We start from the raw sequence: 56,582 nt of genomic DNA, 5'->3' as shown, positions 1-56,582 counted from the left end.
TCTCGAGCATCACGATGACTTCCAGGGCCAGCAAGGAGTCACCGCCCAGGTCCGCGGTGAACTGGGCGTCGTCCGTCACATCGGACGGATCGATGTCGAGTACGTCGGCCACGATGCGCCGCACTTCTTCGCGGTCCGGGACCTTCGTCTGCTTCTCGCGCATTGTGGAAAGCCTTTCGCCTGGTGGGGATGGGGAACCGGGCAGCCCGGCGGATCAATGTGCGCCCTGGCCGTCTCCTGGCAGGCGAAGCAGCGCCGCACCGACGACCCCGTCCGACTCGACGGAGGTGACCAGAACGGATCCCTCCACCGTCCTCGCCCCGGCCAGCGCCAGCACTGAGGTGATCTGAAAGGCCGCGGAGGCGGCGCAGGTGTCACCGATGGCCTCGGCGCAGCCGATGTCCCGGGGACGGTGGTCCCCGAAGACCTCCACGAGAGCGGCGCGTTCCGCGTCCCCCTCGCAACCGCGAGGCTGTGACCCGGCCACCGCTGTGACCGCGTCCGCTTCCACCCCGGTGCCCTCGAGAAGCCGTCGGACACATGCGACGAGGGCCGGCCGGATCTCCCGCTCGTCGCGGGCGAAGCCGAACTCCAGGCCGAGAGGGGTGGCAATGGTTCGCCGGCCGTGGGCTGCGGCATCCTCGGGATGCTCGAGCAGCCACATCGCCGCGCCCTCGCCGAGCACCCGGTCTGCGGGTACGCCGACCGCAGCCGCAGTGTCAGCGGTGTCCCGGCGGGCGGTGTCCCGGCGGGCGTGCCATTCCAGCCAGGCACGGGCGCGGGAGAACTCCTCGACCGCGCCACACAGCATGGCCGGGGCCCGGCCGGCCTTGCACAGCCGCAGCGCGTAACGCAGGGAGAGCAGGCCGGTGGCCCTGCCTCCGGCGACGGTCGCGTTGGGGCCCCTGAGCCGGTGCCAGATGGCCGACTGGCCGGCTGCACAGTTCATCACAGTGTTGGGGAACCGTGCCGGGTCCACCAGATAGGGGCGGGAACTGGTGAGCGAGTCCCTGGTGAAGTCCATCATGCTCTGCGCACTTCCCATGCTGGTGCCCAGAGCGAGGCCGGTGCTGTCCCCCACTCCGTCCAGGCGCTCTTCCGAGTCGTCCGTCAGGAGCTGTCCGACCGCGGAGACGGCCATGCCGGTGATCCGGTCCATCGAGCGTGTCCCCTTGCGGCCGAGCACGGCCCGTACGTCGAAGTCCGGGACGAGGCCGGCCGCGTGGAAGGGCACGTCCCACTCTTCGGGGTCCAGGGGGGCCACAGCGCGACGGCCGGAGGTCAGTCCGGCCGTGAACGCGTCGCGGTGCAGGCCCCAAGGGGATACGGCCGACCAGGCGGAGATCACGGGGCTGCCGGTGGTTGCGGGGGTCATACCGGTGCGCTCCTCCTTCGATGTACCGGGCATTCAGAAGAACCAGATCCGTCGATACGTGGGCCAACGGGCCGTGACGGCGTGCCGGGCGACGGTGCGCACGCCGGGCAGGAGCCGCTCGCGGGCGCCGGGGCCGAGCGCGGCGAGGTCCGGTTCCTCGACCCACACTGCGGCGCCGTCCTCGATCAGCCTGTGCAGCGAGCGCTGTGGGTGGGGCAGGGTGTCGAGCTTCCGGGCCGCGATCCTCAGGGCGGGCCGGAATCCGGTGCGTACGGCGAAGCTCGCGGCGAGACCGCGGAGCAGGACGTCGACGCCGCCGCTCTGCCGGTGCAGTTCCCGGGCGAAGTAGAGCGTGTTCGCGAACTGTGACTCCACCGCGCCCCGGTGGGCCCGCTCGATGACGAGGAGGGTGTTGCCCGTGCTGTCCACCGTTCAGCACACCCCCATGGCCAGGACCTTCTCCGAAGCCTCCACATGCGCCCAGAACCGGGCCGGGGGCCGCTCACGCACCTCGGATATCTGTTCCCCGGCTCCGCGGTCCGCGCAGCAGAAGCGGCAGGCATACCAGTACAGGGCGTCCGGATGGGCGGCCAGCAACTCGCGGACGAGCAGGGCGGTCGAGGGGTGGTCGGCATCCGGGTCCGTGAGGTCGAGCGGCTTGCTGTCGCCGAGCGCAGTGCTGGTCAGCGTGGTGGCATCGCCGCAAGTCCAGATCTGGACCTTGGCGCCGCGGTCGAGGAGCGCCTGGGTGAGCCGCAGTGCGCTGGTGACCAGCTCGGTCTGGTGCGGTGCGCCGAGCAGTTTTATCAGCACGTCTGTCCGTGGAACCCGCCATGCCATCTCAGTGCCACACCGCCTGCACGCCCGCTCGCATCAGTCGTTCCGCCACGTCCTCCATCCCGACGACCCGCGCGCCGCTGACCACGTCCTCGGGGGCCACGCCGCGCTGGTGCAGGCTGAAGGCGTCCGCCCACAGCTCGCCTCCGAGCCGGAGATAGTCCTCGACTCCAGGCGTCAGCGCGGGAACCGAGCCGACCACTCCGTCCTCGATGAGCAGCAGGGCGACATCGGCGCCTTCGCGCAGCAGGCGGCACGCATCGCCCACGAACCGTTCGGCACTGCACCCGAACTGCGGTCCGCTGCTCTCGATCAGCAGAAACTCGTTCATGAGCGAAGCCCGTCTGCCCGTACGGGGCCGCTGAGGGCACGTACGACACGGTCGTCGAACTCGACGAGGCTCCAGTCCCGACGGCTGTCGATGACGGCGTAGCCGTGCGTGATCCGGCCCGCCGCGGTTCGCACCAGGTGTCCTTCGCGGAGGGCGTAGCACTCCATGCGGGCGGTGTACGTCAGATTCTTGAAGACCTCCTCAACGGTGTAGACCGTGTAGAGGTCCTCTTCCATCAGCACTTCGTCGAGGATCTGGATCCGCGAGTGCGGCACGACGGGAATCCAGCGCCGGTCTTCGAGGAGCTGCCTGATGGAGATATCCCGGTCCGCGAGGAAGAGATCGACGACCTCCTCCATCAGGCGCAGATACCCGGACATCTGGAGCCGCTCGCTGAAGTGGCAGTACGGATAGGGGATGCGCCACTTCCAGCCGAAGGCGTTCTCCCCCGCGGTGAGCTGCTCCAGCAGACCGTCGCCCGCATGCGGACCCTGCCCGGTGACGGGCGCGGTCCCGACGGACTGGGCGGCGTGACCGCCGGGGCCGGGTGCGGACTCGTGCCGGCCCAGGACCGGGACGGTGTAGGGCATGAGGGGGGAAGGCGGCTGCGCGTACGCGCCGGGTCCTTCGGCTGTCCGAAGGGAGACCCGCACCGTGGAGGTGGCCGCCTTGACGCGCCGGCCGTCGCGCTCCAGGGTCAGCGTGACGCGGAATCGGAGGGTCGTGTCGCCCTCCCGCGTCGCGGGCACGACCTCGGCGTCCACGGAGTCGTCCATGTGGAGGGCGTGCAGGATACGGGTGTCCAGGTCGACGAGGTCGACACCGAGGCCGTGCTCCTCGTAGAGGCCGCGAGCGGGGAGTCCGGCACAGCGGAAGTGCTCCAGGACCGCTTCCTCGACCAGGTAGTTGACGTGCTTGAACCCGATCCAGGTGCAGATGTTGGAGCCCTCGTAACGTGGGCGCAGCTGCACCCTGGTGCTCTCGGTCAGCAGATGCTTGGCCGCTACCGGCAGGGCTTCCGTGGTCATGGGCTTCACTCCGGGTCCAGGTGGGAGGAGGGCTGTGGCGGTCGTGTCGTCAGGCGGGCAGCGAGCGCAGGAATGTGTTGGTGAGGCCGGCGAACGACTCCGCCGAAGCCACCATGGGGAAGTGCTCGTTGCGGGGCAGGATGTGCACGGAGGCGTCCGGCAGGGATTCGCCGAGCGCTCTCGCGTCCGTGGGGAAGGCCACGAAGTCCTGCTCTCCGCCGACGATCAGGAACGGCATCGGCATCTGCCGGGTACGGATCTGCGGCATGCGCAGATAGGTGTCGAAGAACCGGATCCAGCTGTACGGTCCGATGAAGTCGCGGACCTTGATGGCCACGGCCAGTTGGTGCTCGCTGATGCCCGGCGTCCTGCGGTGGGCCCGCATCCCTGTGGCCAGGATGCGGTCGAAGTTGTTCAGGTAGTAGGCAATCGACTCCCAGTCGAAGTCGTCGGGCGCAGCGCGGTAGAGCGGGGAGACGAGCACGATGCCGCGCAGCTTCCGGCCGTTGGCGACGAGGGCGTCCTGCGGCCCGGTGATCTGCTGGTCGAGCCAGCTGAGCACGGTGCTCGTGCCGAACGAGTGGGCCATGAGGACGTCGACTCCGCCGGGGACCCGGGAGACCGCGAGATCGACCCACTCCTCGACCGACCGGAGCGTCCAGTTCCGCACGCCCGTACCGCGCCAGGGCATATCGGCCTCCCAGAGTTCGCAGCGCGGGTCGGCACGCGCCACGAACGGGCTCCATACGGCGGAACTGCTGCAGAGGCCGTGGACCAGCAGCACGCGCACCGGGTCGGGCGCTGTGGCCGGGCGGGCGAACCGTACGAGAACGGGCTCCGCGGCAGCCTCTGTGGTGTCGGTGGTGCGGGGTGCCGACTCGGTGGTGTCGGAGGTCATCACCCGTCTCCTCTCACCGGGCTGATCAGCATGGCCGCGACCGCGTCCGCGTGGTCGTCGCCGTTGGTGAGCAACGCGCCGCGCGCGTCGTACGACTGGAACCAGCCGACAGCTGCGGCGCACTGCAGGACGCCGAGCGCCCCGGACGCCTCACCATGGGCCGCGGCGAGATCGTGGCAGGGCAGTGCGGGAGCCCCGTCCGTCCCGTTGCCACTGCGGGTTCCGTGCGCGGGGCCGGTGAGCCAGAGCCCGGCAGCCCGGAACGCCTCCCGGTCCTGCGCTGACAAGTCGCTCACGCACGCCGCCAGGCTGCCCTCCCGGGTGTAGGGCCCGAGCCGGGCCACCGGCTCGGCGCCACGGGACCGCGCGGTCTCCTCGTCCTCCAGGAGCAGCGCCACGGCGCCGTCGAAGAGGCGGCTGCCGGGGCTGCCGAGGAGGCGTTCGACCACCGTGTTGGAGGGCTCCACACCGACAACGAGGCTGTGGGAGCAGCGGCCGGCGGACAGCAGGGACATGCCCCAGTGCACGGCGTCCAGACCGGAGGTCGGGCCGTTGCAGAGCATCAGGCCGGGGCCGCGCAGCGAGAACCTCGTCGCCACCGAGGAGGCGACGACATTGCTGGAGGCGATGGGCAGCAGCATCGGGCTGATGCGGTCCGTGCTCTCCTCGGCGATGTCCGCGGTCACCGTGCAGACGGTGTCCAGGTTGCCGAGGTTGGAGCTGGCCACGACCGCGACCGAAGCACCGACGTCGTCGGAGGAGGAGGGCAGCGCCGCGTCGCGCAGCGCGTCATGAGCCGCACAGAGCGCGAGTTGCGAAGCCCGGTCCAGGTAGCGCAGTCCCCGGCGCCCGATCCGGGCGGTGGGGTCCACGGGGCCGGCCGGGAGGGGCGGCGGGTGCATCAGTTCCGGAGGCGTCGTGACTCCCGGCACGGCGAGCCCCACCCCGGTCACGGTGATGTTTCCCGGACGCGGCATCAGGTGGTTCCTTCCAGGAGGGCGACGGCGTTGACCCCGCCGAAACCGAAGGCGTTGACCTGAGCAAGGTGGAGGCCGGGTTGCACTCGGGCGGCACGTGGAACGAAGCGGAAGTGTTCGGAGCCGGGGGCCGGGTCGTCCAGGCCGAGCGCGGGCGGCACCCGGCCGGTGGCCAGCGCCCGGGCGGCGATGATCAGGCTGAGCAGTCCCGAACCTCCGGACGTGTGCCCGGTGGCTCCCTTCAGAGCGGTCATGAGCGGATGCCCCACGGCAGCCCCGAACACCTCGGCCATGGCCGCGATCTCGACCTCGTCGTTGAGGGGGGTGCCCGTGCCGTGCAGCAGCGCCAGGTCGATCTCCTCCGGTTTCACCCGCGCTGTCGTATGGGCCCGGCGGATAGCGGCGACGATGCTTCGGGCGTCGGGCGCCGTCGCGTGCCCGGCGTCGCAGTTGAGGCTCACGGCGCGCAGCCGGCCGCAGGGCCGCGCGGCGGTCGCCGACCCTTCCCTGCACAGGACGACGGCCGTGGCCCCGTCGCCCATGAGCGTGCCCCGGCGCGTCCGGTCGAACGGCCGAACCCGCTCGGGCGGAGTCAGCTGCACACGGTCGAGGAGGCCGAACATGCTCTCGGTGATCGTGTCCACACCCGCGACGACCACGGTGTCGGCGACTCCGGCACCCAACATGTCGCCGCCCATCGCCAAGGCGTACAGCGAAGCCGAGCAGGCATTGGAGACCGTGTATGTCCGGGTGGCACCGAAGCGCTCCCGCAACGCCGTTCCGAAGTACAGCCGCGTTACATCGAACGGCGTGCCGTCGCGCCAGGAGAGTTCGGCCGAGCGCAGCTCCCGCAGGCCCGTGCCCACAATGACCGGGACACCGGTGAGGTCGTCGCCGAGCCCGGCGTCCGCCAAGGACTCCTCGATGGCCTGTACGAGCCAGCGGGTGGCACGCAGGGGGACGTCCTGGCCGGGCGCGGGCCGGTCGTCGATCTCGTAGGCGCTGTCCGCGCGGTAGCGGTCCGGTCGGAATCCGCGCAGAGGAGCCAGTCCGTCGCGGCCGGCGCACAGCGCTTCGAAGACCTCGGTCACGCCGCGGCCGACGCTGGTCACCGCGCCGCTGCCGGTCAGCAGCCACCCGGCGGGTGGCGTGTCCGGTGCGCTCGGCCGAGTCACGCGAGCTCCTGGTCGTAACGGCCGTAGATGAGGACCGCGTTGTTGCCGCCGAAGGCCAGACCGTTGTTCTGGACCACTCGTGGCCGGGCCTCGACGGCGTGGTTGGGGACGCAGTCGAGACCGCACTCCGGGTCGGTCTCGACGTGGTTGACGGTGGGCGGGATGAAGCCCTCGGTGATGGCGAGTACGCACCCGATGGAGGCCAAGGCGCTGGCGGCGCCCATGCTGTGGCCGAGCATCGACTTGACGGAGATCGTGGGTGGTGCGGTTTCGGTGCCGAAGACGCGGCGTATGGCCGCCGCCTCCGTCACGTCGTTGGCTCTGGTCCCGGTGCCGTGCGCCGAGATGAAGTCGACATCCGCCGGCTTCACGCCCGCGTTGTCGAGTGCGAGCTGCATGCAGTGGGCCACGCTGTCCTCATTGGGAGCGACGGGATGGTCGGCGTCGCAGTTGAGTCCGAAACCCAGGACCTCCGCGTAGATATGGGCTCCGCGGGCGACGGCGGATTCGAGGCTCTCCAGGACGAGGACCCCCGCTCCCTCGCCGGTGAGGATCCCGCTGCGGTTCTTGTCGAAGGGCTGGCAGCGTTCCGGGGCGATGGTCCCGATCCGGTAGAAACCGGTGAAGGTCTTGCGGCACAGCGCATCCGCACCACCGCACAGAGCGAGGTCGACATCGCCGGCTCTGATGGCGTCGAAGCCGTAGCCGACGGCGTAGTTGCCCGCCGCGCAGGCCGTGGGGAGCGTGACCGCCTCGACTCTGTTCAGGCCCAGTTCGTGGACGACCGCGGCGGACAGCCGGCCTGCCGGCACCCGGGCGGCCACGGCCGGTTCCAGGGCCCCCGGACCGTGCTCCAGCTCGGTCTCGACCAGCTGGTCGAGGTCGCGGGCCTCACCGTCGGTGGTGCCGACGGCAACGAGGCAGGGGCGCTCGCGCAGTGCGGCCGGGTCCAGTGCGGCATGTGCGACCGCCATGCGGGCGGCAGCCGCGGAGAACTGGCCGGCCCGGCCCAGGCTCTCCGGCGGCGTCCGTATCCAGTGCTCGGGAGAGAATCCGACGACTTCGCATCCCATCGCGTGGTCGAAACCAGAGGTGTCGAAAGCGCTGATGTGGCCCACGGAGCTGCGTCCGGAACGAAGCCCGTCCAAGAATTCAGCAGCTTCGATACCGATGCTCGAAACGACCCCCATTCCGGTGACCACCACGCGGACAGCTGATTTATCGAGCATGGTGCGCCGCCTCCGAGAATGAGCAGGTGCTACTTTTCGGACGCTTTCGAAACGACGTTGTACACGCCTTCGAGGTTGACCATACCGGCGAGCTCCGACTGTTCGATCGTGACGTCGAACTCCTTCTCCAGCCCGGCAAGTATCTCGATCGCCCGCAGTGAGTCGGCGTCGTGATCCTCCTTGAAGCGGCTGGTTCCGGAGAGCTCGTCCGGGTCTATCTCAAGAATGTCGCACACTATCTCCTTGATTTTCTGGCGGTCTTCCTGGGTGAGCGAACTCATGCTGCCTCCCGGGTCTTCTGCGCCTCCGGATCCACCGCATCAAATACTATGGGCGGCGGTCGCGTGAGTGAAGGAATATGGCCGTAAGCTGCCATCCGGTTTTGATGTCGGGAGTGGCCACGGTCTTTGTCGGCCGATGAGAGTGGCGCCCTTCAATAAAAGGCGGGGAAGTGTTCGGCCGCGCGTGCGCGGCAGCGGCCTTTGAGCCGCCCCGATACGCGCTGGGCGAGGCCGTGGAAACGATTGGTGTCAGAGGTCCGGCGCGTCGAAGCGCATCGTGGAGGGCAGGCTCCTCGGCTCCGGAATGAGGTGCAGGCGTTGAATGTCCGCCACCGCGGGCATGGACGCGGTGCACTCGCAGGCGTCGTCGGTGAAGCCGGCGAAACGGTAGGCGATGTCCATCATTCGGTTGCGGCTGGTGGGACGGAAGTCGGCGACCAGGTGCACACCGGCCCGGAACGCCTCGGTCGTGAGCCAGTTGAGGATCGCCGTGCCGACGCCGAAGGAGACCACCCGGCACGAAGTTGCCAAAAGCTTGACGTGCCAGCGGCGGGGGTCCGTGTCCAGCAGCAGTACGCCGATGGCACCGTGCGGGCCGAACCGGTCGGTGAGCGTGGCCACGAGGACCTCATGAGCGGGGTCGGCGCATAGGTCGCGCAGGACCGCATCGGAGTAATGTACGCCCGTCGCATTCATCTGGCTGGTGCGCAGGGTCAGTTCCTCGACACGGGACAGCTCGGCGTCATCCGCCCTGCGCAGGCGAAGCCGGAGGTCGAGCGTTCGCAGGAACTGCTCATCCGGCCCGGAGAACGCCTCCCGCTCGGCCTCCCGCTCGATGTTGGCCTGGTACATCTTCCGGCGCCGCCTGGAATCGACCGTGATCGTCTGCGGGCTGAACTCCGGGAGCTCCATCAGCATGAGCGCTCGCTCGGCCGGGTAGCAGCGGACGTCCGGAAGATGGAAGGAGACCTCCGCGCGCTCGGCCGGCTGATCGTCGATGAAGGCGATCGTCTCCTGGGAGAAGTTCAGCGCTTCCGCGATGCGGCGAACGGCCGCCGACTTGGTTCCCCAGCCGATCTGGGGGACGACGAAGTACTCGGCGATGCCCAGCGACATCAGGTGTGCCCAGACCGGCTCGTGCTCGTTCTTGCTGGCCACCGACTGGAGGATGCCCCGGGAGTCGAGCTCCTTGACGACGGCGGCGATGTCCTCGTCCAGGTGCGCGTCCCCGTCCTCCAGCAAGGTGCCCCGCCAGAGCGTGTTGTCCAAGTCCCAGACGAGGCACTTCACGACAGGCTGTCGGCTGTTCATCGGAACCCCCAGACGGTCATCGCACCGTGCTGGTCAGCACGTGCTCGGCCAGGATGAGCTGGCAGATCTCGCTGCTGCCCTCGATGACTTCCATCAATTTCGCGTCCCGGTAGGCGCGCGCGACCACGTTTCCGTCGCGGGCACCGGCCGAGGCCAGCACCTGCATCGCCGAGGCCGCCCCCGCGACGGCCTGCCCCGCACTGACGTGCTTGGCGAGAACCGTGGCGACCGCGGAGTCCGATGCTCCGTCGTCCCAGCAGCGGCTGGCATGCTCACAGGCCCTGGTCGCCACCTGCTCGGCCGCCAGCAGTTCGGCGAGATGGCGGGCGACGAGCTGGTGCTCCGCCAGCGGCTTGCCGAACTGACGCCGGTTCGCGGCGTGTTGGCATGCCGCGGTTCGGCAGGCACGCAGGATTCCGACGCAGCCCCAGCCCACCGACATCCGTCCGTACGCGAGGGCGGTCGTGACCAGCAGGGCCGGCGGCATCCCGACCCCACCGAGTACATGGTCCGCCGGCAGCCGTACGGAGTCGAAGCGGACGTCCGCGTGCCCGGCAGCGCGACAGCCGAACGGGGCAGTGATCCGCTCCACATGCACCCCGGGGGCTGTGGCGGGCACCACGACGGCAGCGGCGCCGCCCTCGAAACGGCCGAAGACCACCAGCAGATCAGCGTACTGAGCGGCGGTCATCCAGACCTTCTGCCCGTCCACGACGACACTGCCGCCTTCCTTGCGGATCTCGGTGCCCATGGCGGACAGATCGCTTCCGGCCTCCGGTTCGCTGAAACCGACAGCTGCCCGGCTCGTCCGGGCCAGCTGCGGAAGATAGGTGCCGCGCTGACCCGCGTCGCCGAAGCGCTGGACCGTCCACGCCGCCATGCCCTGCGAGGTCATCACGCTGCGCAGCGATCCGCACAGGCTGCCCACGTGGGCGGTGAACTCCCCATTGCTGAGACTGCCGGCGCCGAGGCCCCCGTGTTCTTCGGGCACCTGGGGGCACAGCAGGCCCCTGTCGCCGAGTTCGCGCAGCACCTGGTCGGGCAGCAGGCCGGCCGCGTCCCAGGAGTCGGCTTGCTCGCCGACGAGTTCCGCGACCAGAGCGCCCGCGCCGGCGAGCGGGTCAGGACCCATCGCCGGATGTCCCGTGCCGGATGCGGTGGACGAGCTCGGCCATGGAGGCGACAGAGCGGAAGTGCTCCATCTTCAGATCCGGACCGACGATGGACACATCGAATGCCTGCTCCAGCCGCACGACCAGCTGCATGGCGAACATCGACGTGATCAGTCCCGCCTCGACCAGGTCCAGGTCGCGCTCGACCGGGGTCCGCAGCTGCTCTTCGAGGAGTGACATCAGGTCGCGCTCGATCTCTGCGCGGGGCCCCGGCCCGGTAGTGGCCGACCGCTCTGTCGTCATGACGTGAATACCTCCTGGGTTGGGAAAGTCCTGGGCGGTTCGACGGGAAATCCGTCTGGTCAGCCAACCGCCCCCCGCTCTGTGCCCAGCTGGTCCGCACGTCGGCGGAGCCGTACGGGGAGCCGTTCGAGCCCGCGCATCACCACGCTGAACCGCCACTCCAGTTGCTGCTCCGGCACAGCGAGGTCGATTCGGTCGTACCTGTCCAGCAGCTTGGTGAACGCGAGCTGCGCCTCCAGCCGGGCCAGCGGCGCACCGAGGCAGTAGTGGATGCCGTGACCGAAGGCGAGATGGCTGCCGCCCTCGCGGCCGATGTCCAGCACATCCGGGTCGTCGTACACGCGTGTGTCGTGGTTGGCCGAGTCGATGCTGAGGATCACGAACTCGCCCTCCGGGATCTCCACACCGCCGATCCGTACGGGCTCCGTGGTGAACCGCAGTGTCGCCTGGTTGACCGGGCTGTCGTAGCGGAGGAACTCCTCGATCGCCCCGGGCAGCCGTGTCCGGTCCGCGCGCAGTGCCGCGAACTGGTCCGGGTGGGTCAGCAGGGCGAGAAGCCCGTTGCCGATCAGGTTCACCGTCGTCTCGTGGCCGGCCGCCAGCAGCAGGCAGGCCATCGACACCAGTTCGTCCGCACTGAGCCGTTGGCCGGAGTCCTGGGCGTGGACCAGCGCGGACAGCATGTCCTCGCGCGGCTCCTTCGCCTTGGCAGCAACCAGACCGTGGAGGTACTCCTCCATCGCCGCCGAGGCATCGTTGACCACCTCCGGAGGCAGCGCCGAAACAAGCGTGTTCGACCACGAACGGAACATCTCCCGGTCGGCCTGGGGGATGCCCAGAAGCTCGCAGATCACCTTGACCGGCAGCGGAACGGCGTAGGCCGCCAGCAGGTCGGCGTGGGTCTTCCCCTCCAGCGCGTCCAGCAGCTCGTCGCAGATCTCACCGATCCGGGGTCGCAACCGCTCCACCGCCCGCGGGGTGAACGCCTTGTTGACGAGGGTGCGCAGTCTGCCGTGTTCCGGCGGATCCGTGTTGAGCATGTGGTGCAGCAACGACTGCCCGAACACGCTGTCGCTGCCGGACAGCGAATGCCGGTCCAGCAGCTCGGCGACCCTGTGCGAGTCCTTGGCGAACCGCGGGTCGGCCATGACCGAACGGACCTCCGCGTGGCCGGTGATCAGCCACGGCCGGAAGCCGGACGACATGACCGTACGGCGGATCGGGACGCCTGTCATGACGCTGCTCCTCGGGTCAGCCAGGATGCGAGCGCAGCGGCGGTCGTCGCCGCGTGGTCGCGCATCATCGTCGCGTGATCGCCGGGAACGGTGATGGTCTCGGCCACCCCGTCCGGTCCTTCCGGGCTTTCCCCTCCGGTGACGTCGAGAGGGACCTGGACCTCGCCGCGCAGCAGCACGGCCGGCACCGTGACCGGTCCTGGTTCCCACTGCTCGAACAGCCTCAGATACCGCCCCATGGCGGTGAGTTCGGCGCTGTCGATGTCCAGCGTCTGCAACAAGGGTGCGTTGCGCGCCATCAGTTCATCGAAGATGCGGTGGGCGTTGCGAAGGTCTGGCCGGTAGGTGTCCACCAGCACCAGGCCGGACGGAGTGCGGCCGATGCCCGCCAGGTGAGCCGCCACCTCCTGGGCCACCCATCCGCCGGAGGAGTAGCCGAGCAGGACGAACGGCATGTCACCCGCACACTCCAGCGCCGTGACCACATGTGACCGGACCAGAGCCTCTCTGGTCCCGGGCAGGTCTTCACCGCTCCCGAAGCCCGGATGCGGCAGCACCCACATCTCCCGCCTGCCCCGGAACGGCGCGGCGAGCTGCGCGAACTGGTGTGCCCCGGCTGGTGTGACGAACGGGGGGAAGCAGATCAGCGCGGGCCGCTCGGGACCCCGCGCCAGGTGCAGGGGGGCGGTCCGGACCCGCTGTTCGTCAACGCTCCGGAACCGCGGGCGCAGTTCCGCGGCCTCCTCGAGCATCGGTATCGCCTTCATGGCTGTGCCGTTCTCACAGGCTCGGCGGTAGAGCTCCACCAGGGTGTCGGTCGGGCGCTCCCTGGCGCCATCCTCGCCGGGATCGAGCAGCGCGGACCGGAGGTGGTCCGCGAGCAGGGCGGGCGACGGGTACGTGAACGCCAGGCTGGTGGGCAGCTTGAGGCCGGTGACGGCGGACAGACGTTTGCGCAGTTGGACCGAGGTCAGTGAGTCGAGGCCCAGTTCGGTGAACCGCTGCGTGGGCTCCACGTCCTCCGCCGCGTCGTAGCCGAGGACGATCGCGATATGGCCCCGGACCAGGTCGAGGAGCTTCTGCTTCTGGTCCTGGACCGAGAGCCCGGACAGCTCACCGGCCAGGTCGGGGGCAACAGCGGGCGGATCTTCCCGCTCCCGGCGCCGCGCCGCCGGCCCGGGCTTCCGGTGCTTGGCGTGCCAGGCCGACAGGAACGGAAGAGCCGGTTCGAGTACGGCGACGTCGTCCGTTCCGATGCCCATCGCGGCGGCGAGCGCAGGCAGGTCGGCGTGCTCGACGAAGTCCCAGAACCCGCCGTCCACGGCGCGTGAGCCGGCTGCCCCCAGCGGCACGTACGCCGGCCAGTACCGCTTGCGCTGGAAGGGATATGTCGGCAGATCGACGCGTCGGGGACTGCTGTCGGCGAAGGCGGCCTCCCAGTGCACCTCCACGCCGTGGACGTACATCTCGGCGACGGCGAGCAGGAACCGGTCGAGGCCGCCCTCCCCGCGGTGCAGCGTGTCGCCCACCACGATGTCGGCGTCGGCGGTTTCCGCGGTCGCCTCGATCATCTCCACGAGCAGGGGGTGGGGGCTCATTTCGACGAACGCCTCGTGGCCGCGGGAGATCAGGTTGCGCACGGCCGCCTCGAAACGGACCGTCTGCCGGGCGTTGCGGTACCAGTAGTCGGCATTCAGCTCGGTGGTCTCAAGGAGATCGCCGGTCACCACGGAGAAGAACGGGATGTGCCCCGGCTTCGGCGAGATCCCGTCGAACGCAGCCAGCAGGTCGTCCCGCAATGCCTCCACCTGGACCGAATGGCCGGCGCCGGTGGCGGCGCGGATGCGGCGCGTCGGCACGCCCTCGCCGCCGAGCTGGTGCAGCAGCTCCTCGACGGGCTCCGGGTCACCGGAGACGGTGAGTGAGGCCGGACCGTTCTCCGCGGCGACGGACAGCCGGTCGCCGAACGCGTCCAGCCGCCGGTGGAGTTGCTCGGGTGGCATCGCGACGGCCGCCATGGCGCCCTTGCCGTGCAGTGGCATCAACGCCTCGATGCGGCGGGCGATGAGCCTGGCGGCGTCCCCCAGCGTGAGGGCTCCGGCGATGTGCGCCGCGGCGATCTCCCCCTGTGAGTGCCCGACCACGGCGGCCGGCCGCACCCCGTAGGACTGCCACAGACGCGTGAGCGCCACCATCACCGAGAACAGCACCGGCTGGACCACTTCGCCGCGGTCGAGCGACGGTGCTCCCGGTGCCTGCCGCAGTACGTCGACGACCGACCAGCCCGTCAGTGGTTCGAACGCGTCCGAGCACTCCTCCAACACCGCCGCGAACAGGGGCGAGGAATCGAGCAGTTCCATCCCCATGCCCGCCCACTGCCCACCCTGACCCGGGTAGACGAAGACCGGCCCGCCCAGGTGATGCCGCGCCACACCACTGACGACGTCCGCCGAGGGCTCGGCCCGGTCGACAGCGGCCAGCCCCTGGCACAACCGCTTGCGATCCCGCCCCACAACCACCGCGCGGTGCGACAGCGCGGACCGGGACCGGACCAGTGACCAGCCCAGTTCCCCGATGCCGAGGTCCGGGTCCGACTCCACCCGGCTGCGCAGGTTACCGGCCTGTGCCCGCAGTGCGGCGTGGCCCTTGCCGGACAGCACCCATGGCACGACGGCGGGTGTCGCGCGGTCTTCGTCGGAGTGCTCCGGAACGGTCCCGGCCGGGGCCTCCTCCAGGATGACGTGCGCATTCGTGCCCGCCCCGCCGATGGACGACACGGCGGCGCGGCGGGGGCGTTCCCCGGCGGGCCACGGGCGGGACTCGGTCAGCAGCCGCACCCCGCCCGAGGACCAGTCCACATGGGAGGACGGCTCCTGCGCATGCAAAGTCCTGGGCAGCACACCATGCCGCAAAGCCTCCACCATCTTGATCACACCAGCGACACCCGACGCAGCCTGCGTATGAGCAATGTTCGACTTCACCGACCCCAACCACACCGGCCGCTCCCCCGACCTCCCCTGCCCATACGTCGCGAGCAAAGCCCCCGCCTCCATCGGATCCCCCAGCCGCGTACCCGTCCCATGCGCCTCGACCGCATCCACATCCGATACCGACAACCCCGCACACGCCAACGCCGCCCGGATCACCCGCTCCTGCGCCGGACCACTCGGCGCCGTCAGACCATTCGAAGCACCGTCCTGGCTCACGGCGCTGCCACGCACCACCGCCAGCACCGAACGCCCCTCCCGCACCGCATCCGAAAGCCGCTCCACCAGCACCACACCCACACCCTCACCCCACCCCGTACCATCCGCCGACTCCGCAAACGCCTTGCAACGGCCATCCACGGACAGGCTGCGCTGCCGTGCGCCCTCGACGAAGACCCGCGGGGAGACGATCACCGCCGCGCCGCCGGCGAGGGCTAGGTCGCACTCACGGGCCCGCAGCGCCTGACACGCCTGATGCAGGGCCACCAACGACGACGAACACGCCGTGTCCAGCGTGACCGCGGGCCCGTGCAGCCCGAGGATGTACGCCAGCCGCCCGGACATCACGCTCTGGCCGTTGACGGCCAGCAAGTAGCCCTCATCGGCCTCCGGGCTGCGGTCCAGCAGGCTCAGGTAGTCGTCGCCGGACGCGCCGACGAACACGCCCGTCGACGTGCCATGGGCCGATGTCGGCGCGATGCCGGCCTTCTCGAAGGCCTCCCACGCCGTCTCCAGGAGCAGCCGCTGCCTTGGGTCCGTCATCAGCGCCTCGCGAGGGGAGATACCGAAGAACGCGGGGTCGAACCCGGCGGGATCGTCCAGGAAGGCCCCCTCACGCACATAGGAGGTGCCCGCCTGATCAGGGTCCGGGTCGTACAGGTTCTCCAGGTCCCACCCGCGGTCCGCCGGAAAGTCCGTCACCGCGTCACCGCCGGCCGCCACCAGCTCCCACAGGTCCTCCGGAGAAGCCACCCCTCCGCCGTACCGGCACGCCATCCCCACGATCGCGATCGGCTCACGCGCGCGCTCCTCCAACTCGTGCACTCGCTGCTTGGCATCGCGCAGGGCAGCGGTGGCCCGCCTGAGCGAGTCAAGGGTCCTCGCATCTTCCGCCACGTCAGTTCACCCGTCTGATCGCATGGATGTCCGGCACCGGTCCCGGTTCAGGGCGTGCCCAGTTCGCCGTCGAGGAGGTCGAGCAACTCATTGACGCCGGCCGCTTCGAGGTCGCTCGCTGTCCGGTCACCCGCCTCGGACTGCCGCACGCCTTCCACCCTCCGCGCCAGGCTGGTGAGCCGCGCCGCGATGGCGCGGCGTTCCTCCGGACCGTGGGAGACAGCCGCCAGCGACTGCTCGAGTTCGTCGATCTTCTGCGAGGTCCGGTCGGCCACGGCCTCCTCAGGGACCAGTCGAGTACGCAGGAAGGCGACGAGCTCGATAGCGGTGGGATGGTCGAACACGACCGTGGCCGGCAGCCGCAGCCCGAGCGCGGACCCGAGCCGGTTGCGCAACTGCACCGCCGTCACCGAGTCCAGTCCGGCGTCCAGGAACGTCCGTCCCGGGTCCACGGCCTCGGGCGTAGCGTGCCCGAGCACTGCGGCCACCTGGGTGCGGACCACGTCGAGGAGCAGCCGGTCCTGTTCCTGCCGTGAGGCTGCCGCCAGTTGGTCCGCCGGCGATGCCGCCTGCTGCTTGCCGGGGGCGTCCTGTCCCCCGGCGGCGCCGTGCAGTGCCTCGACCGCCTCCCACGCCTCGGGAAGTTCCCGCAGCAGCGGACGTCGGCGCGTCAGGGCGAAGCCGGTGACGAACTGTTCCCAGTCCATGTCCGCGACCGTCACCAGTGTTTCGTCGGCGTCCAGGCTGTACTGCAACGCTGTGAGCAACTGCTCAGGTGGCATCACACGGACACCCCAGCGGTGCAGCGTCTCGTCCGCCGCCTCCTGCGGGGTGAGCCCCGCCTCGGCCCACGCATCCGCCGGCAGTCGGCGGCGGCGCAGGGTCTCCGCCGCCGCGTCACGGACCGCCATGCCGTCGCCCGCCCAACCGCCCCAGGCGATCGCCGTCGCGGGCAGGCCGTGCGTCCGACGGTGCTGCGCCAGCGCCTCCAGATATGTGTTGGCCGCGCCGTAACTGCCGTGGCGCCCGACGCCCCACGTCGCGGTGACGGCGGAGAACAACACAAAGGCTTCCAGGTCGAGATCTTGGGTCAGCTCATGCAGATGCCGGGCACCGACGGCCTTGGCCCCCACGATGTCCGCGAGGTCCGCAGGGCTCGTCTCCCCCAGCTCCTGAAGCCGGCCCACCCCCGCGGTGTGGAAGACCCCCGACAGCGGCAGGTCCGCCGGTACAGCGGCCAGCACCCGGCGCAGAGCCTCCCGGTCGCGTACGTCGCAGGCCGCCACGGTCACCCGGGCACCGAGCGCTTCCAGCTCACTGACCCGTTCCGCCATGCCGGGGGCCGCGTCACCTCGTCGCCCGAGCAGCACCAGGTGCGGGGCGCCGTTGCGGGCGAGCCAGCGGGCCACGTGTCCGGCCTGCACTCCGGTGCCTCCGGTGATGAGCACCGTGCCGTCCGGCCGCGGACGCCAGGGGTGCGAGCGCTGCGAGGCGTCGCGGGTCGCCCGGACCAGACGGCGGACGAACACCCTGGTATCGCGGATCGCGAGGTGGTCTTCGTCGGTGGCCGCACCGAGCACCCCGGACAGGCGTCGGAACACCCCGGCGTCCGACGTCGGCGGCAGGTCGACAAGACCGCCCCACCGCTCCGGGTGCTCCAGGCCGACGACCCGCCCCAGCCCCCAGGTCAACGCCTGCAGCGGATGGGCCAGCGGGTCCGCGCCGCCGACGGATACCGCCCCCCGGGTGAGCAGCCACAGTGGCGCCTGCATCCCGGCGTCGCCGAGGGCCTGCGCCCACGCCAGCGTCCCCGTGACACCCGCCGGTATCCCCGGGTGCTCCGGATCGGCCTCCTCGTCCAGCGCCAGCAGCGACACGACGCCGGAGATGTCCGAGGCCCGCAGACCGGCATCGCCGAGCGCGGAGCCAAGCCTGCCGAGCAGCTTGTCCCGCCGCTCCGCGGAGTCCGTGACAAGCGGCAGCACCACTGCACCGCTGTCGGACAGCCCGTCGAGCAGCTCGCGCACCCAGGTGTCCGCGGCCTGGCTCTCCGGGATGACGACAAGCCAGCTCCCCGAGATACGGCGGTCGGCGAACTCCTCCGGTGACCAGGTGACGCGGTAGCGCAGCCGGTCCAGAGCGGCATCCGCGCGGTCCCGAAGCCTCCAGGCGGTCAGAGCCGGTAGCGCCTCCCGCAGGGAAGCGGCTCCCCGCTGCCCCGCGACGTCCAGCAGCGCCGCCAGCTCGGCCGGATCACCGCCCTCGACCGCCTCCCAGAACCGCTGTTCGGCCGCCGAGCCGTGGGCTGCGCGGGCCGGGGCATGCCGTACCTTCTCCGGCCAGAACCGCTCCCGCTGGAAAGGGTAGGTCGGCAGCGCCACCCGGCTGCTGGGGACACCCGCGAAGGCCGGTGCCCAGTCGACCGATGTGCCGGCGACGAAGGCCGTGGCCAATGCTCGGTACAGCTGGTACGGACCGCCGTTGTCGCGCTCCAGAGTGGCCGCGGCGAGCACCTCGTTGTCCAGCGCTTCGGCGTTCTGCTCCAGCGCGTTCGTCAGCACGGGGTGCGGACCGACCTCGATGAAGACGTTGTGCCCCCGCTCGGCCAGCGCGGTGACCGCCGGTCCGAAGCGCACCGTCTCCCGCAGGTTGCGGTACCAGTAATGGCCGTTCAGTTCCGGGCCGTGCTGCCATGTTGTGTCCACCGTGGAGAAGAAAGGGATCCGCGCGACCGTCGGCCGCACCGGTGCCAGCGCCTCTTCCAGTTCGTCCGACAGGTCCGCGATGTGCCGGGAGTGCGCCATGAACGCCACGCCCGGCACCCGCCAGCGCACCACGCGGAGCCCGGAGAGCTGATGCTCCAGTTCGGTCAGCGCGGCATCCTCTCCGGAAACCGATACGGAGGAGGGCCCGTTGACCGCCGCGATCGCCAGGCGGTTCCCCCAGGGGGCGATCACCTCGCGCACCCGGTCGGCAGGTGCCATCACCGACACGATCCCGCCCGTACCAGCAAGCCTCAGCAGCGACCGGCTGCGCACCGCCACGACACGCGCGCCGTCCTCCAGCGACAGCGCACCGGCCACACATGCCGCGGCGACTTCGCCCTGGGAGTGCCCGAGTACCGCGCCCGGCTCGACCCCGTAGGCACGCCATGTGTGGGCCAGCGCCACCATCACCGACCACAGCACCGGCTGGACGACGTCTACGCGTTCCAGCGCCTCGGCGTCGTCCAGTACCCCGGCCAGGTCCCAGTCCACCCACGGCCGCAGGGCTGCCGCGCACTTCTCCATCCACTCGGCGAACACCGGTTCCGAGCGGAGCAGCTCCCGGCCCATCCCCACCCAATGCGAGCCCTGCCCGGGGAACACGAAAACGGGGCCGGCGGCGGAGTGGTCGGCCGTGCCACGGAGCACATGCGGCGCCGACGTTTCACTGGCGAGTGCCTCCAGCCCGGAGACCAGGTCCGCGCGGCCCTCGCCGACGACGACCGCCCGGTGCTCGAAAACGGACCTGTTCCGTACCAGCGCGGCGCCCAGCTCCGCGACGTCCAGTTCCGGGTCCTGCCCGACCCTGGCGAGCAGCCGCGCCGCCTGCTCCTGGAGGGCCGCCGCTGTCCTGCCGGACAGCACCCATGGCACGACGGCGGGTGTCGCACGGTCTTCGTCGGAGTGCTCCGGAACGGTCCCGGCCGGGGCCTCCTCCAAGATGACGTGCGCATTCGTGCCGCTGACGCCGAACGACGACACGGCGGCGCGGCGGGGACGTTCCCCCGCGGGCCATGAGCGGGACTCGGTCAGCAGCCGCACTCCGCCCGAGGACCAGTCCACATGGGAGGACGGCTCCTGCGCATGCAAAGTCCTGGGCAGCACACCATGCCGCAATGCCTCCACCATCTTGATCACACCAGCGACACCCGAAGCAGCCTGCGTATGAGCAATGTTCGACTTCACCGACCCCAACCACACCGGCCGCTCCCCCGACCTCCCCTGCCCATACGTCGCGAGCAAAGCCCCCGCCTCGATCGGATCCCCCAGCCGCGTACCCGTCCCATGCGCCTCGACCGCATCCACATCCGATACCGACAACCCCGCACACGCCAACGCCGCCCGGATCACCCGCTCCTGCGCCGGACCACTCGGCGCCGTCAGACCATTCGAAGCACCGTTCTGACTCACGGCGCTGCCACGCACCACCGCCAGCACCGAACGCCCCTCCCGCACCGCATCCGAAAGCCGCTCCACCAGCACCACACCCACACCCTCACCCCACCCCGTACCATCCGCCGACTCCGCAAACGCCTTGCAACGGCCATCCACGGAGAGCACACGCTTGCGGGAGAACTCGACGAACGCTTCCGGGGTCGAGAGCACGGACACGCCGCCGGCGAGGGCCAGGTCGCACTCACGGGCCCGCAGCGCCTGACACGCCTGATGCAGGGCCACCAGCGACGACGAACACGCCGTGTCCAGCGTGACCGCGGGCCCGTGCAGCCCGAGGATGTACGCCAGCCGCCCGGACATCACGCTGGCGGCGTTCCCAGTGATCACATAGCCCTCGCCCGCCTCCGGGATCTCGTCGAAGGCGAAACGGTAATCCTGGTAGTTGGTGCCGATGAACGTGCCGGTGACCGTCCCCTCCAGGCTCCTCGGATCGGTCCCACACCGTTCCAGCGCCTCCCACGCGGTTTCCAGCAACAGGCGCTGCTGAGGGTCCATTACCGCGGCTTCGCGTGCGGAGACGCCGAAGAACCCGGCGTCGAAGCCTGCGATGTCGGCCAGGAAAGCGCCGGCCCGGGTGTAGGTCCTGCCCCGCCGCGCGGGGTCCGGGTCGTACAGGTTCTCCAGGTCCCACCCGCGGTCCGCCGGAAAGCCCGTCACCGCGTCACCGCCGGCCGCCACCAGCTCCCACAGGTCCTCCGGAGAAGCCACCCCTCCGCCGTACCGGCACGCCATCCCCACGATCGCGATCGGCTCGTCAGCCCGTGCCGGCGTCCGGGCGGGCGCGGACGGGTCGGCCACGTGCTGACCCGAGAGGCGTTCCCTGAGGTGACGGGCGACCGCGAGCGGGGTGGGGTGGTCGAAGAACACCGTGGGCCGCAGATCGACGCCGGTCGCCTGCACGAGCTGGTGCCGCAGCGCCTCCCGGGCCGCCTGCTTGATCCCCGCATCCCGGAAGGGCTTGTTGTCGGCGATCCTCGGCCCAGGTTCACCGCCCAGCGCGGAGCTCATCCGGTCGCGTATCAGGTCCAGCAGAATCCTGGTCTGGCGTTCACCGGACTCGCCGTCGAGCCGCTCCCGCAACTCGGCGGCGGTCGACCAATGACTGTTCACCACATACCTTCCGTTCAATCGAACGGGGCCGATTCGATCCGGACACACGAGCGCTTTTCAGCCGACGTCCGCTCAGTGCTCGACGGTGTTCGTCCCTCGGTCCCGCGCGTTGACGAGCACCGCCATGTTGCCCACGGGGTGCGCGTTGTCGAACAACAACTGATGCAGTGAGCCGATGTCCTCGAACCGCTCACACGTCGACAGACAGGGATCGAGCAGCCCCGCGTCCACAAGGCTCACGACATCCCGGAACTGACGGGCGTTGGCACCGTGCGAGCCCTGCAGCCGCTTGGAGCGCATCCACAGATGCCGAAGATCGATACTGCCGTCGTAGCCGGTGGTCGCGCCGCAGGTCACCACCATTCCGCCGCTGGCGCACAGGTAGAGTGAAGTGGGCAGCGTGTCCCGCCCCGGGTGTTCGAAGACGATCCGCGGTGACTTCCTGGCGCCGACGATCTCCCAGATCTGCTTGCCCATGGCCCGCGCGCCCTGCAGGAACTTCGCCATGCCCTCGGCGTCCTCCATCGCCGGCAGCCTGCCCCAGTGGTCGAACTCAAGGCGATTGATGACGCCTTTCGCACCGAGATCGCGACAGTACTGGGCGCGGGCCTCGCCCGAAGCGACGGCGATCGGCACGCCGCCGAACATCTTGACCAGCTGAATGGCCATCGAGCCCAGGCCGCCGGCGCCGCCCCAGATCAGCACCGGATCGCCAGGCTGCACCGTGTTGCCCTGCCATCCGAAGAGCTGCCGGTAGGCAGTGGAGGCGCACAGCACGAAACCGGCTGCCTCCTCCCACGACAGCCGTTCCGGCATCGGATGGCACTGATAGTCCCTCACCAGACAGAACTGGGCGAAGGAGCCGTAGTTGGTCTCGTATCCCCAGGCGCGCCCGCTGCTGGACGTCGCGACGTCCGCGCCCAGCATGATGTCTTCGTCCTTCTCGTCGTATTGCCCGCCGGAGAGCACTACGCGGTCGCCGACACGGACATGCCGTACGCCCTCCCCGACCGCCCACACCACGCCGGAGCCATCGGTGCCGCCGATATGGAAGTCCTCCGTCAGACCCTGGCGTTGCCGCATGCCGATGACGTCGACGGGCAGGCCCAGAGAGGCCCAGACGTTGTTGTAGTTGATCCCGGCCGCCATCACGTACACCAGCACTTCGCCTGCTCCCACCGCAGGCACGTCGACGACCTCGGTCCGGAAGGCCTGTTTCGGTGGGCCGTACCGGTCCTGGCGTATCACCGAGGCGTACATCCGCTCGGGGACCTCGCCGAGCGGTGGTGTCTCTCCGAGCTCGTAAAGGGATTTCGGCATGGCTCTCCTCTTTCCGGTCGTCGACCTGGAATTCTCCGAGCGGCGAAGACGGGGGCCGGTGCTGTCGGGCGCGGCTGTCGCCAGGGGTCGCTCGACGGGCACGGGCGCTCAGGCCGTGGCCTTCCGTCGCGCCGTCCCATCACCGGGAGCCGGACGATATTGGGCGGGGAAATGGTCCCTTTCCGGGAACGAGTTCACTGTGAACGGTGTCAGCGTGGAGGCCACGGACCGGAAGCCGGGCGCGCGGAGTTGGTGACAGCGAAGGCATCTCCCGCGCTGCCGCGACACCGAGGGAATTCTGGTGGGCACAGTGTCTGTTTCACGTGTCTGACGTCGCGAGTCACTTCGGGATTCGCGATGACCAAACGGGCGGCGAGCCCTCCACACCCGACGAAAAAGGCTGACGGGATTCACGGTTCACCATCGTTGCGCCGGGGCGTCAGGTAGCGATGGCAAGACCTCTGGTTTCATCGGACGAAGTGCCGTCCAAAAGGTTTCTCTGCGACTCGTGCATCTCAGCTCCCAGGATTCTCCGCTCACCGGGTATCCAGTTGCCTTCGCGCAGTCCATGCTCTACGAAGCCCTGGCCGCTGTCCACCGGCCGAAATTGCAGCAACGGGCCTGACAAGTTGGTGACACTCCCACCGCAGCGCCGCGTGATGCTGTCAGGACCCGACTGCCCGTCAGGCTCTTCCTGCGCCCCGAACCGGTCGACGTTCTCCTGGTCCGCCGGTCCGGGGCGGAGACCGACTGCGGCCGTGCCGCCCCGGAAGACGCGGAGAACGAGCACGGCCGAGGAAGCCGGTCAGAGCCAGCCGGAGCGGGCAGCCTGCACGCCGGCCTCGAACCGGCTCCGCGCGTTGAGTCGCCGCATCAGGTCCGCGACTCTCCTCCGCACGGTGCGGAGCGATACCCCGAGCCGCCGACTGATGACTTCGTCAGTGTTCCCCATGGCCAGAAAGTGCAGCAACTCCCGGTCGCGTCGGCAGAGCCCCCTGGTGTCCACATGGGAAGCCTCTTGCCACGGAGTGGCCGCTTTCCAGAACTGCTCGAAGAGGGACCGCATGGCGGCCACCGCTCCCTGGCTGCGCAGTTCGAGTGCGCCCGCCCGGCAGTCGTCGGGGTCGAGAGGCACCAGTGCCACCTCGTTGTCGACGATCACCACGAGCATGGGCAACGTGGGGACTGTCCGGGTCAGACCTCCGTAGGACGCCAGCCAGCGCACGTAGCGGAGGACCGTCGGATCATTCCGGAAACTTTCCTGGTAGATGGTCCGGATGGAAACTCCCCGCTCCAGTGCCTTCTGTTCGAGGGCCTTCCCGGCCTCCAAAATATCCGGCTCCTGCGCGCCACTGGGGGAAAGAGAGAGACGTTCCTCCCGCGCCTGATCCATCAATTCTTCCAGGCGCTTGTGCACCACCTCGGGGCCTACCAGGCGATGCACAACTTCCGGAGCGTAGCCGGACTTGTTCGAGTATTGCGCGGTCAGAGCCGACACCGCAGCGCGCGTGGCTTCGAGTCTCCGCTGGCGGGAACTGAGTTCGAGCTCGCGCTGGGCGAGCAGACCGGTCAGGCGGACTTCAGGACTCACCGGCTGGACATGATCCGGGAACTTCGTGCTCCGGTGCAGGAGTTGGAGGTCGGCGAGTTCATCGAACGCCTCGCGGACCTCGCCCTCCGACAGACCGGACAGCCGGGCAACCTTCTCGACCTCCGCACGGGGATGCTCAAGGGTGACCCGGTACACCGTCTCTACTTCCGCGCTCAGTCCCAGAGCTTCAAGCACGGCAGAACCAGGCGGAGGCAAGAAGTTGCGAGGCCGGCGGGCCGTCCAGCAGATCAGCCGACCGGTCTCCCGCCCGTGGCTCGGCGAGTAACGAAAGCGTGAGGAACATCGACCGGAACATCCGCCGAATCCCACCCGCAGGGACGGGGCGGACTTGGCGGCACCGCCAGGAGGGCCACTGGCCTGCGGTGCGCTCCGGGTACCGGGGATCGACCGTTTCCGCGTTGCCCCGGGCAACGCGTGCACCGATAGTCGGTGATCCTCCCTTACCGCGGAGCCGGCCGATCAGCGCCTGACGGCGATCTCGAAACGGGATGCTCGAGCCGGACGGGGTACATACGCGATCGAACCGGAAAGGAATCGGATTCAATGTAATCCTCCCTCAGTGTTTTCTCGCCAACGCCTGAAGCAATGCAATGCAGCTGATGCGTCGAGCCGGAAAGAAGTCCTCACAAGTGACCCGGTACGCTCCGTCGACGACCACTTCGTGATCGAATCGCTCAACAAGGAACGCCTCAAGGGGACTTGCCGACACGGACCTCTTGCACCCACCAGACACAGGATGAAGGCTTCAGACGTAATTGGCGTCGCATCCACTCGCTTCTGCGTGACCCCTCCTTTCTGATGGGCCCGCTACGGCAGGTATGGAAGCGCTCCACCAGGCCGGACCTGGCGAGCTATCCGGTCAAGATGTGCAGGAACGATTCTGCGCTTGTCTTGCCGGCATCACGGTCTGTCTGGCCGGCATCGCGGAGACCGTTGTCAGCAGCCGGAGGATCTGCCCTTGCTCTCTACCTGGCAAGATCGCTCCGAGGTGCATCTCAGTGGAAGACCAACGCACTTCACGGCGTCACTGGTCACGCGCCGCCATTTGATCCCGTCGAGCGTGCGACCGAACGGCCGTCTCGCCGATGGCCGCACGCGGCGCACCGCATGCGCATCGAGCCGGAGCTCACTCAACAGAAACCTCATACTGAAAGGCTGCTTTCGAGAAGTTGATTACAGGTGGGGGGTTGTCGATCGCTCGCCTTGAGGCAGCAGCAGAGCGGACGGCGGGCCTCCGTCGCAACCGCTTGAGCGGGCGATGGCTTGATTTACACGCCATGGCCGAAAACCGACCCTTGTCCACTCAAGCGAATGTCCTGTATCCATGAAGTCGCAGCTGTCTCCTTTTTCGGGCCGACATACATGAACGCCTCTGAAAGCGAAGGACATGCATGATGCGCGGCCAGTCAGAACGCCACGGGGGCAACCGCCCACTGCTCCGGAAGTTTGACCAGCGCCTCAATGCACTGATTCAGGCAATATATCCTGATCCGCGTAAACGTCCCGGCTTTGCCCGACTTGCCGCTGAGATCAGGGAGGCGACGGGCGGCACAATCTCCGCCACGTACTTGTGGGAACTGTCAACGGGGAAGAAGCGCAACGTCACGCTTGACCAACTGGACATTCTGGCAGAGTTCTTCGGAGTCCCACCCGAGTACTTCCTGAATGAAGAAGTATCCGAACGCGTCAACGCTCAGCTGTCCCTGCTCTCCGCGTTGCGTGACACCAGGGTCAGGAATCTGGCACTCAGATCCGAGGGACTCTCCCCTTCAACACTCGACGCATTTCTGATCATGATCAACGAGGCACGGAAGGTGCAGAATCTGTCAGATGTCAGCGATGCAGAAGGTGACAGCGAGGGAGCGTGCGAATAAGTACTGGTCAGGTAGGCGCCACACTGCCCGGTGAACTACTCGTCTTCACCAGTGCAGATGGAGCCTGCGCGTAATTCCTATATCCTCGCGGTGGACCTTGGGCGTACCTGCTGACACGACCATCCCGTAGGGTGGGGGTGCTGTTCCTGCTCCCATACGCGCCCATCGCCGTTACACGTGGATGGGAAACGGGGGCACATGTCGCGGGAATATCTGGAGTTGCGTAAGCGCTGCCAAGCTGTATTGCACAGTGTGTGTTTACCACGGCCATTCCGCATGGACGAGTTGTGCCGCAACGTGGCGGAGCAGCGCGGAAAGCGCCTGCATCTGCACTCACTGCCACGAGAAGCTGCGGCCTCCGGCATCTGCGGTCTGTGGATCGCCACTCCCAGCGACGACCACATCTTCTACGCCGAACAAACTTCCCGAGTACACCAAGAACATATCGTGCTCCACGAGCTCGGACACCTCCTGTTCGAGCACAATATGCTGGGCCAAGACTTCAATGATGGCATCGATGCCCTCCTCCCCGACCTGGATGTTGGGCGCGTCCAGCAACTCATGGGCCGCGCCAACTACTCCACTCGGCAGGAGAAGGAAGCCGAGATGCTCGCAAGTATGATGAGGATGAGTGCCGACCGGCCGTACAGGGAACAATCGCAGGGAGTCTTGGCGACGCTCGAATCAGCACTTGGTGTGAGGCCATCGGATGTCGGCTGAGACAGCCGATCTCGGCAATTTCCTTACATACCCAAGCGTCGTAATTCTCTGGGTGGCTGTACTCATTCGTTTTCCGTCGGCGGTCCACTCACCGAAGCAGCGCGGGCTGTGGCTTGCTGTCGCGACCGCAGCCACGGCGATGACTCTCGCCCTTCCCCGCGTCGCGGCTTTCGCCATGAAAGGCTCCGGGATCGCTCACTCCCTCGCTCTGACGAGGAATCTGATCGGTGTGGTGTCTGCCGGCGCTGTGCTCTACTTCGTCGCCGTATCCACCGGCAGCCGTCGGCGCAAGCTCGGATTTTTCGTCACTGTCAGCCTCGTCATGACTGCCCTTCTCGTGCTCGACACCCTGGCACCGCCGCATCAGGAACACGACGTCCCGGCGGCAGAAGGCTTTCCTCCCTCTCTCGCCTACTGGGTGACCCTGATCTCGGCTCACCTGCTGGCGAATACTGTCTGTGCCTTTGTCTGCTTGCGCTACAGCAGGCGCACGGAAAACCTCGGTCTCGCAGTCGGTCTACGGCTGTTCGGCCTGGGTACGGTGCTGGTGGGACTGTTCTGGCTGGGATACTTGCTCCTGGTCACCGCCAACAGCACCTGGGTTCTGCCCCTTCTGCCACTCCTGATGAGTCTGCACGGCTTGTTGAGAGCGGCAGCGATCCTGGTGCCGACGCTGTTCACCCTGCGTCACACGGCGGCGGACATCGCCGCCGCCTGGCGCCTTTGGCCGCTGTGGCGGGACCTCGTGCAAGTCGTGCCCCATGTGGCTTTGACCAAGCCACGGGCGAGACTTGTCGAGTTGCTCTGGCCACCGATCCCTCACAATCTGCTCCTGTACCGCAAGGTCATCGAGACCCGCGACGCCATTCTGATACTCAACGACTACGTCGAGCCGCAAGTACCGGATCTCGCCAGGTGCCATGTCTCAATCACCGGCGTTGCGAACTCCGGCAGGGAGGAGGCCGCAGTGTTGGCGTGTGTGATCAGGGAAGCGCGCAGAGCCAAGACCGTCGGCCGACCTCAGCAGCTGAGCTCCTTCAATACTTGCGCCTTCGCAGGCAGCGACCTCGAGGGCGAGAAGAGGTTCCTCATCGACGTGGCTGATGCCTACGGGTCGGCCTCGACTCGGACGTTCGAGCCACAACTTTGGAAATGAGCCTTTCTTGACCACTGTTCTCATTACTGGTGCCAGTGCGGGAATCGGCTCGGCATTCGCTCGCGGCTTCGGCACCAAGGCTGCGACCTCCCCCATTTATGCAGGTCAGGTCACCTGAAGGTGCGCATCCGTGCAGGTCACGCGGACCAGCAGCAGCCGGTATGTGGTAGGACCGGGCTGTTGGTTCCGTTTCTCCTGTCGTTGACCGCTCGGCCGAATCCCGAGGTGCGCCATGGCTCTCGCCCCCGTCACGCCGTCACTTTCCCGGGCCGAGCTGCGTGGAGTCTTCGAGAAGGGCGCTGACAACAGCGAGCTGGTCGGTATCGAAGTGGAGACGGCCGCGCTGGACCCCGGGACCGGTGTCGCGGTGCCGTACGAGGGGCCGCGCGGGGTCCGCGCCCTGCTGGAGCACCTCCTCGCCGAGCGGCCGGGTGCCGTGCCTCAGTACGACCGCGCGGCACTGGTGGCGGTGCGGCTGCCGGAGGGCGGCACTGTCTCGCTGGAGCACGGCGGCGCCGTGGAGTACTCCTCGCCGCCGTACACCTGCGTGGCCGAGCTCGCCGGGGTCACGGAGCGGGCGCTGCGCGGACTGGCCGCGGCGGCACGGCGGTTCGGCTTCGCGCTGGTGCCCGGAGGGCAGTACCCGTTCACCGCGCCCGAGGAGGTGGAGTGGGTGCCGCACTCACGGACCCCGCTGATGCGGCGCCACTTCGAGAGCCTGGGCAGGCCGGGCGCAGCCGGGGTGCAAGTGATGTCGCTGGCCCTCTCGACGCAGGTCTCCCTCGACTTCATCTCGTACGAGGACCTGACTCAGAAGCTGCGGGTCCTGGCCGCCGCCTCCACCCCGGCGGCGGCGCTGTTCGTCAACGCGCCGCTGGAGGGCGGCCGTCCGTGCGGGCAGCTGTCCCGCCGGTTGGACTACCTCAGCCGCACCGACCCGGCGCGCACCAGCATCGTCCCGATGATGCTGCGCGAGGACGTGGACGTGGAGATGTTCATCGACTGGGCGCTGAACCTTCCGATGATCCACCGTGCGGCACCGGACGGCGGCCGGTGTGCGGCCCCCCGGGTGCCGTTCGGCACGCTGCTGCGGCAGGGCTTCGGAGACGGGAGCAGGCCGCGGCTCGCCGACTGGCGCGCGCACCTGTCGCAGATCTTCTCCGATGTGCGGCTGCGCGAGACGCTGGAGCTGCGCGCCGTTGACGGTCCGCCCTTCGGCGCGCTCTGCGCGGTACCCGCCTTCTGGACCGGGCTCAGCTACCACCCTCCGTCCCGCGCGGCGGCCTGGGAACTGCTGCGCGGCATCGGTCCGGACGAGCACCGGGCCGCGCTCCGCGACATCTCCTGCCGCGGCCTGGCCGCCGATTTCGCGGACCGCCCCGTGAGGGAGGTGGCGGCCGAACTGCTGCGGCTCAGCGAGTGCGGCTTGCGGGCCCGCGTCGCCGCTGGTGCGGAACGCCCGGAAGCGGTGGGCTTCCTGGCGCCGCTGCACGAGATCGCCGAGTCCGGCGTCACTTTCGCGCAGCGCACGCTCGACCAGCTGCGGGAGGACCCCGCCACCTTCCCGGCCCGCCACATCGCCCTGCATCGCATCCCCTGAGCGTCACGCGCACCCCGCAAAAGGGCTGCGCTTGAGCTTCGCGGGTCCCGATCACGGGGCGCGGGGAACTGCGCGAGCAACCACAACACACCCGCAGCCTGCAAGCGACAGCAAGGGGCACCCCCTCATCAGCCGCTAGACGACACCCTGGCTCCGCATCGCCTCGGCCACCCGGTGGAAGCCGGCGGCGTTGGCGCCCAGGACATAGTCGTCGGGGCTGCCGAACTCCTCGGCGGCGGTGACGCAGTCGGTGTGGATCGCCCGCATCACCGTGGCCAGCCGGGACTCGGTCTCGGTGAACGTCCAGGACTCGCGCGCCGCGTTCTGCCGCATCTCCAGCGCGGAGGTGGCCACGCCGCCCGCGTTGGCGGCCTTGCCCGGGCCGTAGCGGACGCCTGCCTCGCGCAGCACGCCCACGGCGTCGGGAGTGCAGGGCATGTTGGCGCCCTCGGCGACGACCTTGACCCCGTTCTTGACGAGGCTGACGGCGTGCTCCTCGTGGAGTTCGTTCTGCGTCGCACACGGCAGGGCGATGTCGCACGGCACGTCGTAGACCGAGCCGCGGGTGCTGAACCGGGCGCGGGGGCGTGCCTCGGCGTAGGTGTCCAGCCGGCCGCGCCGCTCCAGCTTGATCTCCTTGAGCAGGTCCAGGTCGAGGCCCGCCTCGTCCACGAGGTAGCCGGAGGAGTCGGAGCAGGCGATGACCTGGGCGCCGAGCGCCTGGGCCTTCTCGACGGCGAAGAGGGAGACGTTGCCGGATCCGGACAGGACGACGCGGTGCCCGGCGAGGTCCTCGCCCCGGGCGGCGAGCATTTCGCGGACGAAGTGGACCGTGCCGTACCCGGTGGCCTCCGTACGTGCGTGTGAGCCGCCCCAGCCGATGCCCTTGCCGGTGAGCACGCCCGCCTCGTAACGGTTCGTCAGCCGCTTGTACTGGCCGAACAGATAGCCGATCTCGCGGGAGCCGACGCCGATGTCCCCCGCGGGCACATCGGTGTGCTCGCCGAGGTGGCGGTGCAGCTCCGTCATGAAGGACTGGCAGAAGCGCATGACCTCGGCGTCGCTGCGGCCCTTGGGGTCGAAGTCGGCGCCGCCCTTGCCGGCGCCGATGCCGAGCCCGGTCAGCGCGTTCTTGAAGATCTGCTCGAAGGCGAGGAACTTCACGGTGCCCAGCGACAGCTGCGGCACGAAGCGCAGTCCGCCCTTGTACGGGCCCAGCGCGCTGCTGAACTCCACCCGGAAGCCGCGGTTGACGTGCACCTCGCCCGCGTCGTCCGTCCACGGCACCCGGAAGAGCACCTGCCGTTCGGGCTCCACCAGCCGCTCCACCAGCTTCGGCTCGGCGTACTCGGGGCGCTTGCGCAGCACCGGCTCCAGACTGTGCAGCACCTCCCGTACGGCCTGGTGGAACTCGGGTTCTCCGGGGTTACGGCGCAGAACGTCGGCGTACACCGCTTCGATACGGCTGCTGGCATCCACGGACATCATCCTCGTCATTCGCACGGCCGCCCATGCCCTGCCGGGACAGGCTGGTCACGAGGGTACGTTCGGCCGCCACGAGTCCGGCTCGTGAGTGGCGAGAAACACCCTCGCGGGTGGGGCGGCGTGTCATTTGGCGAGCCGTATCGCACTCTCCAGCAGCAGCGCGTGCACGAACGCCTGGGGCGGATTGCCGCGCAGCCGGCGCTGTTCGATGTCGAACTCCTCGGCGTACAGCGCCCGTGGCCCGTAGGCGGCGCACTTGCGCCGGGGAGACAGCCGCGGCCAGCGGCAGCAGGCGGGCGGTGTCCACGTTCGGTTCGTCGGCGGCACGGGCCCTCATTCCGTCGGGGATACCCAGCCGCACGACCCATGGGCGCCCTGTGTGACGCACCGCGACGCCGGGTACTCGGCGCTTCCCACGGCGGCGGGCCGAGCCGCTGCCCGCTCGGAAGGAGGACGGCGATGACTCAGCGGGTGCGCGAAATCATGACTCCGGCACCGGTCGCGGTCGGCACCCTCACCGGCGTCTGCGAGGTCGCGCAGCGGATGCGCGACGAGGACATCGGCGCCGTACTGGTGACGGAGCGCGACGAGCTCCGCGGCCTGGTCACCGACCGCGATCTGACGATCCGGGTACTGGCCGAGGGGCGGGACCCCCTCCATACGACGGTGCGCGAAGTGTGCAGTTCTCGTCTGGTGACGGTCTCCCCCGACGAGGAGACCGGCCACGCCGCCGACCTCATGCGCCGCCACGCGCTGCGCCGGCTGCCGGTGGTGGACGGCACGGAGGCGGTGGGCATCGTCGCGCTGGGCGACCTGGCGGTCGAGCGCGCCCCGGACTCGACCCTGAGCGAGATCAGCGCGGCGTCGGCCAATACGTGAGGGAGAGGCGACGGCCCGTCGAGGGCCGCCGCCCACATGCTCAACCGCCCGGGGACTCCGCACCGGGGTGCCGCAGCATCGCCCACGTACGCGGTCCCCCGTCCGGGAGGTCGACCTCCGCGGTGACGGCGAAGCCGAGGCGCTGGTAGAAGGCCACGTTCCGCTCTGCGGAGGTCTCCAGGAACGCGGGCTGCCCGGCCCGGTCGGCCGCTTCGAGCCCGGCGCGTACGACGGCGCTGCCGAGGCCGCCGCCCTGCGCGGCCGGGTCGACACCGACCGTGGCGAGGAACCACGCGGGCCCGGTCGGGCGGTGCGGCTCCAGCGCCCGCTCGGCCGACTCGAAGGCGAAGGCGCGCTCCCCGGCCAGTTCCCCGAGCAGCGGGCCGATCTCCGCGAAGCCGGGTGACGCGTCGTGGTCGGGCGTCGTCCAGACGGCGACGGCCTCTCCGCCGTCCGCCACCCATACCCGCCCGTACGGTATGCCGATCCGGGTCAGAAAGAGCTCCTGGAAGCGGGCGACGCGCTCCTCGTGGCCGTCGGCGGCGACAACGTGGCGGGTGAAGGCGTAGTCGGCGAACGCGCGCGTGAGGGTGCGCAGCGCGGCGGGGACGTCCTCCGGGACGGCAGGGCGGACCCGTGCTGCGGGGCGTGCTGCGGCGCTCGGTTCTGTCATGGGCACTCCTTGTAGCGGGCGTGGAACCGTCACCGCTGAAACGATCAACAGCCGGCGAACGTGCCCCGCTCCGCTTGGTGCGACCGCGGGGATGGGTGTTCCCTGGGTAGAAGGGAATGCCCCGAACAGACCTGAATGCCCCTACCTGAGGTGAGGAGCTGGATATGTCCAAGCGCCGGCCGGACCAGGCAGGAAGCGAGCCCGACCAGATCCGTGGGCCCGAGGAACGGCGGATCCACGGCGGCATGCCGGAGAAGCCCGACGACGAGGCGCTGGCCAAGCGCACGGAGCAGGAGCGGGTCGACGCCGGAGTGGACGACTACGACCCCGAGGACGTGCCACCCGCGACGGAATCCTGAAGACCCCGAGGGTCGGCCACGGCCGGCCCGCACCGCTGAGAGGCCGCAGCCATGTCAATCGCCACGGTGAACCCCGCTGACGGCGAGACCCTCCAGACGTTCGAGCCGCTGTCCGACGAGGAGATCGAACAGCGCCTCGCGGACGCCGACGCCGCCTTCCGTGCCTACCGCACCACCACGTTCGAGGAGCGGGCCCGGCTGCTGAACGGGGCGGCCGACCTCCTGGAGCGGGAGTCGAGCGGCGTCGCGCGCGTCATCACGACGGAGATGGGCAAGACACTGGCCGCCGCGGAGGCGGAGGCCGCCAAGTGCGTCAAGGCGATGCGCTGGTACGCGAGGAACGCCGAGGCACTGCTGGCACCCGAGTACCCGGCCGCCGAGGACGTCGAGGACTCGGGCGCCGTACGGGCCAGGGTGCGCTACCGCCCGCTGGGGCCCGTACTGGCCGTCATGCCCTGGAACTTCCCGCTCTGGCAGGTCATCAGGTTCGCGGCGCCCGCGCTGATGGCGGGCAACGTGGGGCTGCTCAAGCACGCGTCGAACGTGCCGCAGACCGCGCTCTATCTGGGCGATCTGTTCCACCGGGCAGGCTTCGCGCCGGGCTGCTTCCAGACCCTGCTGGTGCCCTCCCGCGCCGTCGAGTCGGTGCTGCGCGACCCGCGGGTGGTTGCGGCGACCCTCACGGGCAGCGAGGCCGCGGGCCGTTCGGTCGCCTCGGTGGCGGGCGACGAGGTCAAGAAGACGGTTCTCGAACTCGGCGGCAGCGACCCCTTTGTCGTGATGCCCTCTGCCGACATCGACGCGGCAGCACGCACGGCGGTGACCGCGCGCGTGCAGAACAACGGACAGTCGTGCATCGCCGCGAAGCGCTTCATCGTCCACACCGACGTCTACGACGCGTTCGCCGAACGGTTCTCGGCAGGCATGCAGGGGCTGACCGTCGGCGACCCGATGCAGCCGGAGACGGATGTCGGCCCGCTCTCCAGCAAGCAGGGCCGGGACGATCTGGAGGAACTGGTCACCGACGCGCTCACACTGGGCGCGCAGGCACTGTGCGGAGGCCGTCGGCCGGAGGGCCTGGAGCGGGGCTACTACTACGAGCCGACGGTGCTCACCGGCGTCACCGAACAGATGCGCATCCACCGCGAGGAGGCGTTCGGCCCGGTTGCCTCGCTCTACCGGGTACGGGACGTGGACGAGGCGATCGAGCTGGCCAACGACAGCCCGTTCGGGCTCAGTTCCAACGTCTGGACGCAGGACGAGTGCGAGACGGACCGCTTCGCACAGGATCTGGAAGCCGGCGGCATCTACTTCAACGGTATGACCGCCTCGCACCCGGCCCTGCCGTTCGGCGGCGTCAAGCGCTCCGGGTACGGACGGGAGCTGTCCGGGCACGGCATCCGCGAGTTCTGCAACACGACGACGGTCTGGCGCGCGTGATCCTTCCGCGCAGTTCCGGGTCACTCAGTTCCGGGTCACCGCGCGGTTGACGCCGGTCACGAACGTGGTCGCCAGCACCCAGCCCGCGACGATGAGCAGATACGCCAGCCACTGGTACCAGCCCTGTGGCGCGTACGCCTTCTCCTGGCCGAAGTCGATGATGGGCAGCAGCAGATCGAGGGCGTAGGCGAAGGCGTTGAAGTCGGGCGCCTCCTCCGCCTTGAGCGGGCGCGGCGGATGCAGCCCGTAGGCGAGCGCCCCCAGCAGAAGCAGCCCGGCCAGCCATCCGGCGGCCCGCATGGGGCGGAAGCCGTATCCGACGGTCACCTCCTGGAGATATCCCCACAGCCGCCCGGGGAGGGAAAGCGTCGTGCGGTACCTGCGCTCCTTGGCGAGCTGGACGGTACGGGCCGCGGCATCGTCGCCGATGTGCCGGTAGGCGGCGGTCAGCTGCTCGTACGCGAACGGTACGTAGCCGTCGCCGTCGCGGGTGAGGACCTCCAGCCGCTCGGAGGCGGGGCGGGCGGGCATGAGCGTGGTGTACGTCAGGCCGTCGAGACGTACGGAAGCCGGCCACACCTCGGGGCTGACGTGCAGCAGCTCGAACCGGGACCGGCGCAGGTTGACGGTGCCTTCGACGGGGCTGGCCTCGCGCAGCCAGAATTCGCCCGCCGAGCAGCTGCTGGCCCGCAGGGCGGCGCCCCCCGGGTTGGACAGCTGGGCGTAGGCGAAGTTGAGCTGGCCCGGCACGGTGGCGCCCCGCAGATTGACCCGGCCCTCGGCACGCAGTCGCATGGCGTGCACATCGGTGCCGACGGAGAGTGTCTCGGCCTGAAGCGCGGTGCCGCCGGGGCACAGCAGGCGGGCGTCGTCGAGCCGGACGAGGCCGGTCACGGTCAGTCCGTCGAGCCGGGTCCTGCCGTGCACGGTCAGCCGAGCGGCCCGCAGGTCCTCGCCGACGGTCGCATGGTCCAACTTCAAGGGGTCCTCGGTGCGTTCGGCTGACCCGGCACCGTCCTCGCCTTCCGCCTCCGGGGTGCCCAGCACCGCGCGGTCCAGGAAGAGTGCTCCCGCGATGCGCGCTCCGGCGAGTGCCACGGCTCCCTCGACGCGGCAGTCGTTCAGCCGCAGCGCCCCGTCCACCCGCACGGTGGTCGCCCACAGCCACGGCATCCGGCACCCGTTCAGGGAGAGCTGCCGGAACTCGGCGCCGTAGAGCACGACCGTCTCCTCGAACTCGCAGTCCCGCAGCGACACCGGGCAGGAGACGACGCCGGAGTGCACATTGAGTTCACCGGTGACCAGGGCGCCGCGCAAGCGGAGCGCCGGTATCTCGCCGTTCTGCTCCGGCGAGCTCAGCAACAGCGAGCGCAGCACCCGGGCGCGTACCGATCTGTCGTCCGATGCCGAGAGGTCCACCGTCCCGCCGCGGGGAAACGCCTCCCACACCCGCCGTTCCGGCTCCGTCAGTTCGTTGATCTCCACGCGCGCGACTCTTCCCGCACGTCGCGAGGGCGTCAACTCCACGCCGCCCTGCCCGCATCGGCGCTTACCCCGCGGGTAATCGACCCGGCCCCCGTTCGGGCGGCATCGTCAGGGCATCGGCCCGCGGGCAGTCGTCGGCGGGCTTCCACAAGAGCGAGGGGACGTACGCCATGAACACCTACGAAGCCGCTGTCGAGCGCTACTTCGCCGCCTGGAACGCGCCGGACGCCGAGAGCCGCGCGAAGGCCGTCGCCGCGGCGTGGACGGAGGACGGCAGCTACACCGACCCGCTGGCGCAGGTGTCAGGCCACGACGAGCTGGCCGCCGCGATCGGTGCGGCGCGGGAGCAGTTCCCCGGCTGCGAGTTCCAGCTGGACGGAGCCGTCGACGGGCACCACGACATCGCCCGCTTCTCCTGGGAGCTGATCGTCACCGCGGACGGCTCCTCCCCCGCCGCGGGCTCGGATGTGCTCACGCTGGCCGAGGACGGCCGGATCTCCTCGGTCAAGGGCTTCCTGGACCGGGTCCCGGGCGCCTGAGCCCGCGTGCCCGGGGCGAGCGGTGCCGGGCTACGGTGCCGGGCGTGGAGAGCGCGGGGAACACGGATGTCGAAGGCACCGACGAGGGCCCGGACGGGGCGGACGAGGGCTGGCCGGTCGCGGTCGGTACGACGGCGCTGAGCGTGCCGGTACCGGAGGCGGACGCGGTGGTACGTGGCTGGCGGGCGCGGTACGACACCGCGGCGCGGCACGGGGGAACAGCACATCTGACGGTGCTGTTCCCCTTCCTGCACCGGGACCTGATACGCGGGCCGGAACGGGCGGAGCTGGCCGCGCTGTTCGCCCGGCAACCGCCGTTCACGCTGACGTTCGACCGCTGCGGGGCCTTCCCCGGGGTGCTCTACCTGGTGCCCGAACCCGCGGCGCCGCTGCGTGCGCTGACCGCGGCCGTGACCGGCCGCTGGCCCTCGCACCCGCCCTACGGGGGCCTCTTCGGCGATCTGGAGCCGCACCTGACGGTCGCCAACAGCGGCGAAGCGCGGACCCACCGGCACATCGAGGCGCGGCTGAAAGCGCTGCTGCCGGTGACCGCCCGGGTGAGCACCGTCGAGCTGGTCGTCCATGAACCGCCGGGCCGCTGGCAGCCGTGGCTGACCTTCCCGTTGGGCGGGTGAGGCGCCGGGGCACGAGTCCCCGGCCCGGCGGCTGCTTCAGGGCCGGTGCCCCGCCGGGATCTCCTCGCCGGCCGGAACGGGACCCGGCGGAGTGCCGTCCCCGAAGGGGCGGCCACCGAGCTGCTCACGGTGGTGCGGGGTCATCCAGCCGGACAGCCCGGGTCCGGCAGGCACGATCGAGGTCGGGTTGATGCCGGTGTGCACGACGTAGTAGTGCCGCTTGATGTGGTCGAAGTCGACCGTGTCGCCGAACCCCGGCGTCTGGTACAGGTCCCGCACGTACGCCCACAGCACCGGGTCCTGCTCCAGCTTGTTGCGGTTGCACTTGAAGTGGCCGTGGTAGACGGCGTCGAACCGCACCAGCGTGGTGAACAGCCGGATGTCCGCCTCGGTGATGGTGTCGCCCACCAGGTAACGCCGGTCCCGCAGCCGCTCCGACACCAGGTCCAGACGGCGGAAGACGTCTGCGTACGCCGTCTCGTAGTCCTGCTGCGTAGTGGCGAAACCGGCCCGGTAGACCCCGTTGTTGACGTCCCGGTAGATGCCCTCGGCCACCTCGTCGATCTCGTCACGCAGCGCCTCAGGGTAGAGGTCGGGCGCGCCCGGCCGGTGCAGGTCCTGCCACTCGGTCGCCAGGTCGAGGGTGATCTGCTGGAAGTCGTTGGTGACCAGCTTGCCGCTGGGCACGTCCACGATGGCGGGCACGCTGACCCCGCCCGGGTAGTCCGTCTCCCGTTTGTCGTACGCCTCGTGCAGGAAGCGGATGCCGAGCACCGGGTCGCGGTCGTCGGGGTCCAGGGTGAACCGCCAGCTGCGGTCGTCCTGGATCGGGTCGGTGACGCCCAGCGAGAGCGCACTCTCCAGGCCGAGCAGCCGCCGCGAGACCAGGGCGCGGCTGGCCCATGGGCAGGCGCGGTTGACGACGAGCCGGTAGCGGCCCGCCTCGACGGGCCAGCCGTCCCGGCCGTCGGCCGTGATCCGGTCCGCGAAGTGGCTCTTGGACCTCTTGAACGCCTTCCGGCCGTACTCGGTGTTCCCGGCGCCGTCGCCGGCCTCAGCGGTGCTCATTCCGGTCTCCTTCTTGCAGGTCTGGGCGGAGTCCTTGCTCGCCCGGGCGGTTGTTCGCCGCCCGAGCGCATCTCATCACTCCGGCACCGTCCGTGCCGAGTACCGGCGTGTAAGGACGGTGATACGGGAAGCGGTGCCTCTGCCCGACGCTTGGGGGAGCAGGGTGGGCAAGCGCAGCCCGCCATGCCTGGTGCGCAAGATCGGATGTGCAGCACAGGTCGCAGGGCCGTCGGGTCAGCCGGTGAGGAAGTCCCGCACCACCGGCGCCAGGTCCTCGGGGGGCACCTGGTGGAAGGCGCCGGGCAGGGTGCGGTGTTCGCCGTACGGCAGTGCCTCCGCCGTTGCGCGGGCGGCTTCCTGGAGCACCGGCGTGCTGGCGTCGCTGGACAGCACGAGGGTGGGGACCCGCACAGCGGCCAGCGTGTCGGTCGGCAGCGTCGCGTCGCCGAGCAGCGTGGTGTCGTAGGAGAGTGTGTGGGCGATCTTCTTCATGTCGTCCCACCCCGGGGACCGGCGGGCGCCTTCGACGGCCTGCGGGGGCAGCCCGATGATCTCCGCCAGGAAGTACGCGACCGCCTCCGAGCGGTCCTCCTGCCCGATGAGCTCGGTCAGCCGGGCCACGCGGACGGGATCCTGCAGCTGGCCCGCGGCGCCGGTGAAGGGCGGTTCGAAGAGTACGAGCCTGCTCAGTGCGACCCCCGTACGCGCCGCCGCTTCGAGCACGACGAGGCCGCCGGACGACATTCCGAACGCGAACACCTCCGCTTCCGCCGCTCCCCCGCCGAGCGCCTCGGCGACGGCTGCCAGGTCCGCGCCCTCCTGCGCGGGCGCGTAAGGCTCGGTGTCGCCGCTGTCGCCCCTGCCCCGGCGGTCGTAGACCACTCCGGACAGGCCCAGGGCCGCCAGCTCACCGGCGAGTGGCACGCCGGCGGTGCGGGTGGCGAGCGCGCCGCCCGTCAGGACGACGGGCGGGCCTTCGCCGAACTGTTCGTAGGCGAGCTCGGTGCCGTCGGACGAGGTGGCGAAGCGCACGGTCATGGCGGGCCCTTCCTGGCTGTGGCGTTGTGCTGAGACTTCTATCAGCAGCCACCGGCGACCAGGCGCCGCACGCGGTGCGCAACGCGTCCGGTTCAGCCCTCGGGCGGCGGAGGCGGCGTGGGCGCACCGGCGGGCGGCGGCAGCTTGGGGTAGTTGCGCGGCAGCGTGCCGGTCGCGGCGTCGGAGGGTGCACCGGCACCGACCGCCTCGGGCGGCAGCAGCGCGTCGCGGCGTGCTCCGGGGTCCCAGCCGGGTTCGACGACACGCTTCTGGACCAGGATGGCGCCCGCCAGCACCGAGCCCCCGGTGGCGAGCATCAGGACAATGCCGCCCGTCTCGCCCGCCTTGTCCGCGAAGCCGATGAGGGAGCCGAACCAGCCGAAGTCGGCGTCGCCGAACGTGGTGTTCTCGTCCCCGAAGGCGCCCAGGACCTTCAGCAGCACGGCGGGCAGCAGCGTGATGAGGACGCCGTTGGCGAAGGCGCCGAGCACCGCGCCGCGCCTGCCGCCGGTCGCGTTCCCGTACACGCCCGCCGCACCGCCGGTGAAGAAGTGCGGCACCAGTCCCGGCAGCACCAGCGCGAGACCGAACGCCGGGTTGAGCACCCAGGCGAGCAGGGCGAGGGTGCACAGGCCGCCGACGAAGCTGGAGAGGAAGCCGACGAGCACCGCGTTCTGTGCGTACGGGAAGACGATGGGCGCGTCCAGCGCGGGCACGGCGCCGGGCACGACCTTCTGGGCTATGCCCTGGAAGGCCGGGACGAGTTCGCCGAGGATCGTCCGGACGCCGAAGAGGATGACGGCGACCGCGATGCCGAACTGGAGGCCCTGCATGATGGCCTGCATCAGATAGTTGCCCAGGCTGGTGGCGGCTGTCCCGCTGTCGGCGGCAAACGCCTTGAAGGCCGTCTTCTCGCCGGCCTTGACGACGTAGAGGATCGCCATGACCACATAGATGAGCAGCATGGACAGGGCGGTGGCGACCATCGAGTCGCGCAGGAAGCGCAGCCCCTCGGGCAGCTTCATGTCCTCCGTACTGCGGCTGCGCCTGCCCACGAGCTGGCCGACTGCACCGGCCGTCACATAGCCGGCCGTTCCGAAGTGGCCCATGGCGATGCTGTTGTTGCCGGTGATGCGCTTGGTCCATGGGTGGGCGAAGGCGGGCATCGAGACGAGCAGGATGCCCAGCAGCACGCCACCGACCGTCACCACGACCCACGCGGACAGCCCCGCCGTCGCCAGCACCATGGTCAGCAGCGTCGCCATGAACAGCATGTGGTGGCCGGTCAGGAAGACGTAGCGCAACGGCGTGAACCGGGCCAGCAGCAGGCCGAGTCCGAACCCGACGATCATCAGCCAGGCAACCCGCGCACCGAACTGGTTCTGCGCGATACCGACGATCGCCTCGTTGGTGGGGATCACCCCGTGCGCTCCGGTGGCGCCATGGATCATCTCGCCCAGCGGCGCCAGCGAACTGACGACCAGCCCCGCACCGGCGCCGATCAGCAGAAAGCCCAGCGTCGCCTTGATGGCGCCGCCGACGATCTGCCCCGCCGACTTCTTCAGCGCGATCAGGCCGGCCGCCGTGATGAGACCGATGAGATACGCGGGAACGCTGAGGATCTCGTTGACGAGAAACTTCGCGATGGTGACCAGCCAGTCCATGGCGCCTTCCGCTTTCGTGCCGTGCTCGTAGGAGGTGTGGGGGGTGGCGGGATGTGGGGGGTGGCGGGTCAGACGTCGTAGGTCTCGCGCAGCGCGGCGTCCACTTGCTTCGCGCTGGTGAAGTCCTCCACGACCCGCACCGGGATGCCCACGTCACCGAGGGTCCTGGCGATCTCGCGGGAGGTGAGAATGGCCGCCGCCTCGGCGGCCTTGCCCTTCGCGGAGATGGTGTCCGTGGCCTCGACGGTGATGTGCCGCTCCCAGCCCCAGCGGTCGAGGACCTGCTCCAGCGTGTTCTTGAGGAAGAGGCTGGTGCCGACGCCGTTGCCGCAGACCGTGAGGATCTTCTGCATGGCCGGTCCGCTCGCCCGCGCCGGCCGTTCGCCGTCGGACTCCTGCTGCTGGAGCGCCCGGTGCAGGTCCCCGGGAGTCGCCGCGTTGCGCAGCGCCGCCTCGGTGTCCGGGTCGCCCAGCAGCCGGGCGAGAGCCGCCATGGCCGCCGTGTGCGCGCCGGAGTCCTGTGCCGCCAGCGCGACGACGAGGCCGACCGGGTCGTTCGTCTCGTGCCCGAACGCGACGGGCTCCGCCAGCCGCACCCACGACATGCCCGTGCGGCGCACCGCGGGCGAGGGGCGCGCGTGCGCGAAGGCGAAACCGGGCGCGATGACGATGTACGGCCCGTTCTCCTCGACGTTGCGGATCATCTCGTCGGTGTACGCATCGGTAGTGGAACCCCGCGTGACCAGCAGTTCGCCCGCCGTGCGGACCGCGGAGCGCCAGTCCGCGGCGGACACGTCGAGCCGGATCGCCTCGCGGGGCAGGAGTTCGCTCAGTGACGCCATGGCCGGATACTGACACGCCGCTCCGCGCGGCCTCGGGGCGCCTCCCTGCAAGAACCCGGAGGCGGGCCGGGGACCCGTGTCGGTGCGGAGAGCAAGGGGTACTCGCGCTGTCTGTGGATGGTCACGAAGCAGGGAGGAAACCATGCGCCTCGATTCCCTCGCACCCCTTCTCGACCGGAACGGGCCGTGGGCAACCGTCTACACGAGTACGGCACGGGCCACCGAGTCCGCCGGTGAGGAGCGCCGGCTGGCGGCCCGCGCCGCGGGGGACGAGCTGGCGCGGCAGGGGGCCGACGCGGCAACCGTGAACGCCGTTGCCGAGCATCTGGGCGCGCTCTCCCCCAGGACCCAGCCCCGGGGCAGCGTGGTGTTCGCGGCCAACGGCGACATCGTGCTCGACCTGCCGCTGAATGTGGCGCCCGACCGCAGTCACGTCAGCTGGTCGGCGCTGCCGCACCTGGGACCGCTGCCCGAACTCCGGGGAGAGAACCCGCGCTGTCTGACGGCGCGCATCGACCGTACGGGCGCGGACTTCGAGCTGGTGGACGCGCTCGGGACGCACAGCGCCGGGCAGGCGACCGGCGAGGAGTGGCCGGTGCACCGTACGGCCACGGGGGAGATGTCGGAGAGGCACTTCCAGCTGCGTGTGGAGAACACCTGGGAGAGCAACGCGGGGCTGGTCGCGGAGGCCGTCGCCCGCCGCTTCCAGGAGACCGGCGCCGAGGTGCTCGTCCTCAGCGGCGACCCACGGGAGCGGCGTGCCGTCCATGAACGGCTGCCCGAACAGCTGCGGGCCATCGCCGTGGAGACCTCGCACGGTGGCCGCGCCGCGGGCTCCTCCTCCGAGCTGCTGGACCGGGAGACTGCGCGGGCCCGCGAGGAGTTCGCCGCCCGGCACACCGCTCAGGCACTCGCCGCGATGCGGGCCGCGCACACCCCGGGTCCGGCGCCCGCGGGCTCGGCCACGGCGGAGACGGTGCCCTCCCTGGTGGAGGCGGCACGGGAGCACCGGGTCGACACGCTGCTGGTGCGGCCCGGCGGTCCGGACCGGGAGCGCGAGGTCTGGGTGGGTGAGGGCTACGACCAGGTGGCCGTGCGGCGCTCCGAGCTCCAGTACCTCGGGGCCCCCGACCCCGCGCCCGCGCGCGCCGACGACGCGCTGCTGCGGTCCGCGCTGGCGACCGATGCTGAGGTGCTGGTCGCCGACCCGCAGGAGGAGCTTCCGGTCGGCGGGCTCGGAGCGCTGCTGCGGTGGACGCACACCGATGAGAGGGCGGCCGCCGTGGGGTGACCCCCTTGGGGGATCGTCGCCGGGCGGTGCCCTCCGACGGAGAGAAGGGGTGGTGCTCCCCGCGCTTCTCTCCGCCCGTCATAGCTGTGTGAAGGGGCGCTCCGCGCGCCCCGGGCACATAACGCTTCCGACTTGATGCTCTTCCAAGGGGCGGAAGGAGCGACTTCCCAGGAGCCGGAGCTGCGGTCCAGCCAGCCGGACAGCAGCCCGAAGCAGGCGCCCGTCAGTGCCAGGAGTGCGCCGAGCCAGCTCGGTGAGGTGAGGCCGAAGCCCGCGGCGATGACCATGCCGCCGAGCGAGGCGCCCAGCGAGTTGGCGATGTTGAAGGCGGACTGCACGCTGGCGGAGCCGAGTTCGGGCGCGTCCCTTCCATGGTCGAGAATGCGCGCCTGGACGCTGGGGATGGCGGCCATGCCGGCGATCCCGGTGAGGAACACGTTGACGGCGACCAGGACGGTGTTGTGCGCCGTCACCTGGATCATGGCCAGCGAGAGCGAGAGCGCCAGCAGGGCGCAGCAGATAGTGCGTACCGGCCAGTCGGCGAGCCGGCCGCCGAGCATGGTGCCCACCGTCATTCCCGCCCCTGCCAGGGCCAACAGTGCCGTGGCGGCCGTGGGAGTGTAGCCGCTGACCTGGGTGACCAGCGGCTGGATGTAGGTGTAGAACGACGAGGTGCCGGCGAAGCCGAACACCACCACGGCATAGGCGAGCCACACCTGCGGTCTCTTGAATATGCCGAGTTCGCCGCGCACGGTCCCCCTGCCGGGTTCTCGCTGTACGGGGATCAGCGCCGCGAGGGAGACGAGGGCGAGGAGACCGATCCCCGCGACGACGATGAATGTCCAGCGCCAGCCGACCGTCTGCCCGAGCAGGGTGCCCAGCGGCGAGCCGACGATGTTGGCCATCGGCACGCCGACCAGGACCACCGAGAGTGCTCTGCCACGCTTTTCGGATGCGACGAGTCCGACCGCGACAACAGCCCCGATTCCGAAGAACACACCGTGCGGGAGCCCGGCTGTAAAGCGCGCTGCCAGCAGCAGCTCATGGTTCGGGACAAAGGCTGACGCTGTGTTCCCGAAAATGAACAGGCCGGTCATCACGAGCAGGATTGTCTTACGGCGGATCCGCATACCCGCGATGGTGAGAAGCGGTGCCCCGATCACGACACCGAGTGAGTAGGAGGAGACATAGCCACCGGCATCGGAGATGCTCACTCCCATGTCGGAGGCGGCTTCGGGCAGTAGACCTATCATCACGAACTCGGCCGTGGCCGCACCGAACGTTGCAATGGCCAGAGCCAGGAGGGCAAGGGGCAACGTGACCTCCTTGCGGGAGTGGGGTGTTGGGGCTGCCCGGCTCGCCTCGGCGGGCCGTTCCTTGAAAAGAAGCGTGCCGCAATACCGGATTCGAGCAAACGGTTTCCCCATAAGGCTGCCCATAATAGGATTCCGGGAATTTTCCGAACTCCCCCTGGAATCAAGGCAGTCGAGAAGCAAAGCCGCCAAGGAGCCATCTGCGGAGGGCGCGTGATTCGGCGTGTCGCCACCCAGTTCGCCGATCACCTTACGGGCAAAGAGAGTTGCCGGTGACGAAAGCGGCGGCTGTGACACAGGAATTGCGTATACCCGTGAGTGAGTAGCGGATGGTAACCGAATGGCGAAATCCGATCGGTGCGGATCACGGCGGACCGGAACACCGGAAGAAAACGGCCGCTCGGTCTTCCCCGACGGCCGCTCGCGCTTCGCCGAGGGGCGATCGGGCTTCGCCGAGGGACGATCGCGCTTCACCGAGGGACGATCGGGCTGGGGCGTCGCACGCGACCCAGGTCGCGGCCACGGCCACCCCCGGGCGGGATGGCCGTGGCGTGCCCGTCAGGCCGCGAGTGGGCCGGTCCGCGGACGGGGGGCCTTCCGGCCGGAGGGAGGTGGAGCCGCCCCGGCCGGAAGGTGGATGGGAGGCGTCAACCGCCGATGTTGACGTCGACGCAGGCGTAGAAGGCGTTTGCGGTGTCCGCGACGTTCCACACCGCAAGCACCTTCTGCTTGCCGGTGAAGCCTCGGAAGCCGACGTTGTGGGAGACGTACTCCGGAGGCTGTGCGCCGCCGTCGTCGAACTCGGCAATCTTCGTGTCGCCGATGAAGTACTGCCAGGTCGTGGTGCGGTGACGTGCTGTCAGCTTCCAGTTGAAGGTGGCCGAGCTGCCGACGTCGGCGACCTGCCATCCCTTGTTGTCGTCGCGCAGTTCGGCGAAGCGTTCGTTGCCACCGGCGCAGTCCTTGAGCCCCTTGGGGCCCTCGACGCTCTGCGGCTCCCACTTGATCTCGCCGCAGGAGACGACGCCGGTGGCGCACTGGGCCTGCCGGCTCGCGGGGTTGGTGATCCAGCCGTGCGCGTCGGCCGGGGTCGCGGTGAGCCCGACGACCAGGAGGGGGGCGAGGCCGACACCGGTCAGTGCCGCTAACTTCCGTCTGTTGTGCTGCTTTTGGCGCATGGTTCTGTGCATCTCAGCTCCTTCGGTGAGGGGAGAGCACACAGTGGGGATTGGTCTGGACTTTAGCGACTGGCCGGAGACGGTCAAGACTTCGGGACAAAGCGGTCAAGCCTGGTGGCCACGCCCAGCGGTCACGCCCAGCCGTCACGCCCGGCGGTCACGCCTTCGGGAAGCTGAAGCTGTAGCCCTGTTCCTTCAGCCAGGGCAGCAGCTGCTGCAGCGCCTGGTAGGACTCGGAGCGGTCACCGCCGCCGTCGTGGAGGAGGACCACCGCGCCGTCCTCCATCTGCTCCTTGGCGTGCCGGACTATCGCCTCGGCACCGGGAAGCTGCCAGTCCCCGGGGTCGACGATCCAGCCGAGCGGCCGCATCCCCTGCTCGGCCGCCATCCGGCGGCTGGCGGGGGTGAAGGCCCCGCCGGGTGCGCGGTAGTAGTGGAGGGGCGCGCCGCCCGACGCCTTGTCGATCATGCGCTTGGCGTCGCGTATCTGCCGCTTCTGATAGGCCACCGACTTGTGGTCCATGCCCGTGTCGTGGTCGACGGAGTGGTTGCACAGCCGGTGCCCCTCGGCAACGATCCGTCTGACGAGCTTCGGGTAGCGCTCGGCGTTGGGGCCTATCAGACAGAACGTCGCCTTGACGTGGTACTGGCTCAGCAGGTCGAGCATCCTGGGCGTCCACTCCGGGTGGGGACCGTCGTCCAGTGTGAGCGAGACCGAGTGCCCGCCGGCGGCGGTGTGGTGGCTTATCTTCCGGCTGACCTTCCGGGGAGCCTTCGGCTTCGCGGGCTCGGCGTGGGACTGCTTCTCGGCGGGGGCCGGGGCGCCCTGCTGCACGCGCGCGGCGCGCACACTCTGCTCCCAGCCCGGATGCCGGCTCGAGGCGGCAGCCCCCGAACCCGTCCCGATGAACGCCGTCAGCAGACCGACCGCCACGGTTCCCGCCGCGGCGGATATCGCCACGGTCCCCGGCCTGCTGCCCCGCTTGCTGTGCACTTCTGCTCCCAACTGCCCGTTTTCACCGAACTTGCAATGATGCAGACCACTCGGGAAGTACAGCGGTTGCGTCGCCGAGATGAGAGATACGCCGCATTCGGGGCAGGGCTGGGCAACGACGGCCGGGGCACCCTGACAGCCTGGTGACAGATCGACCGAGAGCAGGGAGAGCACAGGCGATGGCGACCAGCGTGGCATTCACCGAGGATCTGGCGCGGGAGGTGCTGGCCGCTGCGACGGGCGGCCCCGGCGGTACGGCGGAGCTGCTGTCGCTCGGCGAGAACGCCGTCTTCGGGCTGGACGGGACCGTGGTGCGGGTCGGCCGCGACCCACAGCTGCTGACGCGCGCCGAGCACGAGCTGCGGGTGGCGACCTGGCTGGAGAGCGAGGGCGTACCCGCGGTCCGGGCAGCCGAACCGGAGGCCCAGCTGGTGGGAGACCACCCGGTCACCTTCTGGCAGCGGCTGCCCGCCGCGGTGCGTCCCGCGGGCGCCGCGGACCTGGCCGGTCTGCTGCGGCTGGTCCACTCGTTGCCCGAGCCGCCGTTCCCGCTGCCCGCGCGGGAACTGCTGGGCGGGGTGGAGCGGTGGCTGCGGCTGGCCGGGGACGCGGTGCCGCGCGAGGACGCGGCCTTCCTGAGGGCGCGCCGGGACGACATCCTCGCCGCGCTGCCCGGCCTCGTCCCGCATCTGCGGCCCGGTCCGGTGCACGGGGACGCGCTGCCCCGCAACGTCCACGTCACCCCGCAGGGGCCACTGCTGGTGGACCTGGAGACGTTCTCCTCGGACCTGCGCGAGCACGACCTGGTCGTGATGGCGCTCAGCCATGACCGCTACGGGCTGCCGGAGGCGGAGTACGAGGCGTTCTGCGCCACCTATGGCTGGGACGTGCGCGAATGGGAGGGTTGCGCGGTGCTCCGGGGAGCGCGCGAGACCGCGAGCTGCGCGTGGGTGTCACAGCACGCGCCGGGCAACCCAGCCGCGCGCGCGGAGTTCCTGCGGCGGGTTGCCTCACTGCGCGAGTCGGACCCGACGGTCCGCTGGTACCCGTTCTGAGAGCCGGGGCGAAGCTACACCCACCCCCGCGAGGCCAGCTCTTCCGTGAAGCGGGCGTAGGAGTCGTCCAGCGCTGCCTTCTCCTCCGGCACCGGTTCGATCAGGCGGCCCTCACCCGTCATGGCGGCGGCGGCCTGCTCCAGCGAGGGATGGAGGGTTCCGGACGCGGCCAGCAGCGCGGCGCCGAAGGCGGTTTCCGCGCGGTCGGCCACCCGCAGGGGCACGCCGAGCACGGTGGCGCGGATACGGGTCCACAGCGGGCTGCGGCTGCCGCCGCCCGCCGCGTACAGCGGAGCGTCGACGGGTACGCCGAGCGCCGCGACCCGTTCCAGGGCGAGCCGTTCGAGGAAGGCGACACCCTCCAGGTCCGCGCGGTGCCGGTCGGCGTCGTCGGCCGGGGTGCCGAGGGTGAAGCCGCGGGCCGCGCCGGCCACGAACGGGAAGCGTTCGCCCTCGCGGCGCAGCGGATAGCTGACGCAGGACGCGGGGCCGCGCGCGGCGGCTGACTCGTCGAGCGCGAGCAGCCGTTCGACGGCGCGGTGGGCGAGGGCTTCGCCGCCGGTGTTGGAGGCGCCGCCCGGCAGCCACCAGCCGTCCGGGTGCCGATGGCTGTAGAGGGCGCCGGCCGGGTCGGTGACCAGGTCGCGGGTGACGCCCTTGAGGACGTAGGTGGTGCCGAGGATTCCTACGAACTGGCCGGGTGCCACCGCGCCGGTGGCGAGCTGGCCGGCGCAGCCGTCCGTCATGCCGAGCCGTACGTCGCAGCCCACCGGCAGTCCCGTCTCGGCCGCCGCCTCGGCGCAGACGGTGCCGACGGAGGTCCCCGGCGGCTGCACGGGGGGCAGCCAGTGCGCCGGGAGGCCGAGCGCGTCGAGGACCTCGCCGGGCCACTCGCCGGCGCGCGGGTCGTAGCCGGTCTTGAGGGCGTGGCTCCAGTCGGTGGCGACGGGTTCCCCGGTGAGGTGGCGGCCGAGCAGGTCGGGGGTGTGGACGAGCCGCGCGGCGCCGGGGTGGTCGGCGGCGTGCCGGGCGTACCAGGCAGCCCGGCCCAGCGCTGCGGTCGGCCCGACGGTGAGGCCGAGCGCCTGCCACCGGGACGAACCCCGGCGCTGTGCTTCGGCGTTGAGGTCCGCGGCCCTGCGGTCGTCGTACATCAGCGCGGGGCCGAGTGGCCGCCCGTCCCCGTCGGCGAGTACGAGAGTGCCGGAAGTGGCGGAGACGGCGACGGCGGTCACTTCGGCGCCGCGGGCCGGCAGCGCCGCGGTGGCCTGGCGCAGCGCCTCGGCCGCGGCGGGCCACCAGCGGGTGGCGTCCTGCTCGCTGCTGCCGCCGCCGTCGCGGACCGGCTGCGGCAGCGCGGCCCGGCCCTCGGCGTACACCGTGCCGCGGGCGTCCAGGCAGACGACGCGGACGGCGGCCGTGGCGACGTCGATCCCGGCGACGAGCGGGGTGGCGACGGCGGAAGTGAAGTGCGGATCTCCGGGCGCCGGGGCTGGGCTGTGCATGGCATCCCTTTCAGTAGGAGTGTTAATTTCACACGCTCTGTGTGATATCGCCGCGTGTGAGGGCCGGTCAGCCGCTCACCGGCGCGACCCGGACGTCGGTGTGCTCGCGCAGCTCGGTCAGCAGCTCGCCGGGCACCCCGTCGTCCACCACGACGTGGTCGAAGTCGGCCACCGGGCACAGCCGGTGCAACGCGGTACGGGCGACCTTGGAGTGGTCCATCAGCAGCGCCGTACGCGCCCCGGAGGCGAGCATGGCGCGCTTGACGAGCACCACGTCCTGCTCCTGGTGGAAGGTCATGTGCCCGTTCATCGCGGAGGTGCTCACCAGCACCAGGTCCACGGACATCGACTCGATGGCCTCCACACAGGGGACGCCGAGGAAGGAGTCATGGGTGTGGGAGTACTCCCCACCCAGTGCGATGAGCCGGATCTCCTCGCACCCGGCGAAAACCTCCAGCACCCGGCGCGCATTGGTCAGTACGGTCAGCGGCGTCTTCTCGCGCAGCAGCGCAGCAAGCGCCAGCACGGAGGTGGAGTCGTCCAGCATCACCGACATACCGGGCTCGACCAGCTCGGCGGCGGCCTGCGCCACGGCTTCCTTCTGTGCCACATGGACGCCCAGCCGGTAGTCGAGATTGCTCTCGAAGACGCTGGTGGGCAGCGCGGAGACGCCGCCCCGGAAGCGCCGCAGCACACCGCGTCTGGCCAGCGCGTCAAGATCGCGGTGGACGGTCATCACGCTGACGCCCATCGTCTCGGCGAGCCAGCTGACGGTCACCGTCCCGTGCTGGACGACGTGCTCGGCCATGCGCTGTCTGCGGCTCTCCTGCGAGCGCGCTGGGCCGGCCGGCCTACCCGGGTTCGTCACGGCGCCTCCCCTGCTCAGCCGGCGGCCGTGGGAGCCGCGAGCGGCGCCTGGCCGGCGGCAGCCCTGCCGGTGCCCGTCGGTACGTTCAGCGACCGCAGCGCCGTACGGTCGCCGACCACCTCGATCTCGGTGACCGCGGCGTTGTCGAGCCGGGGCAGGACGAGCCGATACCGGCCCACGGGGATGCCGAGCATCGCGCACAGGGCGATACGGAAGGCGGTGTTGTGCGCGACCACCAGCACCGTCCGCCCCTCGTGCGCCGCCGCCACCTCGCGCAGCGCCCCGCACACCCGCGGCGCGACCGCGGTGGGAGGCTCGGAGCCGGGGAAGGCCCCGGTCTCCGCGTCCTGGAGGAAGGCGCGCACCAACTCCGGGTCGTCGGCGGTCATCTCTCCGATGGTGCGGCCCTCGCCCCAGCCGAAGTCGGCCTCACACAGCCCCTCGTGCACGCCGGGCACCACTCCGAGCGCCCGGGCCGCGGGCTCGGCCGTGCGCCGCGCGCGCTCCAGCGGCGAGCTGACGACGGCGCCGATGGGCTGCTGCCGGGACCGCGCCACGGCCCACTCCGCCAGCTGCTCGGCCTGCTGCCGGCCCGTGTCGGTCAGCGCGATGTCGGAGATCCCGGCGTAGCGGTTCTCCGTGTGCCAGACGGTCTGGCCGTGGCGTACGAGCAGGAGCCGGGCGGTCATACGTCCTCCAGGACTTCGGTGCGGCGGGCGGGTGCGGCGCGGCGCACACTCCCAGCCCATTGGGCTTCTTCACGTGGGGCGCTATAAATATAACAATCTCGATGTGGAGAGCAGTGCGAACTGCCGGGACTGGAAGGCGAACGGCCATGACTGAAACCGCTGGGGCGATCATCGGTGTCGATATCGGCACCTCCGTCACCAAGGCCGTCGCCTTCGATCGCGACGGCAACCGGCTGCACGCCGCGGCACGCCGCTCCACGCTGCTGCACGAGCCCGGTGGCGTCGTCGAACAGGACCTGGAAGAGGTGCTGGCCGGCGTCGCCGAGGTGGTCAGGGAAGTCGGCGCCGCTCTGCCCGCGCCCCCGGCCGCACTCGCTCTGACCGGGCAGGGCGACGGGCTGTGGCTGCGCGACGCGGAGGGCCGGCCGGTACGGCGCATGATCTCCTGGATGGACGGCCGCGCGGCGTCGCTGGTCGGCCGCTGGCAGCGGGACGGCACCGTGGGCGAGGTCTTCCGGCACACCGGCTCGGGTATGTTCCCCGGCTGTCACGCGCCCCTGCTGGCCTGGCTGCGCGAGCACGAGCCCGAGACACTGGAGCGTGCGGCGGTCGCCGGATACTGCGTCGACGCCATAGCGCAGCGGCTGACCGGCACGGTCAGCGTGGACGCCTCCGACGCCACCCTGCCCTTCCTCGACCCGGCCACCCGCGGCTACTCCCCCGCCGCGTTGGCCGCCTGCGGCGTGGCAGACCTGGCCCACCTGCTGCCGGCCCCTGCCGCACCGCGCGCCGTCCTGTCCCTCGGCCAGGAGGGAGCCGCGCTGCTCGGCCTGCCCGCCGGACTGCCGGTCACCTCCGGGCCCTACGATCTGCCCGCCTGCGCCATCGGCAGCGGCGTACGGGAGACCGGTGACGGACTGCTGACGGTGGGCACGACGCTGGCCTGCCAGGTGCTCACCGACCGCACGGACCGCGACCCGGAAGGCGAACCGGCCGGAATGTGGCTGTGCACCCCGGAGACCGACCGCTGGCTGCGCGCCATGCCCGCGATGGTCGGTACGGCCGGGATCGACTGGGCGCTCGGCGTGGTCGGCGCCTCCACCGACGACCTGGAGGCGCTGCTGGACAAGAGCCCGGCCGGAGCCCGCGGGGTGGCGGCGCTGCCGTTCCTGTCCGAGGCGGGCGAGCGTGCGCCGTTCGTCGCGCCCGCCGCACGGGCCTCGTTCGAGGGCATGTCGTTGGCGCACGACCGTGCCGACCTGGTGCGTGCCATGTGCGAGGCGGTCGGCTACGCGGCCCGGCACTGCCTGGAGACCGCCGGCCTGTCCCGGACACTGGCAGCGTGCGGCGGCGGCACCCGCTCCCAGGGCTGGATGCGGGCCTTCGCCGGCATCCTCGGCCGCCCGGTGCGAGTACCGGCCGAGACGGAGGTCGGGGCCAAGGGCGCGGCCGTCGTGGCCCGCGCCGCGCTGGGCGACCCCGTCGACGAGGAGCGGTGGCACGCCGGGTACCGGCTGGTGCAGCCGGACGACGCCGATCTCGACCGCTACGAGCGCGGCTACGCGGAGTACCGCGAGCGGGTCACCGCTGCGAGGGCTCGCTGGGGCGGGTGAGCGCCCCGCCGCTCTCCGGTGAGGGGTGCCCCGCGCTCCTGACGGGGCGCGGCGCGTCCCCCTGCGCGGCGGACCCCGATGTCGTTTTTCCGCCGGTCAGGGGTGGCGGGAGCGAGGAGACTGGAGGGCGGAACGGAGAAGGGACGCGCTATGCACCGCACGCACACCGTTATCGACAGCCCCGTCGGCCCGCTGACTCTCGTCGCCACGGACGGGGCGCTGGCCGCGGTCTACATGGAGCAACAGCGGCACCGGCCGGCGGAGGAGACGTTCGGCGAACGGGATCCGGACGCGAAGGTCTTCGGGCAGGCGGCGGAGCAGTTGGGGGAGTACTTCGCGGGGGAACGTACGGAGTTCACGTTGCCGCTCGCGCCGCGGGGGACCGACTTTCAGCGCACCGTATGGGAAGCGCTGTGCGACATCCCGTACGGCGAGACGCTCTCTTACGGGCAGCTCGCCGAGCGGATCGGGCGGCCGGGGGCCGCGCGGGCGGTCGGGCTGGCCAACGGGCGGAACCCGATCAGCATCGTCGTCCCCTGCCATCGGGTCATCGGGTCCACCGGGCAGCTGACCGGGTACGGCGGCGGTATCGAACGTAAGCGGCACCTGCTGGACTTCGAGCGTGGCGCTCTCGCACCGCTGGGAGGGAGTGGCGGGGCGACGCTGTGGTGAGGGGGTTTGGTTCCGGCCGGTGGCGGCCACCCGTGAGGCGGACACAGACCGCCTCACGGCAAGGAGGACACCATGCTCCGCGCCATCGCCGATGTGCTGCGTGCAATAGGCGGCGCCATCGCCACAGTCGTCACGCTGCCCTTCCGGGCGGTTGCCCGGCTGTTCACCGGGGCGTCCCGCTCGGCGCACTGAGCGCACGGTGAGCGGACATCAGCGAGCGACATCAGCCGCCGAAGGTCAACAGGACCTTCGGCGGTCCGCTTCTGCCCTGTTCCAGCAGTGCGAAGGCCGCACTCACGGACTCCGCGGAGTCGGCGGGCAAGACCTCGGCGACGAGCGGGCCCGCATCCAGGATGCCCCGCTCGAAGAGCGCCACCGTGCGGTCGTAGTGGGAGATGCCGTGCTGGATGCCGAGCACGTCCACGCCTTGGAGGGAGAGTTCGCCGGGCACGAAGGAGACGGGCTCCCTGGCGACCCCCACCAGCGCCACACGTCCGCCGCGCTCGGTCATCGCGAGCGCCCCGGTGAAGGCCGAAGCCGCGCCGGACGCCTCCACGACCAGCGAGTAGGCGTTCTGCGGCGCCTCGTCGGCGTGAAGGGCAGCGTCGGCCCCGCACTGCAGTGCCAGGTCGAGTCCGGCGCGGTCGATGCCGATCGCATGCACCTTGGCGGCGTGCCGGTGCGCGAACTGCACCGCGAGCAGGCCCATGGTGCCGGTACCGATGACGGCCACCTGGTCGTCGAACCGCAGCCGCGCCCGCTCGAACGCCTCCACCACCGAGACGGCCGGTTCGATCAGCGCGCCCGCCGGCTCGGGCAGCCCCGCGGGCAGCGGGGTGAGGGCGTGCGTGGGCACCCGTACGTAGTCGGCGGCGCCGCCCTGCAGCCCGTACAGCCCGGTCTCGCGCAGCGCGGTGCACATCTGGGCGCGCCCCGCGTGGCACTGGGCGCAGTGACCGCACGGCACCATCGTGCGGCCGACGACGAGTGAACCGACCGCCGGGGCGTCCGCCGGAGGATCGTCGGCGTACGCGGCCACCTCGCCGTACCACTCGTGGCCGAAGACGTGGGGGAAGGTGATACGGCCGTCCTGGAGGAACGCCGACGTACCGTGCAGGATCTCCAGATCGGTGCCGCAGATCCCCACGTGCCGGGTACGCACCAGGACGGTGCCCGGCTCCGGTTCGGGCACCGGGACGGTGGCCAGGTCGGTCTTGGAGATGCCGGTGATGCGGGCGGCACGCATCGTGCCACCGGGCCAGTTCCCCTTCAACGGGTGTCCTTTCGCGAGGGGCGCGGTGCGGGCGGTGCTGCGCTGCCTCCGCCTCCGGTCACCCCTGGATCATGACACGGCGCGGGCGCGGCACCTCGTGAGGGTGCACGGTCTCGGTGATACCGCGGGCCGCCAGTCGGGCGGGATCCTCGGCGTGGGCGGCACGGACGACGGCGGGGCGCACCCCCTCGGCGGCCAGCGCTGCCCACGCCTCGAAGAAGTCGCCGCCGGGTGCGCAAGCCGTGCGCTGCGGGTCCGGTCCGCCCCTTCCGCCGCTCCCCAGCACGAGGGCCGTCGTACGCCGCTGCGGCCGGTGCGCCCGCCCGCGCCACTCGGCCACGATCCGGGCCAGCGCTTGTGCGGCGGGCTTGGGTGTGCGGTCGTTGGTGAGCAGGCCCAGGCCGTACTCCAGCTCGGGGAAGTCGGCAAGCGCGCGGTCCACGTCGTGCGAGCACCACCAGGTGATGCCCCACAACCGGGTGCAGTCCAGTGCGGCACGCGTGGTCGCCTCCAGGAACGCCGCCGCCCCGGACGCCGGAATGTGCGGGGCGGGTGCGCCCACCTCCTGGAGCCATACGGGCCGCTCCGGGTCCTCGGCCCATGCCTTGGAGAGCTCGATCAGATACGCGGCGTGCTGCTCGGTCGCCGTGCCGGTGGCCCCGTGCCGCTGCGCCGTACCGTTGAACACCCACGAGTGGACGGCCGTCATGGCGCCCAGGTTCGCCGCGTGACCGGGCGTGAAGGGGTGCCCGGACAGATACCAGGTGGCGTCATCACCCGCGTGCAGATGCGTTCGGCCGGGCGCGCCCTCCTCGCACGCCGCGAGCATCCGCTTCAGCCACTCCCCCACTTGGGACGGTGTGACCTGGTGCGGGTCAGGGTGCGGTCGGTCCGCGAACTGGTTGACCTCGTTCCCCAGCGTCATACCGAGGAAGTTCGGCCTGCCGCACAGTGCTTCGGCGAGCGTACGCAGATACGCCGCCTGTGCCTCCATGACCTCCGGGTCGGTGAACAGATTGCGGCGGTGCCACGTCGTCACCCACGACGGCAGGAAGTCGAAGCTGGACAGATGCCCCTGCAGCCCGTCCACGTTCACATCCAGCCCGCGCTCCCCCGCCGCGTCCACCAGCGCGACCAGCTGCGATACGGCCTTCGGCCGGATCAGTGTGCGGTTCGGCTGGAAGAGCGGCCACAGCGGGAAGACGCGGATGTGGTCGAGTCCCAGCGCGGCCACCGAATCGAGATCGGCGCGCACCTCGTCCAGGTCGAAGTCCAGCCAGTGATGGAACCATCCCCGGCTGGGCGTGTAATTGACCCCGAAGCGCATGCTCTTCCCTCCGTCGTTCCGGGTAGGGGGTGCCCCTGCCCGAAGCGCGCGGGCTGCGGGTCTGTCCTGGCTGGTCGCGCAGTTCCCCGCGCCCCTTCGGGGCGCCCTGCTTCGCTTGGGCAGTCTGCTCCCCCAAGCTCTTCGAGCAGGGGGTACCCCCAGGGCGCAGGGAGCACCCCGGTGCGGAGCGCTACACAGAATCCCTCAGCTCAATCGCGGCGCAGTGCTGTGAAGTCACGCGTGTCCTTGGACCAGGTGTCCTCCGGGGACCAACCCGTCGCACGGGCAATGCGATGCAAGGCCGCAATGCCGAGGCGGGCCCACGGGAACGGAGTGCCCGTCGTCCCACGGCCGTTCTCCATCCATACCTGGAGCCGCTCGTCCACGTCCTCTCCCGCGACCTCCACCAGCAGCAGGCCGCCGGGGCGCACCAGATGGGCGACGCGGCGCAGCAGCAGCGCGGGGTCGCCGCCGATACCGACGTTGCCGTCGACGAGGAGCGCGGTGTCCCAGGTGCTGGGCGGGGGCAGGGGGTCGAAGACGGAGCGGCGCAGGGCGCGGCCGCCGCGCAGTACGGTGCGGGAGACGGCCGCGGCGTTGATGTCGATGCCGAGCGAGGGGTGTCCGTACTCGCCCAGCGCGGCCACGAGGCGGCCCGGCCCGCAGCCGATGTCGAGCACGGTGCCCTGGCAGCGGTCGAGGACGGTCATGTCGGCCGCGTCGGCGACGGCGCACCAGCGCTCCACGTCGAGGGTGAGCGACCAGCCGTCGTGGGCGCGGAGATAGAGCGGGCCGCAGCCGAGGTCGAGCGCCTCGGAGTAGGGGTCCTCGGTCCAGGAGCCGCTGTCAGCGCCCGTCCGCCCTCTCACGTCTCCCCCACTCCTGGCGTG

Annotated in this window: 49 protein-coding genes and 2 pseudogenes (2 of these 51 only partly in view); 14 read left to right on the top strand and 37 right to left on the bottom strand. The window is 70.3% G+C overall.

The annotated features are described in order from the left end of the window. The 19 genes and pseudogenes from ACTWQF_RS07990 to ACTWQF_RS07900 form a co-directional block, all read right to left on the bottom strand. Positions 1-163 carry the 5' portion of an acyl carrier protein gene (locus ACTWQF_RS07990; RefSeq protein WP_443278451.1) on the bottom strand. It extends 98 nt beyond the left edge of the window, so only the first 163 of its 261 coding nucleotides appear in the window; its start codon is at positions 161-163; the stop codon falls past the left edge of the window. A gap of 51 nt (positions 164-214) precedes the next feature. After that, positions 215-1,375, bottom strand: coding sequence for a beta-ketoacyl synthase N-terminal-like domain-containing protein (locus ACTWQF_RS07985; protein WP_443278450.1), 1,161 nt, complete (start codon positions 1,373-1,375; stop codon positions 215-217). A 33-nt stretch (positions 1,376-1,408) separates the two neighbouring features. Further along, positions 1,409-1,804: a hypothetical protein gene (locus ACTWQF_RS07980; protein ID WP_443278449.1), complete on the bottom strand. Its 396-nt coding sequence runs from the start codon at positions 1,802-1,804 to the stop codon at positions 1,409-1,411. A gap of 3 nt (positions 1,805-1,807) precedes the next feature. Continuing rightward, positions 1,808-2,188, bottom strand: a complete 381-nt coding sequence (locus tag ACTWQF_RS07975) for a hypothetical protein (protein WP_443278448.1) — start codon at positions 2,186-2,188, stop codon at positions 1,808-1,810. A gap of 28 nt (positions 2,189-2,216) precedes the next feature. Further along, positions 2,217-2,543 carry a hypothetical protein gene (locus ACTWQF_RS07970; protein WP_443278447.1) on the bottom strand — a complete coding sequence of 109 codons (327 nt, stop codon included), beginning with the start codon at positions 2,541-2,543 and terminating at the stop codon, positions 2,217-2,219. Next, positions 2,540-3,571, bottom strand: coding sequence for a hypothetical protein (locus ACTWQF_RS07965; RefSeq protein ID WP_443278446.1), 1,032 nt, complete (start codon positions 3,569-3,571; stop codon positions 2,540-2,542). The genes ACTWQF_RS07970 and ACTWQF_RS07965 overlap by 4 nt, the downstream gene beginning before the upstream one ends. Before the next feature lie 49 nt (positions 3,572-3,620). Further along, positions 3,621-4,469 (bottom strand): alpha/beta fold hydrolase, encoded by an 849-nt coding sequence (locus ACTWQF_RS07960; protein WP_443278445.1) that lies wholly within the window; start codon positions 4,467-4,469, stop codon positions 3,621-3,623. Beyond that, positions 4,469-5,446, bottom strand: coding sequence for a beta-ketoacyl synthase N-terminal-like domain-containing protein (locus ACTWQF_RS07955; protein WP_443278444.1), 978 nt, complete (start codon positions 5,444-5,446; stop codon positions 4,469-4,471). Before ACTWQF_RS07955 ends, ACTWQF_RS07960 begins: the two co-directional genes overlap by 1 nt. Beyond that, positions 5,446-6,621 (bottom strand): beta-ketoacyl synthase N-terminal-like domain-containing protein, encoded by a 1,176-nt coding sequence (locus ACTWQF_RS07950; RefSeq protein WP_443278443.1) that lies wholly within the window; start codon positions 6,619-6,621, stop codon positions 5,446-5,448. Before ACTWQF_RS07950 ends, ACTWQF_RS07955 begins: the two co-directional genes overlap by 1 nt. Beyond that, on the bottom strand, positions 6,618-7,850 hold the full coding sequence (locus ACTWQF_RS07945) for a beta-ketoacyl-[acyl-carrier-protein] synthase family protein (protein ID WP_443278442.1): 1,233 nt from the start codon (positions 7,848-7,850) through the stop codon (positions 6,618-6,620). The genes ACTWQF_RS07950 and ACTWQF_RS07945 overlap by 4 nt, the downstream gene beginning before the upstream one ends. A gap of 29 nt (positions 7,851-7,879) precedes the next feature. Next, positions 7,880-8,131, bottom strand: coding sequence for an acyl carrier protein (locus ACTWQF_RS07940; RefSeq protein WP_443249436.1), 252 nt, complete (start codon positions 8,129-8,131; stop codon positions 7,880-7,882). Positions 8,132-8,380: 249 nt separating this feature from the next. Beyond that, positions 8,381-9,442, bottom strand: coding sequence for an HAD-IIIC family phosphatase (locus ACTWQF_RS07935; protein ID WP_443278441.1), 1,062 nt, complete (start codon positions 9,440-9,442; stop codon positions 8,381-8,383). 16 nt (positions 9,443-9,458) lie between these two features. Continuing rightward, complete coding sequence (locus tag ACTWQF_RS07930; protein WP_443278440.1) at positions 9,459-10,574, bottom strand: acyl-CoA dehydrogenase family protein; 1,116 nt, start codon at positions 10,572-10,574, stop codon at positions 9,459-9,461. Continuing rightward, positions 10,564-10,857: an acyl carrier protein gene (locus tag ACTWQF_RS07925; RefSeq protein ID WP_443278438.1), complete on the bottom strand. Its 294-nt coding sequence runs from the start codon at positions 10,855-10,857 to the stop codon at positions 10,564-10,566. The genes ACTWQF_RS07930 and ACTWQF_RS07925 overlap by 11 nt, the downstream gene beginning before the upstream one ends. A 59-nt stretch (positions 10,858-10,916) precedes the next feature. Beyond that, positions 10,917-12,092 carry a cytochrome P450 family protein gene (locus ACTWQF_RS07920; protein WP_443278436.1) on the bottom strand — a complete coding sequence of 392 codons (1,176 nt, stop codon included), beginning with the start codon at positions 12,090-12,092 and terminating at the stop codon, positions 10,917-10,919. Next, the gene (locus tag ACTWQF_RS07915; protein WP_443278434.1) at positions 12,089-16,195 is read right to left on the bottom strand and encodes a type I polyketide synthase; all 4,107 of its coding nucleotides are present in this window, start codon (positions 16,193-16,195) and stop codon (positions 12,089-12,091) included. The genes ACTWQF_RS07920 and ACTWQF_RS07915 overlap by 4 nt, the downstream gene beginning before the upstream one ends. 47 nt (positions 16,196-16,242) lie before the next feature. Further along, a pseudogene (locus tag ACTWQF_RS07910) lies at positions 16,243-21,486 on the bottom strand (type I polyketide synthase); the annotation flags it as partial. Between the two features lie 111 nt (positions 21,487-21,597). After that, on the bottom strand, positions 21,598-22,845 hold the full coding sequence (gene ccrA / locus ACTWQF_RS07905) for a crotonyl-CoA carboxylase/reductase (protein WP_443278432.1): 1,248 nt from the start codon (positions 22,843-22,845) through the stop codon (positions 21,598-21,600). Between the two features lie 805 nt (positions 22,846-23,650). Beyond that, positions 23,651-24,592 carry a LuxR C-terminal-related transcriptional regulator gene (locus ACTWQF_RS07900; RefSeq protein ID WP_443278430.1) on the bottom strand — a complete coding sequence of 314 codons (942 nt, stop codon included), beginning with the start codon at positions 24,590-24,592 and terminating at the stop codon, positions 23,651-23,653. A 1,256-nt stretch (positions 24,593-25,848) separates the two neighbouring features. On the opposite strand from ACTWQF_RS07900, the gene ACTWQF_RS07895 reads away from it, so the two are divergent. From ACTWQF_RS07895 to ACTWQF_RS07880, 4 genes are all read left to right on the top strand, one after another. Continuing rightward, the gene (locus ACTWQF_RS07895) at positions 25,849-26,331 is read left to right on the top strand and encodes a hypothetical protein (protein ID WP_443278428.1); all 483 of its coding nucleotides are present in this window, start codon (positions 25,849-25,851) and stop codon (positions 26,329-26,331) included. 276 nt (positions 26,332-26,607) lie between these two features. After that, entirely contained in the window at positions 26,608-27,051 is a 444-nt protein-coding gene (locus tag ACTWQF_RS07890; protein ID WP_443278426.1) for a hypothetical protein, read from the top strand. Continuing rightward, a complete protein-coding gene (locus tag ACTWQF_RS07885; RefSeq protein WP_443278424.1) occupies positions 27,041-28,207 on the top strand; it encodes an MAB_1171c family putative transporter in 1,167 nt (388 codons plus the stop codon). The genes ACTWQF_RS07890 and ACTWQF_RS07885 overlap by 11 nt, the downstream gene beginning before the upstream one ends. 232 nt (positions 28,208-28,439) lie before the next feature. Next, entirely contained in the window at positions 28,440-29,807 is a 1,368-nt protein-coding gene (locus ACTWQF_RS07880; RefSeq protein WP_443278422.1) for a glutamate-cysteine ligase family protein, read from the top strand. A 135-nt stretch (positions 29,808-29,942) separates the two neighbouring features. Here ACTWQF_RS07880 and gdhA read toward each other — a convergent pair whose 3' ends face one another. Both gdhA and ACTWQF_RS07870 read right to left on the bottom strand, forming a co-directional pair. Then, positions 29,943-31,295: an NADP-specific glutamate dehydrogenase gene (gene gdhA / locus ACTWQF_RS07875; RefSeq protein WP_443278493.1), complete on the bottom strand. Its 1,353-nt coding sequence runs from the start codon at positions 31,293-31,295 to the stop codon at positions 29,943-29,945. A 120-nt stretch (positions 31,296-31,415) separates the two neighbouring features. After that, the gene (locus ACTWQF_RS07870; RefSeq protein WP_443278495.1) at positions 31,416-31,619 is read right to left on the bottom strand and encodes a hypothetical protein; all 204 of its coding nucleotides are present in this window, start codon (positions 31,617-31,619) and stop codon (positions 31,416-31,418) included. Between the two features lie 132 nt (positions 31,620-31,751). On the opposite strand from ACTWQF_RS07870, the gene ACTWQF_RS07865 reads away from it, so the two are divergent. After that, positions 31,752-32,171 carry a CBS domain-containing protein gene (locus ACTWQF_RS07865; RefSeq protein ID WP_443278420.1) on the top strand — a complete coding sequence of 140 codons (420 nt, stop codon included), beginning with the start codon at positions 31,752-31,754 and terminating at the stop codon, positions 32,169-32,171. 40 nt (positions 32,172-32,211) lie between these two features. Here the strand turns inward: ACTWQF_RS07865 and ACTWQF_RS07860 are convergent, their stop codons facing one another. Further along, positions 32,212-32,844 carry a GNAT family N-acetyltransferase gene (locus ACTWQF_RS07860; protein ID WP_443278418.1) on the bottom strand — a complete coding sequence of 211 codons (633 nt, stop codon included), beginning with the start codon at positions 32,842-32,844 and terminating at the stop codon, positions 32,212-32,214. Between the two features lie 164 nt (positions 32,845-33,008). On the opposite strand from ACTWQF_RS07860, the gene ACTWQF_RS07855 reads away from it, so the two are divergent. Together ACTWQF_RS07855 and ACTWQF_RS07850 are read left to right on the top strand one after the other, a co-directional pair. Continuing rightward, complete coding sequence (locus tag ACTWQF_RS07855; protein WP_443278416.1) at positions 33,009-33,203, top strand: hypothetical protein; 195 nt, start codon at positions 33,009-33,011, stop codon at positions 33,201-33,203. A gap of 51 nt (positions 33,204-33,254) precedes the next feature. After that, positions 33,255-34,643 (top strand): NADP-dependent succinic semialdehyde dehydrogenase, encoded by a 1,389-nt coding sequence (locus tag ACTWQF_RS07850; RefSeq protein WP_443278414.1) that lies wholly within the window; start codon positions 33,255-33,257, stop codon positions 34,641-34,643. 24 nt (positions 34,644-34,667) lie between these two features. Here the strand turns inward: ACTWQF_RS07850 and ACTWQF_RS07845 are convergent, their stop codons facing one another. Continuing rightward, the gene (locus ACTWQF_RS07845) at positions 34,668-36,128 is read right to left on the bottom strand and encodes a membrane-associated oxidoreductase (RefSeq protein WP_443278412.1); all 1,461 of its coding nucleotides are present in this window, start codon (positions 36,126-36,128) and stop codon (positions 34,668-34,670) included. A 170-nt stretch (positions 36,129-36,298) separates the two neighbouring features. Here ACTWQF_RS07845 and ACTWQF_RS07840 point away from each other — a divergent pair, with 170 nt between their 5' ends. Together ACTWQF_RS07840 and ACTWQF_RS07835 are read left to right on the top strand one after the other, a co-directional pair. Beyond that, complete coding sequence (locus ACTWQF_RS07840; RefSeq protein ID WP_443278410.1) at positions 36,299-36,667, top strand: nuclear transport factor 2 family protein; 369 nt, start codon at positions 36,299-36,301, stop codon at positions 36,665-36,667. 44 nt (positions 36,668-36,711) lie between these two features. Next, complete coding sequence (locus ACTWQF_RS07835; RefSeq protein ID WP_443278408.1) at positions 36,712-37,302, top strand: 2'-5' RNA ligase family protein; 591 nt, start codon at positions 36,712-36,714, stop codon at positions 37,300-37,302. Positions 37,303-37,338: 36 nt separating this feature from the next. On the opposite strand, the gene ACTWQF_RS07830 is transcribed toward ACTWQF_RS07835, so the two are convergent. From ACTWQF_RS07830 to ACTWQF_RS07815, 4 genes are all read right to left on the bottom strand, one after another. Continuing rightward, positions 37,339-38,370 carry a glutathione S-transferase family protein gene (locus ACTWQF_RS07830; RefSeq protein WP_443278406.1) on the bottom strand — a complete coding sequence of 344 codons (1,032 nt, stop codon included), beginning with the start codon at positions 38,368-38,370 and terminating at the stop codon, positions 37,339-37,341. 234 nt (positions 38,371-38,604) lie between these two features. After that, on the bottom strand, positions 38,605-39,408 hold the full coding sequence (locus tag ACTWQF_RS07825) for an alpha/beta fold hydrolase (RefSeq protein ID WP_443278404.1): 804 nt from the start codon (positions 39,406-39,408) through the stop codon (positions 38,605-38,607). Between the two features lie 92 nt (positions 39,409-39,500). Beyond that, entirely contained in the window at positions 39,501-41,072 is a 1,572-nt protein-coding gene (locus ACTWQF_RS07820) for a PTS ascorbate transporter subunit IIC (RefSeq protein WP_443278402.1), read from the bottom strand. Positions 41,073-41,140: 68 nt separating this feature from the next. Beyond that, a complete protein-coding gene (locus ACTWQF_RS07815; protein ID WP_443278400.1) occupies positions 41,141-41,914 on the bottom strand; it encodes a PTS sugar transporter subunit IIA in 774 nt (257 codons plus the stop codon). Between the two features lie 142 nt (positions 41,915-42,056). On the opposite strand from ACTWQF_RS07815, the gene ACTWQF_RS07810 reads away from it, so the two are divergent. Then, on the top strand, positions 42,057-43,205 hold the full coding sequence (locus tag ACTWQF_RS07810; protein ID WP_443278398.1) for a baeRF2 domain-containing protein: 1,149 nt from the start codon (positions 42,057-42,059) through the stop codon (positions 43,203-43,205). Between the two features lie 302 nt (positions 43,206-43,507). Here ACTWQF_RS07810 and ACTWQF_RS07805 read toward each other — a convergent pair. The 3 genes and pseudogenes from ACTWQF_RS07805 to ACTWQF_RS07795 all read right to left on the bottom strand — a co-directional run. Then, positions 43,508-44,632 (bottom strand): annotated as a pseudogene (locus ACTWQF_RS07805) (MFS transporter); the annotation flags it as partial. 533 nt (positions 44,633-45,165) lie between these two features. After that, positions 45,166-45,708 carry a lytic polysaccharide monooxygenase auxiliary activity family 9 protein gene (locus ACTWQF_RS07800; RefSeq protein WP_443278396.1) on the bottom strand — a complete coding sequence of 181 codons (543 nt, stop codon included), beginning with the start codon at positions 45,706-45,708 and terminating at the stop codon, positions 45,166-45,168. Positions 45,709-45,853: 145 nt separating this feature from the next. Beyond that, positions 45,854-46,690 (bottom strand): polysaccharide deacetylase family protein, encoded by an 837-nt coding sequence (locus ACTWQF_RS07795; protein WP_443278394.1) that lies wholly within the window; start codon positions 46,688-46,690, stop codon positions 45,854-45,856. A gap of 179 nt (positions 46,691-46,869) precedes the next feature. Here ACTWQF_RS07795 and ACTWQF_RS07790 point away from each other — a divergent pair, with 179 nt between their 5' ends. Next, the gene (locus ACTWQF_RS07790; RefSeq protein ID WP_443278392.1) at positions 46,870-47,745 is read left to right on the top strand and encodes an aminoglycoside phosphotransferase family protein; all 876 of its coding nucleotides are present in this window, start codon (positions 46,870-46,872) and stop codon (positions 47,743-47,745) included. Positions 47,746-47,759: 14 nt separating this feature from the next. On the opposite strand, the gene ACTWQF_RS07785 is transcribed toward ACTWQF_RS07790, so the two are convergent. From ACTWQF_RS07785 to ACTWQF_RS07775, 3 genes are all read right to left on the bottom strand, one after another. Next, complete coding sequence (locus ACTWQF_RS07785; protein ID WP_443278390.1) at positions 47,760-49,250, bottom strand: FGGY-family carbohydrate kinase; 1,491 nt, start codon at positions 49,248-49,250, stop codon at positions 47,760-47,762. Between the two features lie 67 nt (positions 49,251-49,317). Continuing rightward, positions 49,318-50,058: a DeoR/GlpR family DNA-binding transcription regulator gene (locus tag ACTWQF_RS07780; protein WP_443278492.1), complete on the bottom strand. Its 741-nt coding sequence runs from the start codon at positions 50,056-50,058 to the stop codon at positions 49,318-49,320. Positions 50,059-50,132: 74 nt separating this feature from the next. Next, positions 50,133-50,807, bottom strand: a complete 675-nt coding sequence (locus tag ACTWQF_RS07775; protein WP_443278389.1) for a histidine phosphatase family protein — start codon at positions 50,805-50,807, stop codon at positions 50,133-50,135. A gap of 146 nt (positions 50,808-50,953) precedes the next feature. Here ACTWQF_RS07775 and ACTWQF_RS07770 point away from each other — a divergent pair, with 146 nt between their 5' ends. From ACTWQF_RS07770 to ACTWQF_RS07760, 3 genes are all read left to right on the top strand, one after another. Continuing rightward, positions 50,954-52,420: an FGGY family carbohydrate kinase gene (locus ACTWQF_RS07770; protein WP_443278387.1), complete on the top strand. Its 1,467-nt coding sequence runs from the start codon at positions 50,954-50,956 to the stop codon at positions 52,418-52,420. A gap of 150 nt (positions 52,421-52,570) precedes the next feature. Then, on the top strand, positions 52,571-53,092 hold the full coding sequence (locus ACTWQF_RS07765; RefSeq protein WP_443278385.1) for a methylated-DNA--[protein]-cysteine S-methyltransferase: 522 nt from the start codon (positions 52,571-52,573) through the stop codon (positions 53,090-53,092). 72 nt (positions 53,093-53,164) lie between these two features. Continuing rightward, positions 53,165-53,284, top strand: a complete 120-nt coding sequence (locus tag ACTWQF_RS07760; protein ID WP_443249465.1) for an LPFR motif small protein — start codon at positions 53,165-53,167, stop codon at positions 53,282-53,284. A 31-nt stretch (positions 53,285-53,315) separates the two neighbouring features. On the opposite strand, the gene ACTWQF_RS07755 is transcribed toward ACTWQF_RS07760, so the two are convergent. The 4 genes from ACTWQF_RS07755 to ACTWQF_RS07740 all read right to left on the bottom strand — a co-directional run. Then, positions 53,316-54,365 (bottom strand): zinc-dependent alcohol dehydrogenase, encoded by a 1,050-nt coding sequence (locus tag ACTWQF_RS07755; protein ID WP_443278383.1) that lies wholly within the window; start codon positions 54,363-54,365, stop codon positions 53,316-53,318. A 58-nt stretch (positions 54,366-54,423) separates the two neighbouring features. Beyond that, positions 54,424-55,692, bottom strand: a complete 1,269-nt coding sequence (locus ACTWQF_RS07750) for a glycoside hydrolase 5 family protein (RefSeq protein ID WP_443278382.1) — start codon at positions 55,690-55,692, stop codon at positions 54,424-54,426. 209 nt (positions 55,693-55,901) lie between these two features. Beyond that, positions 55,902-56,561, bottom strand: coding sequence for a class I SAM-dependent methyltransferase (locus ACTWQF_RS07745; protein ID WP_443278380.1), 660 nt, complete (start codon positions 56,559-56,561; stop codon positions 55,902-55,904). Continuing rightward, a protein-coding gene (locus ACTWQF_RS07740) for a TIGR04282 family arsenosugar biosynthesis glycosyltransferase (RefSeq protein ID WP_443278378.1) crosses the window boundary here: on the bottom strand, positions 56,558-56,582 show its 3' portion. The gene runs 695 nt beyond the window's last position; 25 of the gene's 720 nt are visible here — the last part of the coding sequence; its start codon lies beyond the right edge, outside the window; its stop codon occupies positions 56,558-56,560. The genes ACTWQF_RS07745 and ACTWQF_RS07740 overlap by 4 nt, the downstream gene beginning before the upstream one ends.

It is taken from the genome of Streptomyces sp. 8N114 (assembly GCF_052245835.1).
Taxonomy (GTDB): Bacteria; Actinomycetota; Actinomycetes; order Streptomycetales; family Streptomycetaceae; genus Streptomyces.
Note: the sequence above shows the minus strand (reverse complement) of the source record. Positions and strands in the feature narration are given on the sequence as shown.

Excerpts from the sequence above, each read along its gene's own strand:
- ACTWQF_RS07810 (WP_443278398.1), top strand. The coding sequence starts at position 42,057 with ATGCGCCTCGATTCCCTCGCACCCCTTCTCGACCGGAACGGGCCGTGG.
- ACTWQF_RS07960 (WP_443278445.1), bottom strand. The coding sequence starts at position 4,469 with ATGACCTCCGACACCACCGAGTCGGCACCCCGCACCACCGACACCACA.
- ACTWQF_RS07825 (WP_443278404.1), bottom strand. The coding sequence starts at position 39,408 with ATGACCGTGCGCTTCGCCACCTCGTCCGACGGCACCGAGCTCGCCTAC.
- ACTWQF_RS07880 (WP_443278422.1), top strand. The coding sequence starts at position 28,440 with ATGGCTCTCGCCCCCGTCACGCCGTCACTTTCCCGGGCCGAGCTGCGT.
- gdhA (WP_443278493.1), bottom strand. The coding sequence starts at position 31,295 with ATGATGTCCGTGGATGCCAGCAGCCGTATCGAAGCGGTGTACGCCGAC.
- ACTWQF_RS07815 (WP_443278400.1), bottom strand. The coding sequence starts at position 41,914 with ATGGCGTCACTGAGCGAACTCCTGCCCCGCGAGGCGATCCGGCTCGAC.
- ACTWQF_RS07985 (WP_443278450.1), bottom strand. The coding sequence starts at position 1,375 with ATGACCCCCGCAACCACCGGCAGCCCCGTGATCTCCGCCTGGTCGGCC.
- ACTWQF_RS07925 (WP_443278438.1), bottom strand. The coding sequence starts at position 10,857 with ATGACGACAGAGCGGTCGGCCACTACCGGGCCGGGGCCCCGCGCAGAG.
- ACTWQF_RS07930 (WP_443278440.1), bottom strand. The coding sequence starts at position 10,574 with ATGGGTCCTGACCCGCTCGCCGGCGCGGGCGCTCTGGTCGCGGAACTC.
- ACTWQF_RS07765 (WP_443278385.1), top strand. The coding sequence starts at position 52,571 with ATGCACCGCACGCACACCGTTATCGACAGCCCCGTCGGCCCGCTGACT.
- ACTWQF_RS07865 (WP_443278420.1), top strand. The coding sequence starts at position 31,752 with ATGACTCAGCGGGTGCGCGAAATCATGACTCCGGCACCGGTCGCGGTC.
- ACTWQF_RS07945 (WP_443278442.1), bottom strand. The coding sequence starts at position 7,850 with ATGCTCGATAAATCAGCTGTCCGCGTGGTGGTCACCGGAATGGGGGTC.
- ACTWQF_RS07800 (WP_443278396.1), bottom strand. The coding sequence starts at position 45,708 with ATGCACAGAACCATGCGCCAAAAGCAGCACAACAGACGGAAGTTAGCG.
- ACTWQF_RS07955 (WP_443278444.1), bottom strand. The coding sequence starts at position 5,446 with ATGCCGCGTCCGGGAAACATCACCGTGACCGGGGTGGGGCTCGCCGTG.
- ccrA (WP_443278432.1), bottom strand. The coding sequence starts at position 22,845 with ATGCCGAAATCCCTTTACGAGCTCGGAGAGACACCACCGCTCGGCGAG.
- ACTWQF_RS07780 (WP_443278492.1), bottom strand. The coding sequence starts at position 50,058 with ATGGCCGAGCACGTCGTCCAGCACGGGACGGTGACCGTCAGCTGGCTC.
- ACTWQF_RS07920 (WP_443278436.1), bottom strand. The coding sequence starts at position 12,092 with ATGACAGGCGTCCCGATCCGCCGTACGGTCATGTCGTCCGGCTTCCGG.
- ACTWQF_RS07830 (WP_443278406.1), bottom strand. The coding sequence starts at position 38,370 with ATGAGCACCGCTGAGGCCGGCGACGGCGCCGGGAACACCGAGTACGGC.
- ACTWQF_RS07890 (WP_443278426.1), top strand. The coding sequence starts at position 26,608 with ATGGACGAGTTGTGCCGCAACGTGGCGGAGCAGCGCGGAAAGCGCCTG.
- ACTWQF_RS07885 (WP_443278424.1), top strand. The coding sequence starts at position 27,041 with ATGTCGGCTGAGACAGCCGATCTCGGCAATTTCCTTACATACCCAAGC.
- ACTWQF_RS07790 (WP_443278392.1), top strand. The coding sequence starts at position 46,870 with ATGGCGACCAGCGTGGCATTCACCGAGGATCTGGCGCGGGAGGTGCTG.
- ACTWQF_RS07840 (WP_443278410.1), top strand. The coding sequence starts at position 36,299 with ATGAACACCTACGAAGCCGCTGTCGAGCGCTACTTCGCCGCCTGGAAC.
- ACTWQF_RS07970 (WP_443278447.1), bottom strand. The coding sequence starts at position 2,543 with ATGAACGAGTTTCTGCTGATCGAGAGCAGCGGACCGCAGTTCGGGTGC.
- ACTWQF_RS07785 (WP_443278390.1), bottom strand. The coding sequence starts at position 49,250 with ATGCACAGCCCAGCCCCGGCGCCCGGAGATCCGCACTTCACTTCCGCC.
- ACTWQF_RS07820 (WP_443278402.1), bottom strand. The coding sequence starts at position 41,072 with ATGGACTGGCTGGTCACCATCGCGAAGTTTCTCGTCAACGAGATCCTC.
- ACTWQF_RS07775 (WP_443278389.1), bottom strand. The coding sequence starts at position 50,807 with ATGACCGCCCGGCTCCTGCTCGTACGCCACGGCCAGACCGTCTGGCAC.
- ACTWQF_RS07940 (WP_443249436.1), bottom strand. The coding sequence starts at position 8,131 with ATGAGTTCGCTCACCCAGGAAGACCGCCAGAAAATCAAGGAGATAGTG.
- ACTWQF_RS07965 (WP_443278446.1), bottom strand. The coding sequence starts at position 3,571 with ATGACCACGGAAGCCCTGCCGGTAGCGGCCAAGCATCTGCTGACCGAG.
- ACTWQF_RS07855 (WP_443278416.1), top strand. The coding sequence starts at position 33,009 with ATGTCCAAGCGCCGGCCGGACCAGGCAGGAAGCGAGCCCGACCAGATC.
- ACTWQF_RS07750 (WP_443278382.1), bottom strand. The coding sequence starts at position 55,692 with ATGCGCTTCGGGGTCAATTACACGCCCAGCCGGGGATGGTTCCATCAC.
- ACTWQF_RS07935 (WP_443278441.1), bottom strand. The coding sequence starts at position 9,442 with ATGAACAGCCGACAGCCTGTCGTGAAGTGCCTCGTCTGGGACTTGGAC.
- ACTWQF_RS07860 (WP_443278418.1), bottom strand. The coding sequence starts at position 32,844 with ATGACAGAACCGAGCGCCGCAGCACGCCCCGCAGCACGGGTCCGCCCT.
- ACTWQF_RS07895 (WP_443278428.1), top strand. The coding sequence starts at position 25,849 with ATGATGCGCGGCCAGTCAGAACGCCACGGGGGCAACCGCCCACTGCTC.
- ACTWQF_RS07760 (WP_443249465.1), top strand. The coding sequence starts at position 53,165 with ATGCTCCGCGCCATCGCCGATGTGCTGCGTGCAATAGGCGGCGCCATC.
- ACTWQF_RS07850 (WP_443278414.1), top strand. The coding sequence starts at position 33,255 with ATGTCAATCGCCACGGTGAACCCCGCTGACGGCGAGACCCTCCAGACG.
- ACTWQF_RS07770 (WP_443278387.1), top strand. The coding sequence starts at position 50,954 with ATGACTGAAACCGCTGGGGCGATCATCGGTGTCGATATCGGCACCTCC.